The organism is Oceanotoga teriensis (assembly GCF_003148465.1).
Classification (GTDB): domain Bacteria; phylum Thermotogota; class Thermotogae; order Petrotogales; family Petrotogaceae; genus Oceanotoga; species Oceanotoga teriensis.
On sequence record NZ_QGGI01000003.1, the window covers coordinates 57672 to 115342 of the forward strand.

A 57671-nucleotide genomic window follows, 5' to 3' on the forward strand; every position below is an offset into this window, starting at 1 on the left:
TGTGAAATAACCCCAACTTTTAAACCACAAATATCTTTTAATACCCTTGCTATTATGGCTACGCCAAAAGATGGGTGATCAACAAAAGAATCACCAGATATAAGTATTACATCTAATTGTTTTATTCCTAAACTATTCATTTCTTCTTTCGTTGTTGGAATATCAAACATTTAATCAACTCCAAAATTATATATGTATTATATCAAAGAAAAGACCTTCTCAAAATGAGAAGGTCTTATGGCGGGGACGACGAGATTCGAACTCGCGGCCACCGGTGTGACAGACCGGCATGATAACCAACTTCACCACGTCCCCAACACGTAATTGGTTCAATTCCGTAGATTATTTTATCAGAAAAAAGTGTTTTTGTAAAGGGGTTAATGTATCTAAAAGGTAACAAAAATATTTTCTATAGTTAATTTTAAAACATATTAAAAAAGATATTTAATAATAAAATAAAATGAAGTAAATTTTTAAGTCAAAAAAAGTATTATAAATATTTGTATGAAATAAGTATGCTATAATAAAAAATGGACATATTTTTAAATTTGGGGGAAGAATATGAAAGTATATATAAGTGATCTTCATATTGGTGATGGTGAATCTAAAGATGATTTCATATATGATTCGAAATTGATAAAATTATTAAATGAAATAAATCATCAAAACAATGAACTTTATATAGTTGGTGATTTTATTGAATTGATGGATGCAAAAAATAAAAAATATTTATTGGATACAGTAGATCAATATATTAAAGAATATGATTATTCACTATTAGATGAAATATATTTAAGTCATAAAAAACTTTTTGATAAGTTTAAAGAAATCAGCAAAAATGTAAAAGTAAGATATATAGTTGGAAATCATGATTATTATTTATTATTTGATCCTAAATTAAGAGAAAAGGTTTGTCAAATATGTGGGAATATGGAAATAATTCCTTATTATTATGATGAACTACTTGAAATATTTATTATACATGGAAATCAATTTGATGTTATAAATAGATTAAAATATGATGAAAAAAACAGAATAATACCTTCTTTTGGGGAGTATATGGTCAAATATATGAGTAATAATTTTGATAATTCTCTTGAAGGAATTTTACCAGATGATTTAATATCGGATTATGATAATATATCTCCTCAGCTAGATGTTTTCCAATGGCTTGAATATGTGAATGAAAAATATAAAATAGGTTATGATTTAAAATCAAAATGGGTTGAATCATTTATAGACTTAATAAGAACAAAACAAGTAAAAAAATGGCTTAAAATAAATTTTCCAGCTTGGCATGTATTCACAAACCTTTTTGTGAATAAAATAGGTGGAATGGAATTTGGAGAAGCAATTGTTAGAAGTATAATGTTTTTTCGTGGAACTAAAAAATCAGATCATTACTTGAAAGTGGCAAAAAAACTAATAAAAGAAAATTTTATAATTCAAAAAGAAAATCTTATAGGGTATAGTTCAAAAGATATAATAATACCAAAAAATAATATAAAAGGACTTATAATGGGACATAATCATAAACCAAGTTTTAATGTCTTTACTGGGAATCCTATGAAATTCTATGCTAATACTGGAGCTTGGAAACATACTGTAACTAAAAATTATGGTATTGATTCTTCAGAATTTATAAGGAAAAATTTAATATCTTATCTTACAATTATAGAAAAAAAGAAAAAATTAGATATAAAATTAAATACGGAACAAATATTTTAAATGGGGAGGAAATATAATGAAAAAGATATTTTTAATGTTTTTTATGATTATAAGTTTATTGGGAATGGCTTTTAATTTTTATAATCCACTTGGGCCAACACTTCTTCCGGCTGCGGGAATATATAATACAGACATAGAAAATCTTGAAAAAGGCTATTGGAAAAATATAGATGAAGCACAAACATTACTTTTAAAAGGTCAAGCAGATTTTATAGTTTTACCTGTTGCACTCGGTGCTCAAATAATAGATAAAGGGGCAAATTATAAACTCGCTGGGGTATCTTTATGGAAAACATTTTCTCTTGTTGGAAAAACAGATATAAAAAGTATAAAAGAACTTGAAAATAAAGAAATACTCACAATACACGGACCTGGTCAGACTGGAGATCTTGTTTTAAAAATATTGAAAGAAGAAAAAGATATGAATTTTAATATTGTTTATGTGAAAAATGGTGCTGATATAATTCAAATGCTTGCTTCTGGAAAATATTCATATGCTGTTTTACCAGAACCATTTGTATCACTTGCTGAAGTTAAAACATCTGGAAAGATAAAACCTATATTGGATATAGAAAATTTATATGCAAATTTAACTGGTCAATTTGCAAGAATCCCTGTTGCAGGATTGTTTGTAAAAAATGGAATAGATCAAGAATATGCTGATAAAATCATAAAAGAATACGAAAAATCTTCAAACGAATATTTCAAAAATAATCAAGATAAAGCAATAGAATTTGTTTTTGAAGTTATGAATGGAAAGATGCCAAAGGCTGTTTTAAAAAAAGCAGCTAATAGATCTTATATAAAATATATAGAAGATGAAGATTCTGTTATGAAATATTTTGAAGTGTTAAAAAAATATGGAATACTTGAAAACTACTCAGAAAGAATCTTTTTTTAATTAATAATTTTAAAACAACGTTTTATTATTTATGTTTTCAATTTAACACAATTCAGATATAATTGAATTGCTCAGTATGGGTGTTTTAATTAACTTTAATATTACTTTTAATATATATTTCTCATGCATGTATATATTTGCAAACCTAAGAATTGGGAGGGAAAAAGATGGCTAAGAAGTACGTTTATTCCTGGGGCGACGGTAAAGCCGAAGGAAGCGGAAAGTTAAAAGATTTACTCGGAGGTAAGGGTGCTAACCTCGCAGAAATGTCAAGATTAGGAGTACCAGTTCCTCCAGGTTTCACGATAACAACAGAGATGTGTAGATTTTACTGGGAAAATGGTCAAAAACTTCCTGAAATATTAAAAGAAGAAGCTGGAATAGCTTTAAAAAATTTAGAAAAATTGTCAGGTAAAAAATTTGGAGATGCAAATAATCCATTATTAGTATCAGTTAGATCAGGTGCCGCAATATCTATGCCTGGTATGATGGACACAATTTTAAACCTTGGTTTAAATGATGAAGTTGCAGATGGATTGGCTAAATTGACAAATAATCCAAGATTTGCATGGGATTCATATAGAAGATTTATGCAAATGTTGGGAGATGTTGCACTTGGAATTGAACATGAAAAATTTGAAGAAAAATTAAACGAAATAAAAGCTAAAAAGGGTGTAAAGAATGATCTCGATTTAGATTCTGATGATCTTCATGAAGTAGTTAAGTTATATAAAGAAGTTTACAGATCAGAAGGTAAAGAATTTCCACAAGAACCTGTAGAACAATTATGGGTTGCAGTAGAAGCTGTATTTGCTTCATGGAATAATAAAAGAGCAATTAAATATAGAGAGATAAATGGAATGGATAAAATGGGCCTTTTGGGAACAGCAGTAAATGTTCAAATGATGGCTTTTGGTAATATGGGTGAATCATCTGGTACAGGAGTTGCTTTCACAAGAAATCCTAATACTGGTGAAGATAAAACTTATGGAGAATTCTTATTGAATGCACAAGGAGAAGACGTTGTTGCTGGTATAAGAACACCTCAACCTTTAGATCAGTTAAAAGAAATAAATCCAGAAGTACATAAAGAATTAATAGATACAATGAATAGACTTGAAACAGTTTTCAAAGATATGCAAGATATAGAATTTACAATTGAAAATGGAAAACTTTATTTCTTACAAACAAGAAATGGTAAGAGAACAGCAGCTGCAGCAGTTAAAATAGCTGTTGATATGGTAAATGAAGGATTAATAACAAAAGGAACAGCAGTTACAAGAGTAAAACCTGCTGATATCGAAAAGTTATTACATCCAACATTTGATATTGAAGAATTAAATAAAGCAGAATATTTTGGAAAAGGTCTTCCAGCATCTCCAGGAGCAGCAACAGGTATGGCTGTTTTCAATGCTGATGATGCAGAAGCTAAAGCTAAAGAAGGTCTTCCTGTTATATTAATAAGACCAGAAACATCTCCAGAAGATATTGGGGGTATGGATGCAGCTGAAGCTATATTAACATCAACTGGTGGAATGACATCACATGCTGCTGTTGTTGCCAGAGGAATGGGTAAAACAGCTGTTGTTGGTGCAGAAAACATAGTTATAAATGATAAAGCAAAAACAGCTATTTCAAATGGTATAACTATAAAAGAAGGCGATTGGTTATCAATCGAAGGTACTGAAGGTAAAGTATTTGCTGGAAAAATTAAAACAATAAAACCAACAGGACTTGAAGGCGACATAAAAACATTATTAGATTTTGCAGATGAAGTTTCTGATCTTGGAGTAAGAGCTAATGCCGATATACCAAGAGATGCAAAAATAGCAAGAGAATTTGGTGCAAGAGGAATAGGTCTATGTAGAACAGAACATATGTTCTTCGAAGGCGATAGAATAAAGAAAATGAGAAGAATGATCGTATCTAAAACAAAAGAACAGAGAGAAGCAGCATTAGCAGAATTATTACCTGTTCAAAAAGAAGATTTCAAGGGATTGTTCGAATCAATGGAAGGTTATGCAGTAACAATCAGACTTCTTGACCCACCATTACATGAATTTGTTCCTCATGAAGATGCAGCAATTAAAGATGTTGCGGAAAGTGTTGGAATAACTGAAGAAGAATTGAGAAAAGTTATAGATGATTTAGAAGAATTCAACCCAATGATGGGACATAGAGGAGTTAGACTTGCTGTAACTTATCCAGAAATTGCAGAAATGCAGATAAAAGCTATAATGCTTGCGGCAATTGAAATGGTTAAAGAAGGCAAAAAAGTAAAACCAGAAATAATGATTCCTCTTGTTGGAAATGTAAAAGAATTTACATTATTGAGAAATTCAGCAGAAGAAATAATAAAAAATCTATTAAAAGAACATCAAGTAGATGTTGAATATAAAATAGGTACAATGATTGAAGTTCCAAGAGCTACAGTTACTGCAGATCAAATTGGAGAAAATGCAGATTTCTTTAGCTTTGGTACAAATGATTTAACACAGCTAAGTTTAGGATTCTCAAGAGATGACTATGGAAAATACATAGGAGATTATCTTGAAAAGGGAATATATGATTCCGATCCATTCCAACATATAGATAGAAATGGAGTTGGAAGATTGATAAAAACAGCTGTAGATTTAGGTAGAGGTGCAAATCCACATATTAAATTAGGTGTTTGTGGTGAACATGGTGGAGATCCAGAATCAGTAGAATTTTGTCATCTTGTTGGCCTCGATTATGTAAGTTGTTCTCCATATAGAGTTCCAGTAGCAAGACTTGCTGCTGCACAAGCTGCTGTTGAATTCAGAAGAGGAAAAAAGGTTAATTACTAATATAGAATAATGCGGGGAAATTATCCCCGCTTTTTCTTTAATAACTGCTAATAAGTAAGAAATAAATAACTCAACAAAGGTTGAAAAATTTTTCATATAGTTTTATAATAGTCTTGAAAATACTTTTTATTTATATATTTTGGGAGGTAAAACGATGGAGCTACAGGAAGGACTAAATTTACTGAGTTTTTTTTCTAACAGTGGATTTGCATTTTTAACTTGGCAACATATTTTGATGATATGTCTTGGTTCACTTATAATATATGTTGCTATAGTAAAACATGCAGAACCACTTTTGTTGATCCCTCTTGGATTTGGGATGATAATGGCAAATATCCCTCCAGAAGTTACAGGAATACTTTCTGCTCCAGAAAATGGACAGGTAGGCGGATTATTATGGTATATAAAACAAGGAATGGATTTGGGTATATATCCACCTTTAATTTTCTTGGGAATAGGAGCAATAACTGACTTTTCATATCTCATAGCAAATCCAAAATTGGTTCTTTTAGGTGCTGCGGCACAAGTTGGAATCTTTATATCTTTTATACTCGCAAAGACTATGGGATTTAGTCTTGCAGGGGCTGCATCAATTTCTATAATTGGTGGAGCAGATGGACCGACATCTATATATTTATCAACTAAGTTTGCACCAGAACTCTTATCCGTAATAGCTGTTGCGGCTTATTCTTATATAGCTTTAATTCCTATACTTCAACCAGTAGTTTCAAAACTCTTGACAACTAAAGAAGAAAGATTGATAAGGATGAAAAGATTAAGAACTGTAAGTAAAAAAGAGAAGATAATATTCCCTATAATTACTACATTAGTTGTAACTCTAATAGTTCCACAAGCTTTACCTCTTCTTGGAATGTTAATGCTTGGAAATTTACTTAAAGAATCTGGAGTTACCTCAAGATTAGCAGAAGCTGCTTCAAGATTTATCTTAGATACAGTTACCATATTGCTCATGGTTTCTGTTGGTGCATCGGCTACTGCTGAAATATTTTTAACAACTCAAACATTAAAAATAATGCTTTTAGGAGCTACGGCATTTATAATAGCTCTATCTTCAGGGATACTCTTTGCGAAATTAATGAATGTTTTTTCAAAAGAAAAAGTAAATCCATTGATAGGAGCAGCGGGTGTATCAGCTGTACCAGATTCAGCAAGAGTTGCTCAACAAGTCGCACAATCAGAAGATCCTTCTAATTTCATATTAATGCATGCAATGGGTCCAAATGTTGCAGGAGTAATAGGTTCAGCAGTTGCAGCAGGTGTCTTTATAAGTATAATAGGCTAAAAATAAAATGGAGGTGCAGAAATGCCAGCCAAAAAAAGTTTTGAAGTAAACATAAACAGGAACTATTGTAAAAAATGTGGTTTATGTTACTGGATATGCCCTACAAAGACAATAGTTGCTGGGGATTTTGGAAGACCAGAAATACCAGATCACAGCAAATGCATAGGTTGTTTACAATGTGAAAGAATTTGTCCTGATTTTGCTATAAACATTGTAGAAAAAGAATAAACTATTAGGGTGGTGTAAACTTATGGGTAAAATGTATTTCATGCAAGGAAATGAAGCAGCAGCAAAAGCAGCTATAAAAGCAGGTTGCAAATTCTTTGCAGGATATCCGATAACTCCATCTACAGAAGTAGCTGAAACTATGGCGAGAGAACTTCCAAAGGTTGGAGGAACATTTATACAGATGGAAGATGAAATAGCAAGTGCAGCAGCAATAATAGGAGCTTCTTTAGCAGGAACAAAATCTATGACTGCTACAAGTGGTCCTGGTTTTTCTCTTATGCAAGAAGCTTTAGGATATGGAATAATGACAGAAACACCATGTGTTTTTGTTGATGTAATGAGGGGTGGTCCGAGTACAGGTATGCCAACTAAACCTGCACAAGGTGATATCATGCAGGTTAGATGGGGAACTCATGGAGATCATCAGATAATAGTTTTATATCCATCTACAGTTGAAGAAGTTTTTAAATATACTACGGTTGCATTTAACTATGCTGAAAAATACAGAACTCCTGTAATTCTTTTGATGGATGAAGTTTTAGGTCATATGAGAGAAAGTGTTTATCTTGAATATGAAGATGAATATCCTGAAAACATAGAAAGAAAAAAAGAAGAAGAATTAAGTGATGATGATTTATTTCATCCATTTGATGTTACTGAAGGAGTTGGAGTACAACCATTAGTTGAAATGGGAAAAACAAGATTTCATGTTTCTGGACTTGTACATGATGAAACAGGTTTCCCTGTAAGAAATCCAGATCTATCTGAAAAAATGATACAACATTTGGACACAAAAATAAGATTATATACAGAAGATATTTCTATATATGATGAATATATGTTACATGATGCAGAAATAGTTGTTGTAGCTTATGGCTCAACTGCAAGAAGTGCTTTGAGAGCTGTAAAAATGGCCAGAGCAGATAAAATACCTGTAGGTCTTTTTAAACCAATAACGATATGGCCAATTCCAACTTCAAGGTTTAAAAGAATATTTAAAAATGCTCAAGCTATAATAGTTCCAGAATTAAATTTAGGACAGTATGTGCATGAACTTTCAAAATTAAATAAAATAAATAGACATATAGAATCTTTAACAAAGACTAATGGAGAACTCTTTACACCAGAAGAAATATTAAAATCAATTGTAAAGACTTGGATTCAAATAACTGAAATGTAAATAAATTGAAATTGACAAACTCTTCGGGTATAATAATAAGGCTCGAAGAGTTTTTTAGTCTAAGGTGATTTTATGTTTTATGATATAAAATATGAAAAGTATATAAAAAATATTAATGTTGATCCTGGTATGATATATTTTTTTTATAATCTGGATAAAAGTTTTTATTATAATTTTAAAATTGACATAAAAATCTACAAAGATCCTATAGATGTTCCTGATAATATATATAGGTTTATAAAACTTACAAATTCATTTAAATCTATTTATTTAAATGAGATAATAGAGGTAAATAATATTGAACAACAAAATCTTAAAATAATAGGTAGTGCACACAGTTTAGATTTTGAATATGAAGAACTAATGTCAGATTTACCAAATTTATTGGTCAATTTGATATCAAAAACTAAAAAATTGCCAGCTTCATTTATAATGGATATAATGTTAAAAGGTAATAAACTTGCTAACATACTTTTGAATATAAACAAGTTGATAGAAAAAGCATATAAACCTGAAACAGAGTTTGAAGATCTTATAAATTCAATATTAAAAATTCTTACGAGTGATCAAGGTGCTGGTTTTGATAGAGCTATTTTATTCAAAAAATATAATGAAAATTATGAAGTGATCTCGGCAAAAAAATCGATGCTTTATTTTTTTGAATATGATAAATGTAAAAAAGCTAATAAAATAGAAATGAATATACTTGAAAATAAAAACGATCTAGAATTAATAGAAGAAGATGAAAAATTTCTAAACAAATTAAAAAGTATAAAAATATCAGAAAAAATAATCAAAAAAAATGACTATATAAAAAATATACTCATAAAAAACAAATCAGAAAAACTTCCATTGAGTTCTATGCCTTTGATAACAATAAATAAACTTGGAATAGTCGGAGAACTTGCAATAATGCCCATAAAATTGAATGAAAAAATATATGGATTCATAATATGTGATAATAAATATTCATTAAATCCAATATCTGATGAACAAATAGAAATAATGGAATATTTAAAAAAACAAAGCTCTATGATTTTAGAAAATAAAATAGCTATAAATATTTTAAAAACAGAAGCGGAGATAGATCCTTTATGTAAATTTCGAAATAGAAATAGCTATGAAAAATATATTGAAAAATTAAATATAACTGATGAAAAATCTCTTGGTATAGTTATGATTGACATAGATAATTTCAAAAAAATAAATGATACATATGGACATTCATATGGCGATGAAATATTGATAAAATTTTCAGATACAGTTAGAAAATATATAAGAAAAACAGATAATATATTTAGAATTGGTGGGGATGAATTCATAATATTTTTACATAATACAGAAAAAGAAAAGATAAAAGAAATAATAGAAAACATATTAAAAGATTTTAAATCTGAAAATACTTTTACTTTTTCAGCTGGCGGAGTTATAAAAAAAGATGAAAATATTTATAAATATCTTGAAATTTCAGATAAGAATCTTTACATATCTAAAAAAAATGGAAAAGGAATATTAACTTTTTCATAATCCAATTTTGAAAAAACGTAAAATTATGATAAAATATATAGTGAATTCTTAACACATAAGGAGGAGAGCTCAAAGATGGAAATATTAAAAGTCAGTCATTCATCAGCCCCTAACAAAGTAGCTGGAGCTATTGCAGGAGTACTATCAAAGACTGATGAAGTCGAAATCCAGGCAATAGGTGCAGGTGCAGTTAATCAGGCTGTAAAAGCAATAGCAATATCGAGAAGATTTGTAGAATCTAAGGGGAAAATATTATTCGTAATTCCTGGATTCGTAGAAGTTGAGGTGGGCTCTGAAACAAGAACCGGTATAAAATTTAAAGTTTCATCAAAACAGGTTGAAGAAATTCAAGAATGATATCTGAAAAGATAATTAATGAAATTATTACCGCGTGTAGAAATGACACGCGGTTAATTTCAATAGTAAAAGATGTTGCAAATATGGATAAAAATACGAGGTATGAATTTCGTAAAAAGGCTTCCATAGTTTTAAAAGGTAAACATAGTATTGAAAAAGAGGCTTTAAAATTTTATTATCTAGTTACTGAAGATGGGATTTCTGAAGAGGTAATTAGGAGGTTAGAAGATGAATAAACCAAAAAGTGTTGGAGGCCAGGCTGTAATAGAAGGAGTAATGATGAAAGCTATAAACACAGTAGTAGCCGTAAAAAAAACTAATGGTAAAGTGGCTGTAAAAAGAATAAAAGATAAATCATGGGGAATTATAGAAAAGATACCATTCATAAGAGGTTTTTTTGTGCTTTTACACGCGATGATAACTGGTATGGGGGCACTTTCTTATTCGGCAAAAATGTCAGGTGAAGAAGAAGAAGAATTTACAAAAAAAGATATGATATTTTCAATTATTCTTGCTTTTATAGTTGCAACATTTGGATTTGGAGTACTTCCTGTCATAATAGCAAAACCTTTTAATATACAATCTGAATTTTGGTTTGCTTTTTTTGAAGGTATAGTTAGAGGATTTCTAGTTATAGGTTATATTGCTGCAATAGCAAGAATGAAAGATATAAAAAGAGTTTTTGAATATCATGGTGCTGAACATAAAAGTGTTTATAATTATGAAAGTAACAAAGATTTGAAAGTAGAGAATGCAAGAGTTTTTACAACACTTCATCCAAGATGTGGAACAAGTTTTATATTGATAACAGTATTTGCTTCAATAATAGTATTTTCTATTTCAGGAGGTCTTGGATTCAACACTATATGGGAAAAAATTATTTCAAGAATAGTTTTGTTACCTCTTGTTGCTGGAGTAGCTTATGAGTTTCAAAGATTGACAGCTAAAATAATAGATAATCCTATAGGTAAAATTTTGGCATATCCTGGATTAATGCTTCAAAAAATAACTACTAATGAACCAGATGATGAACAATTAAAAATAGCTTTAATATCGTTAAAATTTGCTTTAGATGAAAGTTTTGATGGTGAAACTGAAGTTGAATTAAACCATTTTGAGGAAGCCGCTTAATAGCGACTTCCTTTTTTTGTAACTTTTTCTATACTTAAAAGTAATTTTTTTGTATTAAAATTATAACAACTACCGTGAACGTTACCGGTGAGGAGGATAATTATGACAAAAAAATATATAACTATAAAAGATGTCGCAAAAGAAATGGGTGTTTCTATAAATACTGTATCCAGAGCTTTAAATAATAAGCCAGATATAAATGAAGATACAAAAAATAAAATATTAAAAAAAGCAAAAGAAATGGGATATGTAAGAAATTCATATGCTTCACTTTTAAAGTCTAAATACAGTAAAATAATAGGAGTTATAATTCCAGATAGTTCAAATCCTTTTTTTTCAGAAGTTTTTAATTCTATTGAAAAAAGTGCAAGAAAAAAGGATTATCAATTAATAGTTATGAATTCTGAAGGATTATATGAAAATGAATCAAAAGCAGTTGAAGTATTTATAGAAAGAAGAGTAGATGGCATTTTATTATTTCCAATGCAAAAAAAATATGAAGATATAAAAGGGTTAATTTCAAATAAGTTTCCAATTGTATGTGTTGGTAGAAATATAATAGGTTGGGATATGGATGAAATATATAATAATGATTTAGAGGGAGGATATCTTGCAACTAAACATCTAATAGATCAAGGGTTTAAAAATATAATAATGATTTCAGATGAACTTTTTAATTCTGCTTCAAAACATAGAATTGAAGGATTTAAAAAAGCTCTAAATGAAAATGATCTAAATTATAAAAATAACATAATTATATGTGAAAAAATACATGAAGGAAAACATGTTGAAGCAGGTTATAAAACAATATTAAAATTATTAAAAGAAAATAAAAAATTTGATGGTGTCTTTTGCTACAATGATTTGATAGCTTTTGGAGTTTTGAAAGCATTGAAAGAAAACAATATAAAAGTACCATATGAAATTGGTGTTATTGGTTTTGATGATATAAAATTTTCTTCTTTAATAACTCCTTCTCTTAGTACAATTAGAGTTAATAAAGAAAAATTAGGAGAAGAAGCTTTTAACATGTTATATAAAAAAATTAAAAATCCAAAACAAAAATTATTAAAACAAAAACTTGAAATAGAATTATTAATAAGAGATTCATCATTAAAAATAAGAGGTGATATTAATGGCTGAATTGAGATGGAATCCATTATTAAGGACATATACAATGGTTGCAGGTAATAGACAAAAAAGACCTCATATGCCTCAAGATTGGTGTCCTTTTTGTCCAGGAGAAGGAAAAAATGTTCCTGATAATTATACGGTTTTTAAATATGATAATGATTTTCCAACTTTAAAACAAAATCCAGATATTCCAGAATTAGAAGATGATGATCTTTATAGAATAAAAGAAAATTATGGTAAATGTGAAGTAATATTATATTCACCAGATCATAATGTTACATTACCTCAACTAAGTTTAGAACATATTAAAGAATTAATCGATCTATGGCAAGAGCGAAATAATGATTTATCTAAAGATGAAAAAATAAAATATGTATTTCCATTTGAAAATAGGGGTAAAGAAGTTGGAGTTACAATGCCTCATCCACATGGACAATTATATGCATATTCATGGATACCTTTAAAAATAAAAGCAGAACTTGATAGTTGTAAAGAATATTATAATAAAAATAAAAAATGTTTATTGTGTGAGATGAATAAAAAAGAAAAAAATTTTGAGAAACGAATTTTAATAGAAAATAATAATTTTATATCTTATTTACCATTCTTCACAGATTATCCTTATGGAGCATTCATAGTCTCAAAAAATCATAAATCAAATCTTTCACAATTCAATGATAATGAAAAAAGAGATTTAGCTGAAATTTTAAAATATCTTACCGGAGGATTTGATAATATATTTGATAAAATTTTTCCTTATATGATGGTTGTACATCAGAGCCCAGTTAATAGCAATGAATATAAAGATTCTCATAAATATTTCCATTTTCACATAGAATTTTATCCACCATTGAGAGATAAAGATAGAATAAAATGGTACGCTTCAAGTGAAATGGGAGCATGGGCCGCTACAAATACCCTTTTAGTTGAAGATACAGCAGAAATTTTAAGGAATAATATAAAAAAATTTAAAGATCTTTTATGAGGTGATTTTATGAAAAAATTTTATAATGAATTTTTGAAAATATATGGAAAGAGTGACAAAAATATAAGTTTATATTTTTGTCCAGGGAGAGTGAATCTCATAGGTGAACATATTGATTATAATGGTGGAAAAGTACTTCCAGCAGCACTTTCGATTGGTATATATGGATTTATAAGAGAAAGAGAAGATAATTTAATAAAAGTCATATCTATGAATATTCCAAATTCAATAAAAATAGATATAAAATCAGATTTATTTTTTAATAAAGAGGATGGTTGGGGTAATTATATTAAAGGTATAATAAAATATTTGAAAGAAGATAATTTTAATATAAAAGGATTCGATATTCTTTTGTATTCTACATTACCAGATAGTTCAGGATTATCTTCATCTGCTGCTTTAGAAGTTTTAATGGGATTTATGTTTTTAGATATGAGTGATTATAAAAATATAGATAAAAAATATTTATCAATGTTGGGGAAAAAAGTAGAAAATAAATTTCTTGGTATAAATTCTGGGATTATGGATCAATTTTCAGTAGCTTTTGGTAAAAAGGACAATGCAATACTTTTGAACACTGATAAACTTGATTATACATATATACCAACTAATTTTGGAGATTATAGATTAATGATTTTAAACACTAATAAAAAAAGAGGTCTTGGAGAATCAAAGTACAATGAAAGAAGAAAAGAATGTGAAGAAGCTTTAAATATTATACAAGAACATAAAAAAATAGAGCATCTATGCCAAGCAGATATTGAAGATTTAGAATATTTAAAAGATGAAAAAGTTCTTTTTAAAAGGGCAAAACATGTAATAAAAGAAAATAAGCGAGTATATAAAAGTATAGAGGCTTTAAATAATAATAATAATATAAAATTTTTTGGTGAAATACTCAATAAATCTCATGAATCATTAAAAAATGATTATGAAGTTACAGGAAAATACTTAGACTGTATAGTTTCTATAGCTCAATCTCATGAATCTTGTATAGGATCACGTATGACTGGTGCTGGATTTGGAGGTTGTGCAATAGCTCTTATAGATAAAAAAAATATAAATGAATTCAAAAATTTTGTTAATAGAAATTATTTTGATGAAATGGGTTTAAAATGTGAAATATATGAAATAAAAATAGAAGATGGTGTAAAAAAATTATGCTAAAAAAATAATAACGGTTAAAAACCGTTATTATTTTAAAATTTATCTTCTTTTTTTAATTGTTCTACAATATTTCTAACATTTTGAACAGAGTCTTCTTTAGATATCAAAATTCCATCATCAGTTTCTATTAAAACTATATTTTCGAGTCCTACTATACCCACTTTTTTATTGCTATGAATAAAAACATTTTTTGAATTAAAAAGATATATATTTTCTTTTTTATCGGAATATCCTTCAAGTTCTCTTACAGAAACCCAATTTCCAACATCAGACCATGTGAAATTTGATTGTATACATTTTACATTTTTAGATTTTTCCATTAAAGCATAATCTATACTTATTCTTTCCACTTCAGGCATTATTTTTCTCAATTTTTCAATATTTTTTGGATTTAATTCATTCATTTTATCATACATATCTCTATTATAAAGTTTCATTTCATTCATAAAAACAGATTTTTTCCATACAAACATGCCACTATTCCAAAGAAAATTATTACTTTTTAAAAAATCAATAGCAGTATCTAAATTTGGCTTTTCTCTAAATGATTTTACATTAAAAATATCTTTAGATATTTCTTCACTTTTTTCTATATAACCATAACCTGTTTCAGGTCTATTTGGTGATATACCAAAAGTTATCAAAGAATCATTTTCAGCTGCTTTTATAGCTAAGTCCACAGTTTTCCAAAAATTTATCCAATCAGGTATATAATGATCTGCTGGTAGAATTAGTACTATATCATCATTTTTCGCACACAGAGTTGCCAACATACAAGCGGGAGCAGTATTCCTCGCAATAGGTTCAAGAATTATATTATTTTCAGATAATTCGGGTATATCATTTTTTGTGTTAATAAAATGTTTTTCAGAAGTAACCACAAAAATATCATCTTTTGAAAGTTTATGATTAAGTCTTTCAAAAGTTTCCCTTAAAAGACTTTTATTTGAGAATATTTTTAAAAATTGTTTTGGAGTTTTTGAATTGGATAATGGCCAAAATCTTTCACCAGATCCTCCTGCAAGTATTATAGCTTTCATGAAATCACCTCTATTTTATTTTAATTCAAAAAATATACCACTTAAAGGAGGTAATGTAATATTTATAGAAAAATCTTTTCCATGCCAAGGTATATTTTCAGAATTTATTTCTTCTATTATACCCCAATTTGATCCAGAATAAATATCTTTATCAGAATTAAATATTTGTTTATATATACCTGATTTTGGAACACCGATTCTATAGTTTTCTCTGATAACTGGAGTAAAATTAAAAATACAAACTATAAAGTTATTATTATTATCTTTTCTTAAAAAGCTAATAATAGAATTTTCTGAATCGTTTATATCGATCCACTCAAATCCAGTCGGATCAAAGTCTATTTCATATAAAGGTTTTTTGTTTAAATAAATGTTTGTAATATCTTTGAAAAATTTACTCAAACTATAATTATATTCTTCATTCAAAAGATGCCAATCTAAAGAATGATTAAAATCCCATTCCTTATATTGAGCAAACTCACTTCCCATAAATAAAAGTTTTTTTCCAGGATGTGAATACATAAAAGTATAATAAAGCCTTAAATTTGCAAATTTTTGCCATAAATCTCCAGGCATTTTTTCGATCATAGATTTTTTCCCGTATACAACCTCATCATGAGAAATGGAAAGTATAAAATTTTCAGAGAATGAATAAACCATAGAAAAAGTTATTTCATTTTGATGATATTTTCTGTATATAGGTTCTTTTTCAAAGTATTCAAGAGAATCATGCATCCATCCCATATTCCATTTCAAATCAAATCCCAATCCATTATTTTCAACTTTTTGAGTTACTCCAGGAAAAGAAGTAGACTCTTCTGCTATTGTTAAAAAACCTGGAAAATCATTTTTTAATATAGAGTTCAGATGCTTAAAAAATTCAATGGCTTCAAGATTTTCTCTGCCACCATATTTATTTGGTATCCATTCGCCATCTTTACGGCTATAATCAAGGTATAACATAGATGCAACAGCATCTACTCTCAAACCATCTATATGATAAATTTTTGCCCAAAAAAGAGCATTTGAGATTAGAAAATTACTGACTTCATTTCTACCATAATTAAATATATAAGTACCCCAATCTATATGTTCTCCGAGTCTTGGATCTTTATGTTCATAAAGTGCAGTTCCATCAAATCGACCCAAAGAATGTTCATCTTTTGGAAAATGTCCTGGAACCCAGTCTAATATAACTCCTATATTATTTCTATGCATTTTATCTACAAAATACATAAAATCTTTTGGAGTTCCAAACCTCGAAGATGGAGCAAAATAGCCCGTTATTTGATAACCCCATGACATATCCAATGGATGTTCAGATATTGGCATCAATTCTATATGAGTAAAGTTATTTTCTTTTAGATATACTACTAAATCATCAGCGAGTTCTTTATAATTTAAAAAATTATTTTCTTCTTTTCTCTTCCAAGATCCTGCATGAACTTCATAAACATTCATGGGTTTTTCTTTAAAATTATTTTTAGATCTTTTTTTCATCCATTTAGAATCTTTCCATTTAAAATCATTTATATCAAAAACAACAGATGCATTTGCTGGTCTCATTTCATTAAAGAATGCATAAGGATCTGATTTTAAAAGAATATCATTGCTTTGAGTCTTTATTTCATATTTATATATATCTCCAGATTTTACATTTGGAATAAAAATTTCCCATACACCACTATCTCCAAGAACTCTCATTTGATGAATTCTTCCATCCCAACCATTAAATGAACCTACTACACTTACTCTTTTAGCATTTGGTGCCCATACTGAAAATAAAGTTCCTTCTACATCTTTTATTTTCATAACATGTGCTCCAAGTTTTTCATATATATTATAATGTGTTCCATTCTTAAATAAGTACTTATCTAAATCACCAAATACAGGTAAAAAAGAATAAGGATCTTTTGTTTGCCATTTCTTCTTATTTTTTCCAGTATATAGCAATTCATATTCAAAAAAGTCATTTGCATCAATAATTATTTCAAATAAACCGTTTTCATCGATTTTTTTAAAAAAATCATTGCTAATATCACTGACAAGCTGTACCACTTCTGCAAAAGGTTGCAAAGTTCTGATTACAAATTGCTTTTTATTCATTTTATGAATACCTAAAAAATAAAAAGGATCATAATAATCAGCAGATACAAGTTTTTTAATTTCTTCCTGTCTCAATATTGGCATAATATTCCCCCTTAAAGTAGAAAGTAAACACCTGATTCTTGTGAAATTATTGATTTAATTTCAAGATTCATCAATGTAGATAAAACTATTGAAACATCTTCATTGAGTTTATTGCATATTAAATCAACTGTATTTATGTTATTTTTTATTAAATCTATTAATTGATTTTCAAGAGAATTATTTGTGTTTAATTTTTCTCCAGAAATGCTTATATTAAAAATTTCTTTTAAAATTTTTTTAGATATTATAGGTGTTGCTCCAGAATATATTAAATAATTTGTTCCATATGAATTTACTCTTGTAATATCACCTGGAACTGCAAGAACATCTCTGCCAAACTCTAAAGCATAACGTGCGGTAATCAAGGATCCACTTTTTTTTGCTGCCTCTATTACTATTGTTTTATCTGAAAAACCAGCAATTATTCTATTTCTATATGGAAAAGTGTGTTTAAAAGGTGTACTACCAGGTATAAATTCTGAAATTACAAGATTTTCATTACAAAGTTTTTCATAAAGTTTCTGATTTCCTTTAGGATAAGCCGAATCTACACCATTCCCAAGAACAGCTATAGTGTTTTTAGAATTTTTATGTACAGCAGAATCTATTCCGTAAGCCATACCACTTACAGTTGTATAATCACTTAATATTTCACAAAATTCTTCAGTTGTTTTTATTCCATAAGCTGTTGGTTTTCTCGTACCCACTATAGAAACAGTTTTTGTTTTTATAAGAGAAATATCTCCTTTATAATACAAAATTACTGGAGGGTCTTTAATAATTTTTAAATTTTCAGGATAATCCGAATCCCAAAAATTAATTATTTTGATATCTTTATATTTTTTTAAATGATTATAAATATTCAATTTTTTAGAGTTGTAGTCTTCTTTAAAAACAGGAGCATTTTCTTGTCCTTGATATATTTTGATAATTTCTTCATTACTTTTTTTAAAACATTCTCTTAAAGTTATCAAATCTAAAGTATCCATACAAATCCTCCAAATCCTTTTTAATTCATTAAGAAAATATAAAAATTGCTTTAAATATATTATAACATATTTAATATACTTTGCAAAAAATATGAAATATTTTACATTATTATAGAAATAAAAATTATGATTAAAAATATAAATCATTAAATATATTTGTATTTTTTATAAATAAATGATTAAGAAAATAAAAGGTTTGAAGAGATTAAAATGTTTATTTAACAATAAATACTTATGAAACAAATCTTTCAATAGACCTGAAACTTTTCATGAAAATTGTTTCATGCTAAAATTTTGATGAACTATGAAAAAAGGGGGGAAACAAATTGAAGAAATTTTTTAAGATTTTTTTAGTTATAAGTTTGATAGTATTTGCTTTTAATCTATCTTTTGGAGAAACTTATGATAGAAATGAAACTTTTGTTGCTGGTGGGGGGTTGTGGAATACACCAACTAATTGGAATCCTTTTACTCCATGGAATGCTACAACTGGAACCGTTGGATTAGTATATGAAACACTTTTTACTTATGATCCTCTTTCAAATAATTTGAAACCATGGCTTGCTGAAAAAGGCGAATGGATATCAGATAATGAATATCTTTTAACTCTAAAAAAAGGTATAAATTGGGCCGATGGAAATACTTTTGATTCTAATGATGTTTATTTTACATTTGATATTTCAAGAAAGTATGAATTGAGTTATTCAAATGTTTGGAATTATGTATCTGATGTTGAAATAATTGGAAAATATCAAGTTAAAATAACTTTTAAAGAATCAAGATATCATGAATGGTCATATTTTTTATATCAGCAACCTATAATGCCACATCATATATGGGAAAATATGACACAGAAAGAATTACTTGAAACAGCTAATAAATATCCAATGGGAACAGGCATGTATAAATATGATGCTGTTGGTGCCGATAGAATGATTTGGATAAGAAATGAAAATTGGTGGGGGAATAATTTATTTGGAAAACCTGCACCTAAAAGAATTGTTTATATGCAAATTTCAGGAAACAATGTTTCATTAGGAATGCTTATGAAAGGTGAATTGGATATTTCAAATTTCTTTATACCTGGTGTACCAAGGATAAAATCTTTGTATAATTTAACTACATATTATAAAGAAGCTCCATACATGTTACCTGAAAACGTAGCAATATTATTTATGGATGTAAACAAAAAACCTATGGATGATTCTAATTTTAGAAGAGCTGTATCTTTTGCAATAAATAGTGAAATGATAGCAGAGAAAGTTTATGAAGAACAAGTTCAACCAGCAGGAGCTACAGGGCTTATACCTATTGATTCTTGGAAATCTTATATAGATAAAGATATAGAAAAAAATTATGGATTTAATTATAATCCTTCAAAAGCAAAAACAATTTTGGCTGAAAATGGCTATAAAGATATAAATAAAGATGGTTATGTAGAAACACCAGATGGAAAAACAATAAGTCTTGAACTTGTTGTTCCTAATGGCTGGACAGATTGGATGGAAGCGGCAAAAATAATAGCATCTGGATTGAGAGAAGTTGGGATAAATGTTAATGCAAAATTCCCAGATTATTCTGTTTTTCTATCTATGAGACAAAAGGGTGGATTTGATATGCTTATAGATAATGCAAGTTCAAGTGTATCTAAAACACCTTGGACATATTGGAATTGGGTAGCTTCAAATAGAATATATACAAATGAAATAACTCAAGGTAATTGGGGAAGATATGAAAATAAAGATTTATTTGATTTGATTATAAAATTTAATTTTGCAAAAGAAGGATCTTCAAATAGTAAAGAAATAGCATCAAATATAGAAAAAATATTATTAGAAGAAATGCCTTCAATACCATTATGGTATAACGGTATGTGGTTCCAAGGTTCTACTTCTTATTGGACAAACTATCCAACAGAGGATAATCCTATAGGTTATCCAAGTACTTGGGGGGGAAAATGGCAAATAGGTGGTTTAAATATGCTTTTAAATATGAAACCTGCCAATTAAAATAACAGGCTCCTCGGAGCCTGTTTTTATTCAATATTGAAGGAGGATAAAATGGGTAAATATCTCAGAAAAAAAATAATTATATATATGATAACTTTTTTCTTTGCTGTTACATTAGATTGGGCAATTCCAAGATTTATGCCAGGAGATCCTATATCTATGCTTCTTTCGAGGTTTAATGGCCTTGAAAATAGTAGTGAGATAGTTAGAAGCACTTTTACTAAATCTTTTGGACTTGATCAACCATTGTTGACTCAATATTTTAGTTTTTGGAAATCCTTGTTTACAGGTGATCTCGGTATAAGTATTTACTTATATCCAAAGAAAGTTTCAGAAATAATTTCTCAAGCACTTGTATATGATATTTTGCTTTTAATACCTGCAATACTTTTAAGTTGGGTTGTTGGTAATAAACTTGGAGCAAGGTCAGGTGTAAACAAAAAAGTTGATAATATAATGATGCCATTTTTTTATGTTTTAACATCTTCGCCTTATTTCTGGTTTGCCGTTTTATTAGTGTTCTTTTTTGGAGTTAAGTTAGAATGGTTTCCAATCAATGGAGCATATAGTAATATAATGGTCCCAGGATTAAGAATGGATTTCATATTGGATTTTTTACATCATTGGATTTTACCATTTTTATCACTTTTTATAGTTATGTTAGGTGGATGGGCAATAGGAATGAGAAATATGATCATTTATGAAATGGGTTCAAATTACTCAAAATATATGGAATCATTGGGAAGTTCTGAAAAACTTATAAGAAAATATGCATTTAGAAATGCTATACTTCCCCAAGTAACAGGTCTTGCACTTCAATTGGGAACTATAGTTGCTGGAGCATTTACAACAGAAATAGTTTTTTCATATCCTGGAATAGGCTATACGCTTTTGAAAGCCATTCTAAATCAAGATTATTTTCTTGTTCAAGGTTGTTTTTTATTCATTGTAATAGGAGTATTGGTTGCAAATTTCCTCGTAGACATAGTATACATGTTAATAGATCCACGAGTTAGATTTTCTTTCTCTGGGGAGGTTTGATAAAATGAGTTTTATAGAAAAAATTAAAAAGAATGACAATTTATATTTTGCATTGAGAAATAAAAAAGTTATAATAGGAATTTCAATATTTTTATTCCTTTTAATAGTGGCAATTTTTGGCCCTTTAATAGCTCCTTATGATTATGAAGAGTTTGCAGGGCAACCATATTTAAGCCCTTCATTAGAACATTTTATGGGAACAAGTATATTTGGAAGAGATATATTTTCTCAAGTTATTTATGGACTTAGATCTACTTTTGTAGTTGGCTTTATAGGAGGAACTATAGGAACTATAATAGGTTTGATAATAGGTTTTTTTGCAGGATATAAAAGTGGTTCTTTTCTTGATGAATTATTGATGATGATGACTAATATGTTGCTTGTAATACCAACAATAGCTTTATTAATAATATTATCTGCATATTTGCCTTATAGAGGTGTAATTACTCAAAGTATGATAATTGGATTTACATCATGGCCTTGGGTTGCAAGAGCCGTACGTTCACAAACTTTATCATTAAGAAATAAAGAGTTTGTCAATCTTTCAAGAATTTCTGGAGCATCATCTTTTAAAATAATAAAAGATGATATAGCTTATAACATGTTTTCATATGTATTTATGGTTTATATTTTGCAATTTGCAGGTGCAATTTTGACTTCTGTTAGTCTCGATTTTATAGGATTAGGTCCTACAAGAGGAATTTCATTGGGCCTTATAATGCAAAATGCTGTGAATTGGAATGCAATACAATTGGGTCTTTGGTGGTGGGCTATATTACCAGGAGTTATATTGACTGTTTTAGTGACTTCACTTTATTTTATAAATACGGGTCTTGATGAAGTCTTTAATCCTACATTGAGAGAGATGTGATTTATATGAATGATAAAATACTTGAAGTTAAAGATTTGAAACTTTATTATAAGACATTAAGGGGATATGTCAAAGCTATAGATGGAATTGATTTTGAAATAAAAAAAGGAGAAATATTAGGTGTTGCTGGAGAATCTGGATGTGGTAAATCTACTCTTGGAAATGGATTAATTCTCTTGAAAAAGCCATTAAATTATATATCTGGAGAAGCTATTTTAAATGGAACAAATATTATGAATTTAAAAAATAAAGAAATGAATAAATTAAGATTTAAAAATTTATCTATAATACCTCAATTTGCTATGGATGCTTTTAGTCCAACTAAAAAAATAAAAATATTTATTTCTGATATAGTTTCTCAGCATGGAATAAATCCAGATAAAAATTTTTTTGACAAAGTAAAAGAAAGATTGAGTTTAGTGAACTTATCACCATCTATTTTGGATAATTACTCAATAGAACTTTCTGGGGGTATGAAACAAAGACTTGTAATGGTAATATCAACTCTTTTAGATCCGGATTTGCTAATATGTGATGAAGTTACTTCAGCTTTAGATGTTAGTTCTCAGAGATTTGTTGCAAATATGATATCTGATTTCAGAGATAGAAAAATAATCGGATCTGCCATGTTTATAACTCATGATTTATCAATATTATACCAAGTTGCTGATAGAATAATGATTATGTATGCTGGTCATGTAGCAGAAATAGCAGACTCTGATATCATAATAAAGTCTCCAAAACATCCTTATACAAAGGCTTTAATATCTTCATTACCTAAAAACAATGTTCAGTATATTAATGAAAAACTCAAAGGAATAGAAGGTACACCTCCAAATCTTTTGAATATAGGAGACGGTTGTAGATTTAGGTTTAGATGTAAATATGCAACAGAAATATGTTCTAAAGAAACCCCAATTCAAAAGAAAATAGATGAAAATCATGTAATTTCTTGTTGGAATTACAAACAGATCGAAGGTGATAAAAATGCCTAATACTTTGATGAAAGTAGAAAATTTACAAAAAGATTTTTCAATAGGAATTTTATCTAAGAAAAAAATTCATGCAGTTAATAATATTACATTTGAAATAAAAAAGGGAGAGATAATATCCCTTATAGGAGAAAGTGGAAGTGGAAAAACAACAATTGGAAAACTCATATTAAGATTATTAAAACCTTCATCAGGGAATATTTATTATAAAGATAAGGATATAAATTTAGAATATAAAGATAAAAGAAAATATTATAAAAAGGTTCAAGGTATTTTTCAAGATCCATTTGCATCATTTAATCCGCTTTTTAAAATAGATAGAATATTTGATATGATATTTAAAAATTTTATTGGAGAAAGTAAAAATAAAAATGAGAAAATAAGGGATTCTTTAGAATGTGTTGGAATGAATCCGGAATTCATATTGAAAAAATATCCTCATCAATTAAGTGGTGGTCAACTTCAAAGACTTTTAATAGCAAGAGCTTTGATAATGGATGTTGATGTTCTAATTGCTGATGAATTAATAAGTATGTTAGATGCATCCACAAGAATAGATGTTTTGAATCTTCTTGCAAAAATATGTAAAGAAAAAGGTATGGCTGTATTGTTTATAACACATGATCTTTCACTTGGATACTATATAAGTGATACAACTCTTATAATGCATAAGGGTAATCTTGTTGAAAAAGGAGAAACATCTCTTGTTTATAATAATCCAATTCATCCATATACAAAAATGCTTTTAAAGTCTATACCGGATATAGGAAACAAATGGAATAAAAATGAAAAATTTTTACCAGAAGATATAAATAAAAAAGTAGAAGAATTTTATAAAAGTTCAAAAGATAAAAAGGGATTTATAGAAGTTGAAAAAAATCATAATGTTTTATTCAGTTTATAGATATGGAGGTATTTAAATGTACAAGTTTGAAAAAGATTTTTTATGGGGATTTTCTATTTCAGGATTTCAATTCGAAATGGGAGATAAATCTGGTAAATATATAGACAAAAATACAGATTGGTATAAATGGGTTAATAATAGTTTGAATATAGAGAATGGTATTGTTAGTGGAGATAAACCTGAAGATGGTCCAGATTATTTTAACTATTATGAAGAAGATCATTCATATATGAAAAAGATGGGTTGCAATATATTAAGACTGGGTGTCGAATGGTCTAGGATTTTTAAAGAAAGCACAAAAGATATAAAAGTTGATATTTTAAGAGAAAAAAAGGATATAATAGATATAAAAATTACTGAAGAAACTATAAAAGAGTTAAAGAAAATAGCAGATAAGAAAGCTATAGAAGATTATAAAAATATTATGAATGATGCCAAAAATAAAGGAATGAAAATATTTTTAAACTTATGGCATTTCACATTACCGTTATGGATACATGATCCAATAAAAGTAAATAATTTAAGACAGGGCCCTTTTGGATGGGTTGATGAAGATACAATAATAGAGTTTGTAAAATATGCAGCATTTATGGCTTATGAATTTGATGAAGTAGTTGATTATTGGAGTACTGAAAATGAACCTCAAGTAGTTTCTTCTTTGGGATATTTGAATTGTATGGCTGGATTTCCTCCTGCTATAATGAATGAACTTTATTATATCAAAGCATTAAAAAATCAAGCACAAGCACATGCAAGAGCTTATGACTCGATGAAAAACTATACAAAAAAACCTATAGGATTAATATATGCTTTTACTTGGGCGACAACCTTAGATGAGAATAAAAATATATGTGATGAAGCAATGTATAAATCTGCATATTATTTTATGGATATGATAACAAAAGGAGTATATAAAGAAAATTTTGAAGATGAAAAAAGATATAGAAAAGATCTTGAAAAAAGATGTGATTTTATAGGAATTAATTACTATTCGAGAACAATGTTTGAAAAAACACCTCATGATATAAAATCAATTTCCGGATATGGGCAAAGTTGTGTTGGAATGAGTAAATCTAAAGATAATAGACCGGTTTCTGATATTGGTTGGGAAATATATCCAGAGGGATTAAAGGAATTACTTTTAGCCTTAAAAGAAAGATATAATAAACCTATGATAATAACAGAAAATGGATTATCAGATGAAGAAGATATCTCTCGAAAAAATTATTTAATAAGTCATTTAATAATGATGAATGAAGCTATAAAAGAAGGAGCAGATGTTTTTGGTTATCTTCATTGGAGCTATTCAGATAATTATGAATGGGCAAAAGGATTAAATAAAAGATTTGGCATTATAAGTATTGATTTTAAAACTAAAAAAAGGACACCAAGACCTTCTTATTACATATTTAAAGAAATAATTAAAAATAATGAAATACCTGATGATATGATTGATTTTGCAAAATTTCCATATAATTATTTAAAATAAACTCCGAATTTTTTCGGAGTTTTAGGTTATATTTAAATAGAGGTGAAAAAATGACAACGCTTAGAGATATTTCAAAATATTCTGGAATTTCTATAACAACAATATCAAGAGTATTAAATGGAAAGAAAAATGTTTCAGAAGAAACTAGAAAAAAAGTTTTAAAAATTTTAAAAGAATTTGGTTATACGAGAACAGATATGTTAAAAAAATCATCAAAAAAAACTATAGGAGTATTAATTCCAAATATTAGAGGACAACATTATAATATAATAGTTGATGGCATAGAAAAACAATTATTGGAACAAAATTATGAAATGTTTTTAACTACAACCAACAGTCTTTTAAAAAAAGAAGTAGCTGTTTTAGATGAACTTCTTTTAAGAAAAGTAGATGGAATAATTATTTGCACATCTAAAGAAGATGAAAATTATATAGAAAAATTAATAAATTCTGCTATTCCAGTTGTAGTTGTTGATAGAAAAGATAGTGAAATTCAAATAGATTCAGTTAGTATAGATAATTATAATTCTGGATTAAAAGCAATTGAATATCTTTATAAAAAAGGTCATAAAAAAATACTCTTTATTACTGGAGATAAAACAATTTATTCTTTTTCTGAAAGAAAAAAAGCTTTTATTGATTATGCATATAAGAAAAAAGATCTTGATATTTATTTTGAAAAAGGTGGATATAAAGCTGAACATGGATATAATGCCACAAAAAAGTACTTAGAAGATGAAAGAGATAGAGTTACAGCCATATTTTATACTAATGATTGGCAAGCAATGGGAGGAATAAAATGTTTGCATGAAAAAGGAATCAAAATACCTGAAGAAATATCTGTAATGGGTTTTGATGATGATTTTTATTCAGCTTATACATATCCCGCTCTTACTACTATAGCTCAGCCAAGAACAGAAATAGGTGTTAATGCTGCAAATTTATTAATTGAAAGAATAGAGAATAGATGTAAAAGTGCAGTTAAAAGAAAAATATTATTACCCACAATTTTAAAAGAAAGAGAATCTGTAATTAAAATAAAAAGCCTTTAAAGGCTTTTTATTTTATTAATTTATAGAATTCGTCTTCAGATAAATATATTGGTGAATATTGTGAATTTAATTTTTCTATATTCTTCATAAAAGAGTTTAAATGGTTTACAGAACCTTTTTCAAGATTATTGAACACAAATATTATATCTTCATTATCTATATAATTTAAAGAATCTCTGATATCTTTAATATCTAATTCTTCAATCATGGCTCCAATTTTTAAAGCATCAATATATGAATTGCTTCCTTTTTCGATTAAATCATTATAAATGTTTTGTAATTCTTCATTTTCAAATACTCCAGTAGAGTTTATAAAAGGATCTTCTAAATTATATTTTTCTATAATATTTTTTACAGAATCTGTATGTTTTTGCTCGCTATTTGAAATATTATAAAAAATTTTTGAATTATATAGATTGGCAAAATAGTCATAAACATCTCTTGCTAATTTTTCTTCTTCTCTCATTAATAAAATAGCATTTATTTCATCAGAACTGAGAGATTCTTTTGAAGTAAAAATATTATTAGTCTCCGCAAAGAAAATACTTAAAGTAAATAAAACAATTAATAAAGTAAAAATTTTTTTCATAAAAATCGCCTCCTTTGAATTTTGTTTCTTATATATATTATTATATATATTATTTAAAGGAAATATAAAATAAAAAGTAAAAAAATGTGATTATATATAAAAATTATGTGATAATAGTTAAAAATATAATAATAATAAAATGCGATTTATTATGAATCACTTTATACAATAATTAAAATTTTCACAATATTATTGAATAGATAAAGCTTCTTTCATATATTAATACTATAATTAATATGATATATAACACTATAATTTTTTGAAAGAAGGGTTAAAAATGGTTAGTTCTGGAGAAATACTTAGAAAGATAAAAAGTATAAGACCAGATTTAATTATAAATAATTATATTTTTGATGCTCGTCACGAAGATTTTTATAAAGCTATAATAAATGATAGAGAAGTATTTAAATTTGCTAAGCAAGAGCTTAATGGAATGGAATGTGTTATAAAAAATAAGATGAAATTATCTGAAAAGATAGAATTTAAAATACCAAAAATTCTTGAATATAGAATCTCTAAAATGGATATACTTGATAATTATTACTATTATAGAATAGAGGGGAATCCTATAAAAGAAAATAAAGATATTTATAAAAAAATACTTAAATCTTTATCTCAGCTTCATTCTGTTTCTCCAGAAATATTAGATTATAGAATACCTCTTAGAAATTCTAAAGATAAGATAATAGAAATTTATAAAGAAGCTAAAAAAGAAGTTTTTCCCTATTTAAAAAAAGATGAAATAGAATATTTAAAATATAATTTTGATAAATTCATAGATTTAAAAAATGACATTCAAATAGGTTGTAAATTAATTCATGGAAGTTTAAATAAATTTAAAATATATGAAAATGAGAATCAAGAAATTTTTTTAGATGATTTTGATGGTATAAAACTCGGAGATCCAGCATTAGACGTTTATCCGATGATAGATGCATTTGGAAAAGAATTTCTTGAACTTGCTTACAAAAATTATGATAAAAAACTTATAGATAAAGCTATATTTTATAGTAAAATAAATAAATTAAAACAAAAAATAATTATAAAAAAAGAAAAAGATGAAGAAGAATTTTTAAAAATAATAAAAAAATTCGCATAAAGCATTACTTTTATAAGTAATGCTTTTTTATTTATTAAGAATAGAGTTAGAATTATTATTAATATAAATATTTTATAATATATAATAATTTAACAAAAAATAACTTGACCTTCCTATCGGGGGAACATTTATAATTTTTATAAATACTTTAGGAGGTGTAATAGGATGAGAAAATTAAAAGATTTTAATCGTAAAGAAATCAAAAGATTCAACATGAGAAATAATATTATTATTTTGAGGCTAACTTTTTATTTTTTAAGTAAAAAAATGATTGAAGGTGATATTTAATGTATAGTATAGGTGAATTTTCATTAATCTCAAAATTATCTAAGAAAACTTTGAGATATTATGATGAAATAGATTTATTGAAACCTTGTGAAATAAATAGAGATAATGGATATAGATATTATGGTGAAAAACAGTTTATATTATCAAAAGAAATTCTTAATTATAAAAATTTGGGTTTATCATTAGATGAAATAAAAAAAATAATATATAATTCAAATATAGAAATTTCAAAAATATTGGATAATAGATTATTAGAAATAGAAGATCAGATAAAAATATTAAATTTACAAAAAGAAAAAATAAGAATACTGGTTTCTGGAGAGTATAGTAATACGGAATGTAATTATAATATAAGTTTTGAAAAAGTTGAGTTTAAAAGTGGCTATATTTTTAAAATTAAAACAAATATAAAAAATAATGAATATGGAAAAGAAATAGGTTATTTTTATGAAAAAATAAACAAAAATAATATTGAAATAATTTCAAAACATATGATGAAAATAGATTTAAATAGAGAAAAAAACGATTTGGAAATTTTTGCATTTTCAAAAAATAAAAATCCATACACTGAAAAATTTGAAAGATGTGATGCTATAAAAGTTTTATGTGAAAATTTAGAAGATAAATCAATATATTATAAATCTTTATTTGACTATTCCAAAGATAATGATATAAATATAAAATTTATAATAGAAGAATATTTTGTTATTAGAGGAAAAATTAGATTAAATATATATATGTGTTATTAGAAAAAATTATGATAAACAAGAAATTCTATATAAATAAAACCTTGACTATAAAATATCCTTAGTCAAGGTTTTGATTTTTTTAATTTAAATAGAATTATTTAAGCATTTTTTATTCAAAAATTTCTTTATAAAGAATGCAAACCATATAGCAATTACTATACCTTTTAACATACTTGTTAAACTTATTGTCCACCAAACACCATTCAAGCCAATCTGATTTGATAAGAAAATAGCTATAGGAATTCTCAAAGATGTGAATATTATACTCACTAAAGAAGGTGGAATTGTATTACCAAGACCATTGAAAGCTCCCATCGTTGTTATTTCAATTGTCATGAGTATTTGAGAATAAGCTTGTATTCTTAAATAATCAGCACCTTCAAATATAGCTTCAAAATCTCCAGGAATGAATAATGCAAAAATATTATCTCCAAGAAAAAGAAAAAGCATTGTGGCAAAAGCACCAATACTCATAGATATAGTTAAAGCTGAAAAATATCCTTTTAATATTCTATTAGGTTTATTAGCTCCATAGTTTTGACCTGTAAAAGAACTTAATGCTGTAGCTATACCACCTGCTGTCATCCAAGAAATAGATTCTATTTGAGCACCTACTTTTTGTACAGCAATTGCAACGGCACCCCATTGTGATATTATTCTTGCTATATTCATGGAAATAAATGCAAAAAGTCCATTCTGTAAAGCTACTGGAAATCCAAGTTTTATGATTTTTAAAGCATGAATTTTATCAGGCATTCTAAAAAAACGCATAGTATTTAAAGGATATCCTTTAATATTTACTTTATATAAAAATAAAATAAAAACAAACATTTGAGATAAAACAGTTGCATAAGCTGCACCAGCTTCATATAATTTAAATCCATATATGAAAAGTGGATCAAGAATTATATTCATAAATAATCCGTAAGTATTGTATTTGAAAGGGGTTGTACTATCGCCATAACCATTTAAAATTCCAGTAAAAACTGGATTAATAAATGCAAAGATCATTCCATAACTTACAATATTTAAATATCTTATAGAACTTTCTACTACATTTTTGTCGGGAATATTAAAAAAATTTATTAAAGGAGCTTTAAAAATAATTAAAAATACAGAATAAATCAAAGCTAATATGAAACCTATAGTTAAAGCATTTTGAGCATATAATCTTGCATTTTTCATATCATTTTTTCCAACAGACTGAGAAACAGTTATTTCACTACCTGTTTTTGGCATAAGAGAAAGAGAATTAGAAAACCACATAAAAAAACCAGCAGTTCCAACTGCTGCTACTGCATTACTTCCCATTTTACCAATCCAATATATATCTGTTAAATTATATGCCATCTGTAAAAAAGATGTACCTACAATTGGTAAGGAAAGTTTAACCAATGACTTAAAAATGTTTGAATTTGTTAAATCAACTTTTTTGTCTTTCATATCTTCACGCACCTTGCTAAATTTATTATTATGTTTAATATAAAATACTATTTTTATATTAAATATAGTACGGACAAAATATAAATAATTCGTTAAACGAATTAAATTTAATAAAATCTTATTTATTTTGATATAATTGAATAAATTTATTATAAAAAATATTGGAGGAAAATATGTCAAGACAATCTAAAGCTTTTATAAATCTCATATTTGTTACTTTAATATGGGGCTCAACATTTCCAATACAAAAAATAGCGATACAAGGCATGTCTTCTTTTGCTTTTTTAGCAATAAGATATTGGTTAGCGGCTATATTAAGTATATTAATTTGGAAAAAGCAATCTTTTAAATACGGATTTATAATAGGTATATTTACTTGTATAGGTCAAACAACACAAACATATGGTCTACAATTTACAGATGCTTCTAAAAGTGGTTTTATAACATCTCTTTATATAATATTTGTACCGTTATTTTCGTACTTAATAGAGAAAGAGAAATTAAAGAAGAAACAAATAATAGGATTACCTATAGCTATAATTGGTTCTTATATGCTTTCTGGAGGAATAAAAGGATTCAATTTCGGAGACTTTTTAACGATTATCTCTGGAATATCTTTTGCAATACAGATGGTTTTAATGACTAAATATTCTAAAAAAGTATCAGAAACATCTTTATTAACCTGGCAATTTGTAGCAGTGGCAATATTAAATACAATTTTTTCTATAGGAAAGAATTGGAATGTAAGTATATTTGCTATGTCTGCAAGTATTTATATGGTATTAATTGCAACAATATGGACTACACTCGCTCAATTGAAATATCAAAAAGTGGTTAGTACAAATACAACAGCTTTAATATTTATAGGAGAGCCTGTCTTTTCAGCAGTATTTTCATTCATAATATTAAAAGAAAGATTTTCATTTATGCAATGGATTGGTGCTTTAATAATGATATCAGTTTTAATAATGATATCTGTAAATTGGGTTAAATATAAAAAAACTAGATCATTCAGTAACTAAAAATAAAGAGGTAGCTTTTAAAGCTACCTCAATTTGAAATCACCTTATCTGTAGTAATCAAACTACCACCTCCCTTACTTTTAGGGATTAGCGCGCAATATTTCTCATCCGGATATATATATTATATCATTAAATTTAATAAAAAGCAAATATTAATGAAATTAAAAGTATTTTTTGTTATTATAATCTTTGGAGGTGTTTATTATGAAAAAAAATTATTTTGTATCTATTTTTATTTTGTTATATCCTATTTTTATTTTTTCATTAAAAGCAGATAATCTTATGATCTTTGGGAAAGATATCTTTGATTTTGATGAAGTAAAAAATATAAGTGTGATTTTTAAAATGGAAAAAAAAGATTTTAGAGATTATGATTATTTTGTAGAATTTAAAGCTGATTTTGAAAAGAGAGATTCAAAAATATTCAAGATGAAATATGATGAAACTAAGGTTTCAAATAATTTTTCTGAATTAGTAAATGAAGAAAATTATATTCAAAGAGGTACTGAATATATCTTAATAAAAGAAGAAGAAATATATAAATTTAATTTGAATTTTTTTCAATTTATTAAACAAAACATAAAATCGAGTCAAGTTTTAGATTTTTATACTATAGCTCTTGATACAATATATTCATATTAATATAACTTGATTTTTTATTAAAATATGTGTTATAATAAAAATAAGGTGTTATATAAAACTAATACACTATAATGGATAGAGGTGATAATATGAATAAAAGACTTTATAAATCAATATCAGACAGGAAAATTTCTGGAATTTGTGGTGGAATAGCTGAATATTTTAATATTGATCCAACCATAATTAGATTATTATTTTTTGCATTAATTTTTGCTGGAGGTTTTGGAATAATAGCTTATATTGTTGGAATGATAATAATACCAGAAAAAACTATTATATATGGAGAAAAAAATTTTAAAGAAGATTTTAAAGAAGATTTTGATTATAAAAAAAAATATGAAGAACAAAACAAAGAAAATTTTTAATTATATTTTTTATATTTATTAATATGGAGGTGTGATGTATGAACAGACTTTATCGTTCTAAAACAAATAGAATTTTTGCTGGTGTATGTGGTGGATTGGGCGATTATTTTAATGTTGATCCAGTTTTAATAAGGTTAATATGGTTTGCATCTATTTTTGCTTGGGGAACTGGATTATTAGTATACATAATTGCTGCTATAATAATTCCAAATGAACCAATAGGTTATACAAGAGAAAGAGAAGAAGAATATAGACAATACGGTTCTTTTAATCAAGAATCAACAAAAAATTCTACATCTCAAAAAATTAATAATAAAGATGAAGGAAATCCAGAAATTTTTAAGGCTATAGTTGCTATAATAATAATTTTTGTTGGAGCATCATTACTCTTTAATATATTCGTGCCTTTTGATTTTTTTGCAAAGGCTTGGAAAATATTGATAAGTATAATATTAATATCACTTGGAGGATATATGATGTATTCTTCTGTTAAGGGGAGAAAATGATGAGGGCGATAATTGGTCTTTTAATATTATTGATAGGAGTACTTTTATTAACTGGATTTTTTAATACTGGAATATTGTTTAGAATGATATTTAATTTTTTTAGACTGTGGCCAATCTTTTTCGTTTTCATAGGAATCTCAATTTTGTCAAGTATAAAAGGTTTAAGATGGATGAAATATGTGAATTATTTGCTTGGTATATTTTTTGCAATATATATAGTTTTTATGCCTCTTGAGAGCAGATTCTTTGATTTTAATTCGGAAAATAGAAACTTTGAAATATTGAATACAGAAAGTAAAAATGTAGATATAGATATAGATTATCCATCAGTAGTGCTTGCGATTGAAGTAAAAGATATAGACCAAATATCGATTGAATACGATTCAGATGATTTAAAACCAGATATAAAAATTCTTAATGATAAAATAAAAATAGATTATGATGATAATTTTCTTAAAGGAACAAATAGATATATAACCTTGGTTTTACCAAAAGATAAAAATTACAAAATAGATATTGATAGTGCTTATGCAGACTTAAGAGTTAAAGATAATTATTCCAGTATAAATGAAATACATTTTGATACTGCGATAACAAGATTATATTATGAAAATCAAGGAGATATGAAATATCTTAAATTAATATCAAATTCAGCAATTTTTAAGGCTGATATAGATGTTTTAGAAAATACAAGATATGATTATAATAAATCAACAGCAATATTTACAAGAAATATAAATGGAATGAACAGAGATAGAGATATGCCACAACTCTATTTAGATATAAACACTGCAATTTCGAATATTGATATATATTAATTAAAGAATGATTTTCATTGTACTTTAATGAAAATCATTTTTTTTATTTATTTTTTGAATTCTATCACATTGCCTAATAATTTTATAGTATTATTATTTATTATAAGTCCGCCTTCATTAGTTAAAGCATATACTTTTTCAACTTTTTCTTTTAAAGCTCTTTTTATAGAATCATTTTGAGATTTAGTATCATTATAATGAACTTCTATCATGAAATTACTATTTATTAATTTTAATCCATCATAATAATTGAATTTATCATATCCGAAATTTTCATCTGGAGAAGCAAAATATTCATTAAATTGCATCAATGCTCCAGCACTTGCACCTATTACAACTTTTGATTTTTTAATAGAATTCACAAGATTTTTTTTAATAATTCTTTTTACAGCTTTTTTTGTATAACCTCCAGTTAAAAATACAATATCAGATTTTTCAATTATACTAATCATTTCATCATTATCCTGAGCATAGTAATTTAACCATTTTATATTATTTTCTTTGATATTGAAATCTAAAAATTGTTTTATTATTATATTATAATAGCTTCCAGTTTCTTTTGAATAAGCTTTTTGCCATTCTGTATCATTAGAAATTTCATTTTCTGAGAATGAAAAAGGAATTATAACAACATTATAATCACTATTTAAATATTTAAAAACTTCATTCTTTATCCAATTTTCATTTAATCTATATTCACTCAACAGTATATTTACCATTAAATCACCTTCTTATTTTTAAAATTAATATATATATGATAACATAACTTTATAATTTTAAAAAAATTATAAATGGAGAAGATAATTATGAATGTTATAAGGGGAGCTACATCGATAAAATTTAATGACTATGATTCTATAAAAAAAAGTATTTTAGAACTTTATAATGAAATATTAAATAAAAATAAAATAGAAAAAGTGTATAGTATAATAGCAACAGTTACACCGGATATAACAGCCTTTAATCCTGTAACTTTTTTGAGAAAAGAATTTAATTTAAACGATGTAGCATTTATGTGTGTACAAGAAGCAATGTTTGAAAATTCACCAAAAAAAATTATAAGGCTTTTAATAAATTGTGAAAGTGAAACTTCTAATTTCATTTATTTAAATGAAGCAAAAAAATTAAGACCAGATTTAATGGGAGAGTAAAATGTCTAAATTAATAGTTGAAAAAAAAGATAAATTTGAAAAAGGTATAGATATAAAAATAGATACTACTATTATAAGTCAGAATAATATGACTTTTATAGCAGGTCCTTGTTCTGTTGAAGATAAAATAATCATGGATGAAATTGCTCATTTTTTAAAAGAACAAAATGTTTTTTTTATAAGAGGAGGAGCTTATAAGCCAAGAACTTCACCATATTCATTTCAAGGTTATGGTGTAAAAGGTCTTGAGATAATAAGAGAAGTTGCAAATAAATATAAATTAAAAGTTGTAACAGAAGCAAATAGCGAAAAAAATTTAGAAATGGTGAAAAAATATTCAGATATAATACAAATTGGTTCAAGAAATTCACAAAATTTTGAATTATTGAAACAAGTTGCAAAAACTGACAAACCGATACTTTTAAAAAGAGGTTTTATGAATAATCTAGAAGAATTTATTTATTCAGCAGAATATATAGCAAAAGAAAATAATAAAAATATAATATTATGTGAAAGAGGAATAAGAACATTTGAAAATTCAACACGTAATACATTAGATATATCATCAATTCCTATTTTAAAACGAAGAACAATTCTTCCAATCATCTCTGATCCAAGTCATGCAGCTGGAAGAAGAGATATAATAGAAGAATTAACTTATGCTTCTATTGCTGCTGGAGCAAATGGAATAATGCTTGAAATACATCCAAAACCTGAAATTGCAATATCAGATTCAAATCAAACGATTGATTTTAGAACATTTGAAAGAATATATAAAAACTCTCAAGCCTTATTTAAAATTATTCAAGAGGTTAATCATGAAAAGTGAGAAAATACTTCCTTTAAAAAAAATAAAAAAAATTATATATATTCCTTATGATAAATCTATAACACACAGAGGTCTTATATTTTCAGTTATATCTAAAAATAAAAGTGTTATAATAAATCCTTTAAAAGCTTTAGATACATTGAGTACATTAAAAATTTTAACAAAACTTGATTGTAAAATAACAGAAAAAAATGACTACTTAGAAATAATTCCACCAAAAAAAATATTTTCTTTAGTACCACTTGATTGTGGGAATTCTGGAACGACTGCAAGACTTATGATTGGAATGTTATCTTCTTTAAAAGGTTCTTTTCAATTGATAGGTGATGATTCTCTATCTAAAAGACCTATGAAAAGAATAATAGAACCAATATTAAAAAATGGTGGAGAAATAATATCTGATGATAATTTTTTGCCAATAATTATAAAAGGTAAAAAAATAAAAAAAATAGAATATGATTTAAAAATTGCAAGTGCACAAGTTAAAAGTGGTCTGATACTATGTGGTTTGAATTGCAAAGAACAGTCTATTATACGTGGAAGAATAGATAGTAGAGATCATACAGAAAGAATATTGAGTGCTTTTAATTGTGATTTACAAATAAACTCAAAAAATATAATAATAAATCCTTCGAGGCCAAAAGATATAGTACTAAAAATCCCTGGAGACTTCTCATCTGCTTCTTTTTTTATAACTCTTGGTGTTCTTCATAAAAATGCTGAAATAATATTAAAAAATATAGGATTAAATCCTTCAAGAACAGGATATTTAAATATTTTAAAAAAAATGGGTGCGGATATAGAAATAAATTTAAAAGATGATATAGAACCTTATGGAGATATAAAAGTGAGAAGTTCAAAATTAAAAAATGTGAATATACCTAATGAAATTATTCCTAATATCATAGATGAAATACCTCTATTATCACTTTGTGGAGCATTATCTCAGGGTGAATTTAAAATAAATGATATATCAGAATTAAGATTAAAAGAAAGTGATAGAATAAGATCTATAACAGAAAATTTTAAAAATATAGGTTTAAAAGTAATTGAGAAAAATGAAACTTTAATTATAAAAGGTGATCAAAAAATAAAGGGAGGAATTTTTAACTCTTTTAAAGATCATAGAATAGCAATGCTCGGAGGAATTTGTGGTTTGCTGAGTGAAGAAGGAGTTGAAATAAAAGATTCTGAATGTGTAAATATATCTTTTCCAAATTTTTTTGATATAATAAAACAATTATGATCAGAGGGTGATTAAAATTAAAAATAAATATAAATATGCTCTTATTCAATACCCAAAAAAACAGTCAATATCTTATAAAATTTTAAATGAATATTTTAAAATTATGAATTTCGATTGTGAATATTTTGATCTAAGCCTATCAAAAGATATATTTGAAAGGTATATAGCTAAGATATTAAATAAATCAGAAGGTTTAAATATAACAGTTCCTTATAAAGAAAAAATAATAGATTATATAGATCCTGATCAAGATGTGAAAAATATAAAAGCTTGTAATTTAGTATATAAAAATAAAGGTTATAACACAGATTGGATAGGTTTTTATGAAACAATAAAAGATTTTGACTTTAAAGATAAAAATATTTTGATTTTAGGTGCTGGAGGAGCTGCAAAAGCTATAATTTATGCTTTATATAAAAAAGGAATAAAAAATATAGATTTAATAAATAGGACTTATTCAAACTCTTGCATATTAAAAGAAGATATGAAACAATTTATAGATATAAACACATATAAAAAAGAAAAAATAAATGAAATAATTTTAAAAAATAATTTTTTAATAAACTGTACATCTGTTGGAATGTATGATCAAAGATTTGAATTTAATTATAATCTTTTAAGTAAATATAGTTTTATATATGACATAGTATATAAAGATACAGAACTTATAAAGTATGCAAATAATAAAAAAATAAATAATAAAAATGGTTTTGACATGTGGAAAAATCAAGCAATAGAAAACTTAAAAATATGGAAAATATATGATAATAAATTTGAAGGAGTGATCAAATGTTTGAAAACATAAAAATGGTACTGTTTGATTTAGATCATACTTTGTGGGATTTTGATAAAAATCATGAAATCGCCTTAAAAAATACATATGATAAATATATAAAGAAAGATATAAACTTCGATGAATTACATTTATATTATAATAAAATTAATCATAAACTTTGGGAAAAATATAGAAAAGAGCAAATAACTCAAGTTGAACTTAGAACTCAAAGATTTAAAATTGTTTTTGAACATTTTGATATAAAACTTGAAGATAAAATTAAAGAAATAGATGCTTTTTATCTCAATTCATTATCACAACAAAAAGAAACGATAAATGGAAGCTTTGAGATAATAGATTATTTAAATAATAATTATGAAATAGGAATTTTGACGAATGGGTTCGAATCGACTCAACATAAAAAAATGAAAAGTTCAGGACTTGATAAACACTTTAATTTTATTATAACTTCTGATAAAGCAAATGCTTTAAAACCAAACAAAAAAATATTTGAATATACTGCTTCAAAAGCAGGACATGATATAAAAGATATAGTATATATTGGAGACGATTTTGAAAATGATATACTCGGGGCTTTAAATGCTAATATGAAAGCTATATGGTTTGATCTTTATAAAGAAGGTAAAAAAGATAATATAATAAGTGTTCAAAATTTAATAGAAATAAAAAATATACTTTAATACAGCTTTTGATTAAGCTGTATTTTTTTAAATAAATTTATTGTATAATAAATTTATGGTAGGTGATAATATGTTTAATATTGAAATAGCTGGAGATTCTCATGGAAAGTATATGATGGGTATTATAAAAGGAATACCAGCTGGTATCAAATTAGATTTAAATTATATAAAAAAAGATTTAAAACTCAGAAAAAATACTTATGGTAGAGGAAAAAGAATGAACCTTGAGGATGATAATATTTTAATCAATTCAGGAATTTATAATGATTTAACAACGGGAGCACCAATAAGTTTAATTATAGAAAACAAAGGAAAAAACACTGAAAATAAAGAACGTTTTATACCAAGGCCTGGTCATGGTGATTATACGGGATATAAAAAATATGGAATTAAAGATTTAAATATTTATACTGAAAGAAACTCTGCAAGATGGACAGTTGTATTAACAGCAATAGGAAGTATATGTAGACAGATACTTGAACTTTTTGATATAAAAATATCTGGATATACAAAGTCGATAGGTTATTTAGAAGATAAAAAAGAATATAGTTTTGAAGAAATAGAAGATTATTCAAAGAATAATCTTTATATATTAGATGAAGAATTTTATGAAAAAGCTATAAAATATATAGATGAGATAAAAGAAAAAAAAGATTCAATTGGTGGAAAAGTAAAAATAATATCAAAAAATGTAATTCCTGGACTTGGAAGTTATTCAGACTACTTCAATAAAATAGATTCTAAAATAGGAAAATATTTCATGTCGATTCCTTCAGTAAAAGGTGTTTTGATTGGAAAAGACAAATTTAAAGAACTTGGAAGCGATTATAATGATGAATTTATTTTTAAAAATCAAAAAATATCAAGAAAAAGTAATAATGTTGGTGGTATAGAAGCTGGATTAACAAATGGAGAAGAAATAGAAGTTGAACTATCTTTAAAACCTATTCCTACAATACTTAAAAATATGAATTCTGTAGATTTAAAAAGTTTAAAAAATGAAAAAACTTCTTATATAAGATCTGATAATGTTGTTGTATCATCTATGGTTCCTATAGGAATATCAACTATGAGTATTATAATATTAGAAGAAATATTCAATAATTTTGGAGATGATAATATAGAATTTATTAAAAATAGATATTTTGAAAAGAAGGGATTTTAATGGCTTTTTTTATAGTAGGCATGATGGGTTCAGGAAAAACTACTATTGGTAAAAAAATATCTAAAATATTGAATATGAAGTTTATAGATATGGACTCTTATATAGAAGCACTTGAATCTAAGAGCATAAGAGATATTTTTAATGAAAAAGGAGAAATATATTTTAGAACACTTGAAACAAAAACCTTAAATCTTTTGAAAGATAAAGAAATAATAGTTTCATGTGGTGGTGGAGTCATTTTAAAAAAAGAAAATAGAGAAATATTGAAAAAATATAAAACAGTTTTTTTAGATACAGATCTCCAACTGATAAAAAATAGAATGAATTCTAAAGAAGAAATAGAAAAAAGACCTCTTTTAAAAAAAGAAAGTATAGAAAATATTTTTGAAAAAAGAAAAAACTATTATAATAAATTTAAAACTTTCAAATATGATATTAAAACTGAAGATAATTATATAATTTCAAGAATTATAAGGTATTTTTTAGATGAAAATCAAATTATTTCAGAAGATAACTCTATACAAAATTATAAAATAATTCTCAATTATAAAGTCGAAGAACTTGAAGATACTTTTATAATGAGCGAAAAAGTTAATCAAATTTATGGCAAAAAAATATCAAAAAAAATAATATTAGAAAATGGTGAAAAATCTAAAAGTATAGAAAATTTTCAAAAGATAATGAATTATTTAGTGGAAAAATCTAAAAATAGATCACATACCCTTGTGGGATTTGGTGGAGGTACTATAACAGACATAACAGGTTATTCTGCATCTGTTTATAAAAGAGGCATGAAATTGAAATTAATTCCAACTACTTTATTGTCTCAAGTTGATGCAGCAATAGGAGGTAAGAATGGTATAGATTATAAGGGTTATAAAAATATAATAGGTACATTCAAATATCCAGAAATTACAATCATTGATCCTCTTTTTATTTTAACTCTCGATGAATCAGATTATATACAAGGTTTAGTAGAAGCTTTTAAAATAAATCTTTTATCTGGAGAAGGATTTGAAATATTTGAAAAAGAATATGAAAATATTTTAAATAGAAATATAAATTCTGTTTTAAAGATTATAAATAATAGTATAAAACAAAAAATAAATATTGTAAAAAAGGATTTTGAAGATAAAGGAATAAGGAATATTTTAAACTATGGACATACTCTTGGTCATGCTTTTGAGTCCATAACCGGGAAACCTCATGGTTTATCTGTTGCATGGGGTATTAGAAAAGAAAATGAAATTCTTAAAAAAAAGGGTATAATGGATGATCATACCTTTTATTATATAGATAGAATTCTAATAAAAATTGTTGGAGAAGAACTATTAAATATAAATATAGAAAGCAAAAATCTAAAAGATTTTATAATAAATGATAAAAAAATAAATAGAAATAAAATAAATTTAATTTCTATAATTAAACCTGGAAGTTATGAGCTATTAAATATAGATTTAAAAGATTTTTTGGAGATGATATGATGATTTTAATTATAAATGGACCAAATTTAAACATGCTTGGAAAGAGAAATAAAAATATATATGGTATAAATACGTATGAAGAATTATTTGAAAGTTTAAAAATATGGGGATTAAAAAATGAAATCAAATTAGAAATATTTCAAACAAATCATGAAGGAAAAATAATAGATAGAATTCAGAAAGATGATTTTCAAGCTCTTATAATAAATGCAGGAGCTTATTCTCATTATTCTTATGCCATATCTGATGCATTAGAAATAATAAAGAAAATCAAAATAGAAGTACATATTTCGAATATATATGCCAGAGAAGAATTTAGACATAATTCTGTTATATCAAAAAATTGTAATGGAGTTATATCTGGAATGGGTTTTGATGGCTATTTTATGGCTCTTGACCATATAAAAAAAGTTTTGAAAGGAGATTTTTAATGAAAAAAATAGAACTTTTATCACCAGCTGGAAATTATGAAAAACTTGAAATGGTTTATAATTACGGAGCAGATGCTGCATACATAGGAGGTAAGTTATTTAATTTGAGAGCTTTTGCTGATAATTTCAATGATGATGAACTTGAAAAAGCTGTAGATCTTGCACATAAATTAAATAAAAAAATATATATAACCTTAAATGTAATACCTCATAATGAAGATCTCAAAATTATGCCAGATTACATAAAATATTTAGATTCTTTGAATATAGATGGAGTAATAGTTGCAGATATGGGAGTTTTTCAAATAGTAAAAGAGAATTCTGATATTCCAATAAATATTAGTACACAGGCAAGTAATACAAATTGGGCAAGTGTCAAAATGTGGAAAGAACTTGGAGCAAAAAGAGTTATATTAGCCCGTGAAGTTTCAATAGATGAAATAAAACAAATAAAAGATAAAGTACCAGATATAGAATTAGAAGCTTTTGTCCATGGTGCAATGTGTATGTCAATATCAGGAAGATGCTTATTAAGCAATTATTTAACAGGAAGAGATGCTAATAGAGGTGCTTGTGCACAGCCATGTAGATGGAAATATTATTTAATGGAAGAAACAAGACCTGGAGAATACATGCCTATAACTGAAGATGAAAATGGAACATATATAATGAATTCGAAAGATCTATGCACAATTGAGTTCTTAGATAAAATGATAGAATCAGGACTTGACAGTTTAAAAATAGAAGGAAGAATGAAAGGTATATATTATGCAGCCACAACAACAAAAATTTATAGGCAAGCTATAGATAAATATTACTCAGGAAATTGGAATTTTGAACAAAAATGGTTAGATGATTTAATGACTATAAGTCATAGAAATTATACATCAGGTTTTTATTTTAAAAAACCTGGAACAAAAGATCATAACTATGATTCATCCAGTTATAAACATACACATAAATTAGTTGGTAAAGTGATAAAAGATCTTGGAAATGATCATTACTTAATAGAAATAAGAAATAAATTATCAGTGGGAGATCAAGTGGATATAATAAAACCATTAGGAGATCCTATACCTATTAAATTTCCTAAAATGCAAGATAATAAAAATGGTGAAAATATAGATACAGCTAATCCAAATACCATTGCAAAAATAAAATCAGATATTAAATTATATGAAAAAGATATAATCAGAAAAAAAATAAAAAAGGTTCAATGAGAAATCATTGAACCTTTTTTGTCAATAATTTAAAGAAAATTTTAAAGCTCTATCTTGAAGAACTTTTGTTAACCAAGCATATAATGGAACATGTATAGCCTGTCCTACTATTCTTGGAATTACAGTTACTGTCATAGGTACATTGAATAAAATTTCTATGAATAAAGGAACTAAAATTATAGAAGTAGCGATTTGTCCTATTGCTATCGAAAACATTAATGTGAAAAAATTTTTTTTGTTTTTAAAAATATGAACATAAAAAATTCCTGGAATTACTCCGGTTAGTATAGAAGTCATAACAAATTGAGGCATAAATGGTCCCATAGGATTTATCAAATAACCCATTATATCTGCAACACCACCAACAATTCCTCCCATTACAGGACCGAATATTAACCCTGCAAATATTATAGGAAATCCTCCAAATCCAATTCTAACTCCTTCTATAGAACCAATAGCTATTCTTATACTCAAAATTCTTGTCAACACGATAGAAAGTGCTATTAGTATGGCAGCATAAACAACTTTTCTAGAAGATTTTAATTTTACCATGTTTCACCTCCTTTTCTCAGCTATTAGGCAGATTACTCTCACCAAAGCTAAAGAAAAGGATATCTCTACTTTGGTGACAGCGGACGCGATGTCGAACCGCAGCCATTTAAGGGCATTTCGTCACAGGGCAACGTCCCATCCCTGAGCACTAAAACGCATGACATCTACTCTGCCACAAATAAAATAATTCTATCATAAAATGAAAAAAATTTCATAAATTAAATTGTAAAGCTTATATTAATTTTATAATGAAAAAACTTGTTTTCCTTCTATAAATACTTTTTCGGCTTTTGCTTTTAAATCGAATGGATGATTTGACCATAAAACTATATCTGCTTTTTTACCTTCCTTTAGTGAGCCCACTTCATCATCAATTTTGAGAATTTTTGCAGGATTTATGGTTAACATTTTTAAAACATCATCTTCTTTTGCACCATATCTCATAGCTAATCCAGCATTTATATTAGCATGTTCAAGATGAATAACTGGATGATCACACATCATGGCACAAAGTACATTATGATCATTAAGAATTCTTACAGAATCATAAGTAGCATCTTTTAATTCTAATTTTGTTCTAAAGCCAAATATAGGGCCTAATATCAAAGGAACGTTTTTTTTGCTAATAAATTCTGGTATTTTATAAGCTTCAGTAGCATGTTCAATTATAAGGTCAAAATCAAATTCTTCTGATAATCTTATAGCTGTTACAATATCATCTTTTCTATGTGCATGAATTCTTGCTGGAATTTCTTTATTTAATACTTTTTCACCTATTTCAAATTTTATGTCTATATCAAAATCTTTATCTTCTTTTAAAGCTTTATTTTTATTTTTCATATAATTTTTTACTTTTATAAAATATTCTCTTATCAAAGCAGCATTTCCAAGTCTTGTAGAAGGCATTTTTCCTTTTGAATCATAAACTCTTTTTGGATTTTCTCCTAAAGCCATTTTTAAACCGGAAGGTTGCTTTATTATCATTTCATCTAATATATTTGATTTGAACTTTAAAATAGCCCCTTGGCCACCTATTAAATTGGCACTTCCTGGTACTACGTTTACAGTAGTTACTCCCCCAGCTAAGGCTCTTTTTATCGCGGCATCATCCGTTATAAAAGCATCGATAGTTCTAACTTGAGGTGTTATAGGATCTGTCATTTCATTTCCATCTTGATGTGCTCCTTCTCCAACTCCTTCTTCAAAAACGCCAATATGAGAATGTGCGTCTATAAAACCTGGAAGTAAAAACTTATTTTCTGCATCTATTATTTCATCGGCAGAATCTTTTATTTCTTTTGAAATCTTTTTTATTATATCATTTTCAATGAGAAGATCTCCTTTAAAAGGCTCTTTTTCAATAGTTACAATTGTAGCATTTTTAAATAATATTTTCATAATAATTCCCCCTTGAATAAAGTTAAAATAAATATAATGAAATTATATCAAATTAAAGTTAGTTTGACAAACTAATATTTTTAAAATTATCATAAGAAGGTAATTGATATATTTTCAATTCAAAAGCTTCAATTACAGAGTATATATATTCAAAAAGTTCAGATTGCACACCTTCATATTCTACCCAAGATTTTTCTTTAGAAAAAACATAGATTTCTAAAGGTAACCCATGTTCAGTGTAATCAAGATGTCTTACAATATATGTCATTTTAGTGTTGAATTTATTGTTATTTTCAATATAATAAACTAAGTATTTTCTAAATAGTGTCAAATTACTAATATGTTTTATTTCCATACTTTTAAGAAAATTATTTAAGAAATCACTCAAATAATTTTTAGACTTCAAATTATCTATCTTATCTTTATCAAATAATTTTATACTCTCAAAATCTATATAAATACAACGTTTAATTCTTCTTCCACCGGATTGTTCCATACCTTTCCAATTTTTAAAAGAACTGTTAATCAATGCCCAAGTAGGAATATAAACAAGAGTTTTATCCCAATTTTGAACTTTAATAGTATTTAATGTCATTTCAATTACATTACCATCAGCACCATATTCGTTCATAGAGATCCAATCACCTTTTCTAATCATTTTATTAGCTGTTAATTGAACATGGGCAGATAGTGAAAGAAGTGTATCTTTAAAAATAACAAGTAAGACCGCTGTCAAAGCACCTATACCACTTAATAAATAAGTAAAATTTTTATTTATAAGTATTCCAAGAACAAGTATTCCACCTAGAGAAAATAATACTATTTGAATTAATTGAATAAATCCTTTTATAGGACGATACTTTTTAGAATCTGATTCATATATATCAGATATAGTTCTCAGTATTCCATTTATTGTAAATATTATACTTAAAACTATATAAGAAATTGCAAACCTTTTAAAACCTTCATTGAATACCGAAAAAGTAGATGAAAATGAAAGAATAACAATTGCAGGGGCAATATGTCCTAAAGAATGAAATACTTTTTTCCTAAATAAAATATCATCCCATTTGAACTTGGATTTTTGAATTATTTTTTCTAATATTTTCATAATATATTTATTAGTTATTAAATAAGCAATATATGAAAATATTAGCATAATACCAAATACTATAATATTACTTAAAAATCCAGAAAGATTTTCAGATAATTTATAGCTCAATAAAAAATCATTTATCAAAGAAAACATCTTATCAACCTCCAAATTAATTTTATCAAATATATAATATATAAATATTAAAGTTTTTTTAATGTATTTGATTTTAATTTTATATAAACTATTTTCAAATAAAAATTTACGATTATAATTATTTTGCTTTATTATGGTAAAATAATATATGCTTTAAGTAAATATGAGAGTTGATTCATCACAAAAAGTAATTAAAATTTAATTTTTGTTTATTTTTAAAATGTATACATCTTAAAGTCAGAATTTAAGAGTAATATCAAAAAAATGTCATATTTTTTTACAAAATTTGACTTGAATTTATTTTTATTTATGATAAAATTAGAAGTCCCTATAAAAGCTATGAGTTAGAATATATATTTGTTCTTTTTTTCTCTTTTTCAAAAAATATATACAATATATATTTGTAAAAAAAACATTAATTTAATATAAAGAATAATATTAAAAAATAAAAAATAGGAGGTATTCTTATGGGTGCTATTTTTCAACTGGCCGGAATAATTGCCGGAGCCTTAGGAATAATTTTTACAGTATTTTTAACTTTTAGAGTTTTGGAAAGAGATCCTGGAAATGAAAAAATGAAAAAAATATCTGAAGCTATACAAATAGGTGCAAAAGCCTTTTTAATTTCTGAATATAAAATATTATACATAATTGTTATAGCATTTTCTTTATTTTTAGGTTTTTCAAATTCTTGGGAGATGGCTGTAGCATTTATTTTTGGTGCAACATTATCGGTATTATCGGGTTTTTTTGGTATGAATATTGCTACAAAAGCTAATACAAGAACAGCTCAATCTGCAACAAAATCTTTATCTAAAGCATTAAAAGTTGCATTTAATGGTGGAGCTGTTATGGGAATGACTGTAGCATCATTGGGACTTTTTGGTTTAGGCGTTGTTTTCTTTTTAACCAATGGAAATACTGTAGTTATGAGTGGATATGCTATGGGAGCATCTTTTGTTGCACTTTTTGCCAGAGTTGGCGGAGGTATTTTTACAAAAGCAGCAGATGTTGGTGCAGATTTGGTTGGTAAAACAGAGGCTAATATACCAGAAGATGATCCAAGAAATCCAGCTACAATTGCAGATAATGTTGGCGATAATGTTGGAGACGTTGCTGGAATGGGTGCTGATCTATATGAATCTTATGTAGGTTCAATTTATTCAGCTTCTGCTTTGGGAGCTTTAACTTTCTCAGCTAAAGGTGCTGTTTTTCCATTTTTAATAGCATCTTTTGGAATTATTTCAGCAATAATCGGTATTCTTTTTGTTAATCTTAAAGTTAAAGAAAATGATTCTATAGATCCTTCTAAAATGCTTCATGGAGGAACTTATATTGCTAATATAATGGAACTCATAGCTGTATTTATTTTATCCAAAGTTATTTTAGGATCTTATAAAGCGGCCATTGTAATAACATTAGGTATGGTGGTAGGAATCTTAATAGGTGGTATAACTGAATATTATACAGCTAAAAAACCTGTTATAAAACTTGCAAAAACAGCGACATCAGGTTCTGCACCTTTGCTCATAAATGGGATGGCATTAGGTATGGAATCTACAGCTATTCCTGTGATATTAATATCTATTGCTACAATTGTATCTTTTAATATATTAGGCCTTTTTGGAATAGCTCTTGCAGCTGTTGGTATGCTTGCTACTCTTGGAATAACTCTTGCAATAGATGCTTATGGACCTATTGCAGATAATGCTGGTGGTATAGCAGAAATGGCAGGATTGGATCCAGAAGTTAGAAAAAGAACAGATAAGCTTGATTCAGTTGGTAATACAACAGCTGCTATAGGAAAAGGTTTTGCAATAGGTTCTGCAACATTAACCGCTTTAGCTTTATTTTCCACATATATCCAAGTGGCTAATGTATCAATAGTAGATTTAAATGATTCGAATGTTTTTGTTGGTGCTTTAATAGGGGCAATGCTTCCATTTTTATTTTCATCTCTTGCTATGAAGGCAGTTGGAGACTCTGCTAATATAATGGTTATAGAGGTTAGAAGACAATTCAAAGAAATTCCAGGTTTAATGGATGGAAAAGCTGAACCTGATTATGCAAAATGTGTTGAAATTGCAACTAAAGGGGCATTAAAAAAGATGACATTGCCTTCATTACTTGCGGTGCTTTCTCCTGTAATAATTTATTTTCTTTTAGGAAAAGTAGCTGTTGCTGGAACATTAGCTGGTACAACAGTAGCTGGAGTTATGCTCGCAATATTTATGTCAAATGCAGGTGGTGCTTGGGATAATGCAAAGAAATATATTGAAACTGGAGAATTTGGTGGAAAAGGCTCGATGTCTCATAAAGCTTCTGTCATAGGAGATACAGTGGGTGATCCATTTAAAGATACAGCCGGACCAGCTATAAATATACTTATAAAATTAATGTCAATCGTTTCTATAGTAATAATCCCAATTCTTATTAAGTTTTTTGAGTAAAGCCATTTAAATGAGAAGTAAATAATTATATTTACTTCTCATTCTATTTAATGCTATATATTTTATTTTTGCTAATATTGATTTTTCGTGATAAAATGATAATATGAGATGCTTTTTAAAAAAGTTATAGGAGGGATTTAATATGAAAAGAGTAGCTGTCCTAAATGTTGGAGGCGATTGTCCCGGTCTTAATGCGGTAATAAGAGCGTTAATAGTAAAAGGTGCACATGAAAATATAGAAGTTATTGGAGTTTATGATGGTTTTAATGGTCTTGTTAATGATAAAATGTTTATTATGACCAAAGAACATGTTTCAGGTAGACTTCCAGAAGGTGGTATAATTTTAGGTTCTTCTAAGTTTGATCCTACAAATAATCCAGAAGATTTAAAAAAACTAAAAGAAAATGTAGAAAGATATCAAATAACATCTCTCATATTATTAACAGGTCATACAGGATCAAGAATATCTTTAAAATTGAAAGATGAAGGTATACCTTGTTTAATAATTCCAGCAACTATAGATAATGACCTTGTTTGGAGTGATTTAAGTATAGGTTTTTTAACGGCACTTCAAACTGTTACAGATTCTTTGGATTCACTTCACTCTACTGCAAGTGCTGGTCATAGAGTAATTGTTGTTGAAGTTGGTGGAGATGAATCTGGTTGGTTGGCAACTATAGGTGGAATGGCTGGAGGTGCTGACTATATAGTTACTCCAGAAATAACTCCAGAACCTGAGGATATTCTTTTAAATATTAAAAGAAGATATGAAGTCGGTAAAAAATTTTCTATAATAGTTGTTGAAGAAAGAAGTAAACTTACAGACGAAATTTTAAAAGTTGCAAGTAATATATCACCAAATATAATATCAAAAGCTGAAATAGTTGCTGAATATATAAAAGAAAAGATGGGTGATCAAATAGATGTAAGAACTGTAAATCTTGGTTATTTACAGAGAGGTGGATCTCCTGTATCATTTGATAGATTCTTAGCTTTTAAATTCGGATTTTCAGCTATAGAATGTATAAAAAAAGGAAAGTCTAACATAGCTTTAGGCTTAAAGGGATTTGAAATTTTAGAAGAACCTTTAAGTGAAAAAGTAACTCATAATAAAGCTGTTAAAGAAAATATATATGAAATGGCAAAACTATTCTTTTAAATAAAAATGAGACTGTAAATAAAAATTACAGTCTCATTTTTTTATCATGAAAAATCTCCAAAAATTTCTTATATATATTATGGTTGGAATTGCTATAAAAATACCGGCAAGTTGAAACAGTTGTCCGAATAACAATATTGCAACTAATATTATATACCAATGTATTTTTAAAGAACTACTTTGAATTTTAGGCGCTATAAACCATATTTCAGCTTGGTTTACAACTACAAGAATAGCTATTACAATGATAATTCCTTTCACACCATGTGTTGCAAAACCCAACATTAACATAGGAATTGCAGCTATGACAACACCAAGATAAGGTATAAAATTTGTAATCCAAGCTAAAACTCCAATAAAAAAAGCTCCAGGAATTTTAAATATATAAGCTCCTAAACCAACTAATAATCCAATAATTAAAGCATCTAAAGCTTGTCCTTTTATGAAAGTCTCAAAATCAGTTATAGTTTTTTTCATAAAATTTATACCATTTAAAGTATCTACTGGATATAATTTCCAAAGATTATTATTTACTCTTCTTTTCAAAGTTCCCATAATAACGGTAGTGATTATTATTATTACAGATCCAGCTACTAATGAAGGTATAGAAGTTACTATATTATTTAATATATTCAAACTGAAAGATGTTATTGTAGATTTAAATTCATTTAAAAATTGAAAAAACTCATCTGGAATTTCTAATGTAGTTTCTTGTGAAGAAAAATCTACGCCAGAAAGATTTTCAAATATTATTTTTCCTTGATTTATTATCACTGGAAAAAAATTAGATATAGCATATACTACGGCAGATATTACCAATGTATAGGATATTATTTTAGCTAAAACAGGGTTTATTTTTTTAGATAAAATTTTTTCTGGTTCTTCAATTATGGTTGCAAAATATACTCCAAGTATCATTGCAAGCATTATCGTAGGTGCTAATTTGAATAAAATTAAAATTATACCAAAATAGATCAAACTTAATTTTCCAGCTCCAGATATCATAAATTTCACCCACTCATAGTTTTTTTCTTTTTTTCATATATAAATCTCTTATAAGACTTAACTCAGCTTTATAAACAGGATCTTTAAAGTTAGCATAAGAAAATTCTAAATCTTTCCATTCTCCGTAATTGTACATTAAAGTTATTTCAGCATAAATACCTTTTCCAATATATAATCTATTTCCCCAATGTTTTGTACTTGCAAGTACAAACTGAGTGTGATGAACATAACCAATATCAATATTTACCTTTCTTCTGCCATCTATTGAATGTTTTGATTCAATTTTATTAGATAATATTTTTGCATCTGCAAGAAATGAAGGTGAACCAAGATTTTTAAAACTTATCATTCTTCCTTCTATTTTTATATTTTCACCCATTTCCTTATTATAGTATGTTGTGAATCTTTGAAAATCTATAGGTTTAGATATATAATCTATTTCGCCAAAAATGTCTTCAAGTTCTTTAATTATTCCATATTCGTATAACCAAAAATCTGAATTTCCTGCAGTGAAAACATGCACTGTATAATTTACAAGATCAGCTTTTTTAATTTTTCCCATCTGTTAACACCACCTCAAAATCATCTAATTTAATATTGTATTCATCAAAAGGAGATTTTATTTTTACAGTTCCAGTGTTATTTAATATTTTTATTTTTTTATTTTTTTCAAGAATAATATTTTTATATTCATTAGGTTTAAGTTCTATGTCTTCTACTACTATTGTATTTGAAGATAAATTTTGTATGTTTATACTTATATTATTTTTAGATATTATATTTTGATAAAACATCATTTCACCATATATTTTGTATATATATATGCAAGTTATTAAAGAAAAAGTAATGAGAATTAGAATAAAAAAATTCTTTTTATTTTTAGAAAGAAATTTAATATCTTTTTTTTCTTTTTTTAGTTTTTCAGATTCTTCTGGAAAAAAAAGGATATTTTCATCCAGTATTATATTTAATCTACTGCATATATCATCTATTTGAACCTTGCTATATCCATCTAATTTATTATTTATAAAATCTTGAAGCATATAAGCAGGCATTTTTAATTCTTTTGATAAACTTTCAAAAGAAAAATCTGAATTATCTATTAATTTTTTTAAGTCTTTATTGAATGTTCCTTTCATTATATCACCACCAATTAATTTTATCATATTTAATAATATTTTCCATTATTAATTGGTAAAACAAAAATTAAAAAAACATATTTAAATAAAATTAAAATGCATGGTTTCTTTTTAAATGAGAAACCATGCATCTTTGTTGATTAAATTTTAATTTTTAAATTTATAACTTTTTACTTTTTTTAAGCATATTTATAACTATTGGACTTGCTATGTATAGAGAAGAGTATGTACCTATGACTATACCTATTGTTAAACCAAAAGCAAAAGGGGCCATTGCTCTTCCACCAAGCATGAGCATCAAAAATACAACTATAAATGTTGTTATTGAAGTATGTAAAGATCTTATTATAACATCATTTATACTCTTATTAACTATTACTTCTACAGGTCTACCTCTTAGATTTTTAAAGTTTTCTCTTATTCTGTCGTATACAACTATTGTATCATTCAATGAATAACCAGCCAAAGTTAAAAATGCAGCTATTGCTGATACATTTATCTCTACACCAAATAAAGAATAAAAACCTAAAACTATGATAACATCATGAGCTAGGGCTAATAAAGCACCAATACCAAATGCAAATTTAAATCTTAAAGTTATATATGCGAGTAACATTACAAGAGAAATTATTATAGCATACCAAGCAAATGATTTAATTTCTTTTGATGCAAATCCTGAAACATCGTTGAATTGAAGAATTTCAATTTCTTGATTCAATTCTTTTGATAAAGAGTCTATAAAAGCATCTTTTTGAACTGTATCTTCAAATGAATCTTTTATAGTAACAGAGAAGAAAAACTTATCTTCTTGTCCTTTTATTGGATCTAGTTTTACTATTTTTGCAGTTGCATAATCAGGGTCTATGTTTATCATATCATTTCTTATATCTTCTATAGATATTGAATCATCCATAGAGACTGTTATTTCTGTACCACCTGCAAAATCTATACCATATTCAAAATTTTTAGTGAATGACAATATTAAAGCTACTGCAATTAAAACTGTAGAAAATAAGATAAATCCTTTTCTTTTTCCTACAAAATCCCAACCTTCTCTTTCACCTTTTTTTGTGAATTTTTCAGGTTTTATAAAATGTGAAGTTCCTTCGAGTATAGTTCTTGAAACAACAAGATTTGTAAACATAGAACCAAGAACACCAATTATGAGAGTTATTGCAAAACCTCTAACTGCTCCTGTTGAAAAATAATATAAAATTATTCCAGCAATTACAGTTGTTAAGTTGGCATCAAATAAAGTTGAAAAGGCTTTTTGAAATCCAAATTTAACAGAAGTTAAAGGAGGTCTCCCCATTCTGAGTTCTTCTTTAATTCTTTCATATATTATTACATTTCCATCTACAGTTGTACCAAAAGTCAGAATTATACCGGCAATACCTGGTAGAGTTAAAATTGCATTTGTCCAACTCAATATACCTGTAAGAAGAATTGTGTTATAAATCAATGCAATATCAGCTATTACTCCCATCCAACCATAGAATATGATCATATAAATCATAACGATTGCCAATCCAATTATTCCGGCTTTTATAATTGTATCAACTATATCTCTTCCTAAAGTAGGTCCCAAAGTTCTTTCTTGGAATTTTACAAGATCTACAGGAAGGTTTCCAGATTTTATAAGAGCTGCAATATTTTTAGCTTCTTGTATTTCTTGAATTCCTTCTATTTCAGCTCCTCCTTGAGTTATTTTGGTGTTGACTACAGGAGCTATTATAACTTTATCATCAAGAATTATTGCGAGTTGTTTATTTATTAAGTTACCAGTGGCAAGTTCAAATTTTGTTGAACCTGCAGAACTAAAGTTCAAATGAACAACGGCACCAGAACCTCTTGTATTAAGACCTGGTTTTGCATCTATTACATCTGAACCAGTTATTTCGAATGGTTCTCTTCCAAATTCAAAAACATTTTTTACTTTATACCATGTTGTATCATTTCTTTTTGATTGAATCCATGAGTACAATTCGATTGTTGAACCATTTATTTCAATTTCTCTGTTTCTCCTTAATTCAGGTTTTACATCAGTAGTTGAAGTTTCTAAAACTTCAGCAAAGTACAATTTTCCTTTACTTCCCAATAATTTTTCTGCTTCTTGAGTATCTCTTATACCAGGAATTTCTACTCTGACTCTTAAGTTTCCACCACTATCAATCCTTGCAACTGTTGCTTCTGTATAACCTGCTGCATCAAGTCTGTTTCTCAATACTAGAATTACATTATCAATAACATCTTGTGCTTTTACATCACCCTTTAGGTCAAGATTGTATTCAAAAAGACTTCCGCCCTGAATATCAAGTCCAAGCTTTAAGTTTGAAAATAGTTTTCCAAATCCTGAATATTCAGCTGCGTTTTTACCTGGTATAAGCATACCAAGCAATGCAACAACTATGACCGCTATTGTAAAAATTAAACGGACTTTGTTTGATCTCACCGAAGGTACCCCCTTATAATAAAAAAATTATTTTTTATCTTCGTCTTTCTTTTCTTCTTCTTTTGGTGCAGATTTTTCAGGAGAAGAATCTTTGGATAAAACGGCAGAAATTGCATTTTTTGTTATATCGATATCTGTTCTGTCGCCTGTGGTTATTCTTATTCTATCATTTTGAATAGAAAGTATTTTTCCTATTATTCCAGAGGAAGTTAAAATTTTGTCTCCTTTTTTTAACTCAGAAATCATTTTTTTATGTTTCTTTTCTTGTCTTCTTTGAGGTAATATCAATAAAACATACATTAAAACAAAGAAAATTAAAATAATCCATAGACTACCAAATGGTGAACCCGAAGGAACAGCAGCACCAGTTGTTGCGGCACCTCCTGTTGCAGGAGCAGCACCTGTACTACCAGCCGGTCCAAAGTTTATAAAATTAAGAACTCTTTCTAACAATTGTTCCACCTCCAAAAGCTTTAAAATATTAAAATATCTCATTTTATTATAACACATAATATATTATAATTGCCAGAAAATAATTAGTTTTTTTATATATTTTTAAAGTTTTTTAAGGTCTATAAGGTATTATGTTCTGAATGTTTTATATAAAATATGATAGAATATAATAAAAAAATGGGAGGTAGAAATATGAAAAAATTTAGTATGTTTCTTTTGATTATTAGTTTTTTTGTGATATCTTTTTCTAGTGTGACTGATTTTATACCTAATGATTCCAAAGCTACTTTTTATATAAAGAATCTATCTAATACTTATGAAAGTTTGAAAACAGTTCCTACTGTGGGGAGTTTTTTATCTGATCCAATAAATGCAGAAATGTATGTATCAAATTTTGTTGAAAGTTTTTTAGCATCTATGGGTATAGAACCAAAGGATTTTTTTGAATCGTTAAAGACTGATATGGCTATTTTTATACAGGAACCAGAAGAAAATACTTATATTTTTGGGATTATTTTTGGTGAACTTAAAAATCCTAATAAATTTTATGATTCTGTATCCAAAATAATAGAGCCTTTATCAGAATCCGGTATAAGTTTTAATCCAATATATAAAGAAATTTCAGGCAAAAAATATTTGATTATGGTTCAAGATAAATCAATTTATGAAGACAGCAAGAAGGGAGATATTAAATTTTATGAACAATATGAAAATGGAATCTATTTTAATATAAATTCTTCAGATTTGAAAAATACAGGTTTTGCTTATATAAAAGATAACTATTTAATTGGAACTTCTACAGGAAATTTAAATGAAGATTCTGTAAATCAAAAATATTTAAAAGATGTTTCGGATTATAATTTTCTTGGTACTGCTTTTCTCGCATCTGGTTTTTTACCTAAAGATATAAATTCGATAAAAGAAATTATAAGTATAGTAGCCGAACCATCTATTGTTGAAAATATATTGAAGTCTTCAAATGGATTTGAAGTTAATTCTAATATAGATATAAATATAGAAGAGAACATAAAAATTTCAAATACCAGTTATGTAAAAATTGATACGAGCACACAATTAAAAAATATAGAACCTATAATGAAGGAAAATAAATTAAAATATAATTATTTGGATGAAAACCATATGGAATTTGAAATAAAAATAGATGAAAATATATCAAATACTGAAATGAAAGCTTTAAAATATAATATGTGGAAAAAATCCGATAATATTTTTATTTCAGAAGATAATGAAGAAAATTTAAATAAAAAACTTCAAAATTCTATTAAACTTTCAGAAAACAAAACATATGAAGAATTATCAAAAAAAATAGGTACAGCAAACTTAGTATTAGCTTTTGTAGATTTTTCTAAATTCTTTGAAAAATTTGGAGCTTCAGAAAATTTTGGTTTTTTATTAAATGTGAATTATTTGGGAAATGGAGCTATGAAGGCTGATTTTGTGTTAAAATAATTGATTAAACCAAAAAATCTTAACTTGACAAAATTAAAATAAAATTATAAAATCTATAATGCACAATGAAGTGTTAAAAGCGATGAAGCTATGCGAATAATAATTCGCATAGCTTTTTTTTATTTATGAGGAGGGACATGATGAATTATTTCGGTTTAAGAACAGAAATTTATTCTGGAGAAAATAGTTTAAATAAATTAAATGAAATCAATTTAAAAAAAATATTTATAGTTACAGATCCTTTTATGGTAAAGTCTGGAATGATTGATAAAATAACTGAAAGTTTAAAAAAAGATATTGAATATAAAATATTTTCACAAATAGTTCCTGACCCACCATTAGAAGTTATAATGAAAGGTGTAAATGAGCTTAATGAATTTGAATCTGAAGGAATAATTGCACTCGGTGGAGGCTCTGCTATAGATGCTGCAAAAGCAATAAGTTGTTTTTTTAATAGAATAAATGAAAAAAAGAGTAATATAAAAAATAAAACACTTTATTTTATAGCAATACCTACTACTTCTGGAACTGGTTCTGAAGTTACAAGTTTTTCAGTTATAACTGATAAAGAAAAAAATATAAAATATCCACTCATATCAGATGAATTATTGCCTAATATGGCTATTTTAGATCCGGAATTAGTTAAATCTGTACCCGATTTTATAACAGCTGATACTGGAATGGATGTTTTAACACATGCTATAGAAGCTTATGTTTCTACTGAAGCTAATGATTTTACAGATGCTCTTTCGGAAAAAGCAATAAAAATAGTATT

At 26.6% G+C, this 57671-nt stretch carries 55 protein-coding genes, 1 tRNA gene and 1 riboswitch (2 of these 57 cut by a window edge); of the genes, 40 read left to right on the plus strand and 16 right to left on the minus strand.

The genetic code is table 11. From position 1 onward, the window contains the following. Positions 1–170, minus strand: the 5' end (the start) of a protein-coding gene (locus C7380_RS02960) for a YgiQ family radical SAM protein (RefSeq protein WP_109603998.1). The gene continues 1573 nt to the left of window position 1, outside the view; only the first 170 of its 1743 coding nucleotides appear in the window; the start codon lies at positions 168–170; its stop codon lies beyond the left edge, outside the window. Between the two features lie 68 nt (positions 171–238). Next, a tRNA-Asp gene (locus tag C7380_RS02965) sits at positions 239–315 on the minus strand. Between the two features lie 246 nt (positions 316–561). Between C7380_RS02965 and C7380_RS02970 the strand changes: the two genes are divergently transcribed. From C7380_RS02970 to C7380_RS03030, 13 genes are all read left to right on the plus strand, one after another. Continuing rightward, complete coding sequence (locus C7380_RS02970; protein WP_109603999.1) at positions 562–1728, plus strand: metallophosphoesterase; 1167 nt, start codon at positions 562–564, stop codon at positions 1726–1728. A 16-nt stretch (positions 1729–1744) separates the two neighbouring features. Continuing rightward, positions 1745–2629 (plus strand): ABC transporter substrate-binding protein, encoded by an 885-nt coding sequence (locus C7380_RS02975; protein ID WP_109604000.1) that lies wholly within the window; start codon positions 1745–1747, stop codon positions 2627–2629. Positions 2630–2796: 167 nt separating this feature from the next. After that, positions 2797–5457 carry a pyruvate, phosphate dikinase gene (ppdK, locus tag C7380_RS02980; RefSeq protein WP_109604001.1) on the plus strand — a complete coding sequence of 887 codons (2661 nt, stop codon included), beginning with the start codon at positions 2797–2799 and terminating at the stop codon, positions 5455–5457. 154 nt (positions 5458–5611) lie between these two features. After that, positions 5612–6760, plus strand: a complete 1149-nt coding sequence (locus C7380_RS02985) for a sodium ion-translocating decarboxylase subunit beta (RefSeq protein WP_109604002.1) — start codon at positions 5612–5614, stop codon at positions 6758–6760. 21 nt (positions 6761–6781) lie between these two features. Continuing rightward, on the plus strand, positions 6782–6988 hold the full coding sequence (locus tag C7380_RS02990) for an ATP-binding protein (RefSeq protein WP_109604003.1): 207 nt from the start codon (positions 6782–6784) through the stop codon (positions 6986–6988). Between the two features lie 22 nt (positions 6989–7010). Further along, the gene (locus C7380_RS02995) at positions 7011–8168 is read left to right on the plus strand and encodes a 2-oxoacid:acceptor oxidoreductase subunit alpha (protein WP_109604004.1); all 1158 of its coding nucleotides are present in this window, start codon (positions 7011–7013) and stop codon (positions 8166–8168) included. Positions 8169–8240: 72 nt separating this feature from the next. Further along, entirely contained in the window at positions 8241–9695 is a 1455-nt protein-coding gene (locus C7380_RS03000; protein WP_109604005.1) for a GGDEF domain-containing protein, read from the plus strand. 75 nt (positions 9696–9770) lie between these two features. Next, entirely contained in the window at positions 9771–10052 is a 282-nt protein-coding gene (locus C7380_RS03005) for a stage V sporulation protein S (RefSeq protein WP_109604006.1), read from the plus strand. After that, complete coding sequence (locus tag C7380_RS03010; protein WP_109604007.1) at positions 10049–10288, plus strand: hypothetical protein; 240 nt, start codon at positions 10049–10051, stop codon at positions 10286–10288. The genes C7380_RS03005 and C7380_RS03010 overlap by 4 nt, the downstream gene beginning before the upstream one ends. After that, on the plus strand, positions 10281–11183 hold the full coding sequence (locus C7380_RS03015; protein WP_109604008.1) for a DUF1385 domain-containing protein: 903 nt from the start codon (positions 10281–10283) through the stop codon (positions 11181–11183). The genes C7380_RS03010 and C7380_RS03015 overlap by 8 nt, the downstream gene beginning before the upstream one ends. Positions 11184–11285: 102 nt before the next feature. Beyond that, on the plus strand, positions 11286–12326 hold the full coding sequence (locus C7380_RS03020; RefSeq protein ID WP_109604009.1) for a LacI family DNA-binding transcriptional regulator: 1041 nt from the start codon (positions 11286–11288) through the stop codon (positions 12324–12326). Then, positions 12319–13302 carry a galactose-1-phosphate uridylyltransferase gene (gene galT, locus C7380_RS03025; RefSeq protein WP_109604010.1) on the plus strand — a complete coding sequence of 328 codons (984 nt, stop codon included), beginning with the start codon at positions 12319–12321 and terminating at the stop codon, positions 13300–13302. Before C7380_RS03020 ends, galT begins: the two co-directional genes overlap by 8 nt. 9 nt (positions 13303–13311) lie before the next feature. Then, on the plus strand, positions 13312–14469 hold the full coding sequence (locus C7380_RS03030; protein WP_109604011.1) for a galactokinase: 1158 nt from the start codon (positions 13312–13314) through the stop codon (positions 14467–14469). A 32-nt stretch (positions 14470–14501) separates the two neighbouring features. On the opposite strand, the gene C7380_RS03035 is transcribed toward C7380_RS03030, so the two are convergent. From C7380_RS03035 to dprA, 3 genes are read right to left on the minus strand one after another with little or no spacing between them, the layout of a single operon-like run. Beyond that, the gene (locus C7380_RS03035; protein ID WP_109604012.1) at positions 14502–15509 is read right to left on the minus strand and encodes a mannose-1-phosphate guanylyltransferase; all 1008 of its coding nucleotides are present in this window, start codon (positions 15507–15509) and stop codon (positions 14502–14504) included. A 15-nt stretch (positions 15510–15524) separates the two neighbouring features. Further along, entirely contained in the window at positions 15525–17699 is a 2175-nt protein-coding gene (gene glgB, locus C7380_RS03040) for a 1,4-alpha-glucan branching protein GlgB (protein WP_109604013.1), read from the minus strand. A gap of 11 nt (positions 17700–17710) precedes the next feature. Next, complete coding sequence (dprA, locus tag C7380_RS03045) at positions 17711–18688, minus strand: DNA-processing protein DprA (RefSeq protein WP_158274761.1); 978 nt, start codon at positions 18686–18688, stop codon at positions 17711–17713. Between the two features lie 326 nt (positions 18689–19014). Between dprA and C7380_RS03050 the strand changes: the two genes are divergently transcribed. The 7 genes from C7380_RS03050 to C7380_RS03080 are packed head-to-tail and all read left to right on the plus strand — an operon-like array spanning position 19015 to position 27046. Then, positions 19015–20697, plus strand: coding sequence for an ABC transporter substrate-binding protein (locus C7380_RS03050; RefSeq protein WP_109604015.1), 1683 nt, complete (start codon positions 19015–19017; stop codon positions 20695–20697). 51 nt (positions 20698–20748) lie between these two features. Then, entirely contained in the window at positions 20749–21738 is a 990-nt protein-coding gene (locus C7380_RS03055) for an ABC transporter permease (protein ID WP_109604016.1), read from the plus strand. A gap of 4 nt (positions 21739–21742) precedes the next feature. Beyond that, a complete protein-coding gene (locus C7380_RS03060; RefSeq protein ID WP_109604017.1) occupies positions 21743–22609 on the plus strand; it encodes an ABC transporter permease in 867 nt (288 codons plus the stop codon). 5 nt (positions 22610–22614) lie between these two features. Beyond that, positions 22615–23604, plus strand: a complete 990-nt coding sequence (locus C7380_RS03065; protein WP_109604018.1) for an ABC transporter ATP-binding protein — start codon at positions 22615–22617, stop codon at positions 23602–23604. Next, the gene (locus C7380_RS03070) at positions 23597–24505 is read left to right on the plus strand and encodes an ABC transporter ATP-binding protein (RefSeq protein WP_109604019.1); all 909 of its coding nucleotides are present in this window, start codon (positions 23597–23599) and stop codon (positions 24503–24505) included. Before C7380_RS03065 ends, C7380_RS03070 begins: the two co-directional genes overlap by 8 nt. A 16-nt stretch (positions 24506–24521) precedes the next feature. Then, positions 24522–25994, plus strand: a complete 1473-nt coding sequence (bgaS, locus tag C7380_RS03075) for a beta-galactosidase BgaS (protein WP_109604020.1) — start codon at positions 24522–24524, stop codon at positions 25992–25994. Between the two features lie 50 nt (positions 25995–26044). Next, positions 26045–27046 (plus strand): LacI family DNA-binding transcriptional regulator, encoded by a 1002-nt coding sequence (locus tag C7380_RS03080; protein ID WP_109604021.1) that lies wholly within the window; start codon positions 26045–26047, stop codon positions 27044–27046. A 7-nt stretch (positions 27047–27053) separates the two neighbouring features. On the opposite strand, the gene C7380_RS03085 is transcribed toward C7380_RS03080, so the two are convergent. Further along, complete coding sequence (locus tag C7380_RS03085) at positions 27054–27635, minus strand: DUF2202 domain-containing protein (RefSeq protein ID WP_109604022.1); 582 nt, start codon at positions 27633–27635, stop codon at positions 27054–27056. 277 nt (positions 27636–27912) lie between these two features. Here C7380_RS03085 and C7380_RS03090 point away from each other — a divergent pair, with 277 nt between their 5' ends. After that, positions 27913–28734: a hypothetical protein gene (locus C7380_RS03090; protein ID WP_109604023.1), complete on the plus strand. Its 822-nt coding sequence runs from the start codon at positions 27913–27915 to the stop codon at positions 28732–28734. Positions 28735–29021: 287 nt separating this feature from the next. Beyond that, on the plus strand, positions 29022–29771 hold the full coding sequence (locus C7380_RS03095) for a MerR family transcriptional regulator (protein WP_109604024.1): 750 nt from the start codon (positions 29022–29024) through the stop codon (positions 29769–29771). Between the two features lie 84 nt (positions 29772–29855). Here the strand turns inward: C7380_RS03095 and C7380_RS03100 are convergent, their stop codons facing one another. Further along, positions 29856–31214, minus strand: coding sequence for an MATE family efflux transporter (locus C7380_RS03100; RefSeq protein ID WP_109604025.1), 1359 nt, complete (start codon positions 31212–31214; stop codon positions 29856–29858). Positions 31215–31387: 173 nt separating this feature from the next. Here C7380_RS03100 and C7380_RS03105 point away from each other — a divergent pair, with 173 nt between their 5' ends. The 5 genes from C7380_RS03105 to C7380_RS03125 all read left to right on the plus strand — a co-directional run bounded on the left by C7380_RS03105 (position 31388) and on the right by C7380_RS03125 (position 34567). After that, positions 31388–32236: a DMT family transporter gene (locus C7380_RS03105; protein WP_109604026.1), complete on the plus strand. Its 849-nt coding sequence runs from the start codon at positions 31388–31390 to the stop codon at positions 32234–32236. Between the two features lie 204 nt (positions 32237–32440). Beyond that, positions 32441–32878, plus strand: coding sequence for a hypothetical protein (locus tag C7380_RS03110; protein ID WP_109604027.1), 438 nt, complete (start codon positions 32441–32443; stop codon positions 32876–32878). Between the two features lie 89 nt (positions 32879–32967). Beyond that, complete coding sequence (locus tag C7380_RS03115; RefSeq protein ID WP_109604028.1) at positions 32968–33243, plus strand: PspC domain-containing protein; 276 nt, start codon at positions 32968–32970, stop codon at positions 33241–33243. A gap of 38 nt (positions 33244–33281) precedes the next feature. Then, complete coding sequence (locus C7380_RS03120) at positions 33282–33749, plus strand: PspC domain-containing protein (RefSeq protein WP_109604029.1); 468 nt, start codon at positions 33282–33284, stop codon at positions 33747–33749. Further along, positions 33749–34567, plus strand: coding sequence for a DUF4097 family beta strand repeat-containing protein (locus C7380_RS03125; protein ID WP_109604030.1), 819 nt, complete (start codon positions 33749–33751; stop codon positions 34565–34567). Before C7380_RS03120 ends, C7380_RS03125 begins: the two co-directional genes overlap by 1 nt. 47 nt (positions 34568–34614) lie before the next feature. Here C7380_RS03125 and C7380_RS03130 read toward each other — a convergent pair whose 3' ends face one another. Further along, entirely contained in the window at positions 34615–35286 is a 672-nt protein-coding gene (locus tag C7380_RS03130) for a Type 1 glutamine amidotransferase-like domain-containing protein (RefSeq protein WP_109604031.1), read from the minus strand. 87 nt (positions 35287–35373) lie between these two features. On the opposite strand from C7380_RS03130, the gene aroH reads away from it, so the two are divergent. The 9 genes from aroH to C7380_RS03175 all read left to right on the plus strand — a co-directional run bounded on the left by aroH (position 35374) and on the right by C7380_RS03175 (position 43569). Further along, positions 35374–35718 (plus strand): chorismate mutase, encoded by a 345-nt coding sequence (gene aroH / locus C7380_RS03135; RefSeq protein WP_109604032.1) that lies wholly within the window; start codon positions 35374–35376, stop codon positions 35716–35718. A 1-nt stretch (position 35719) separates the two neighbouring features. Continuing rightward, entirely contained in the window at positions 35720–36547 is an 828-nt protein-coding gene (locus C7380_RS03140; RefSeq protein ID WP_109604033.1) for a bifunctional 3-deoxy-7-phosphoheptulonate synthase/chorismate mutase, read from the plus strand. After that, on the plus strand, positions 36537–37793 hold the full coding sequence (gene aroA / locus C7380_RS03145) for a 3-phosphoshikimate 1-carboxyvinyltransferase (protein ID WP_109604034.1): 1257 nt from the start codon (positions 36537–36539) through the stop codon (positions 37791–37793). Before C7380_RS03140 ends, aroA begins: the two co-directional genes overlap by 11 nt. 7 nt (positions 37794–37800) lie before the next feature. Further along, positions 37801–38598: a shikimate dehydrogenase family protein gene (locus C7380_RS03150; RefSeq protein ID WP_109604035.1), complete on the plus strand. Its 798-nt coding sequence runs from the start codon at positions 37801–37803 to the stop codon at positions 38596–38598. After that, on the plus strand, positions 38583–39269 hold the full coding sequence (locus tag C7380_RS03155) for a YjjG family noncanonical pyrimidine nucleotidase (RefSeq protein ID WP_109604036.1): 687 nt from the start codon (positions 38583–38585) through the stop codon (positions 39267–39269). Before C7380_RS03150 ends, C7380_RS03155 begins: the two co-directional genes overlap by 16 nt. A gap of 70 nt (positions 39270–39339) precedes the next feature. After that, entirely contained in the window at positions 39340–40434 is a 1095-nt protein-coding gene (gene aroC / locus C7380_RS03160) for a chorismate synthase (RefSeq protein WP_109604037.1), read from the plus strand. After that, positions 40434–41918 (plus strand): shikimate kinase, encoded by a 1485-nt coding sequence (locus C7380_RS03165; protein WP_109604038.1) that lies wholly within the window; start codon positions 40434–40436, stop codon positions 41916–41918. The genes aroC and C7380_RS03165 overlap by 1 nt, the downstream gene beginning before the upstream one ends. Continuing rightward, positions 41915–42349 carry a type II 3-dehydroquinate dehydratase gene (gene aroQ, locus C7380_RS03170; protein WP_109604039.1) on the plus strand — a complete coding sequence of 145 codons (435 nt, stop codon included), beginning with the start codon at positions 41915–41917 and terminating at the stop codon, positions 42347–42349. Before C7380_RS03165 ends, aroQ begins: the two co-directional genes overlap by 4 nt. Further along, the gene (locus C7380_RS03175; RefSeq protein ID WP_109604040.1) at positions 42349–43569 is read left to right on the plus strand and encodes a peptidase U32 family protein; all 1221 of its coding nucleotides are present in this window, start codon (positions 42349–42351) and stop codon (positions 43567–43569) included. The genes aroQ and C7380_RS03175 overlap by 1 nt, the downstream gene beginning before the upstream one ends. 21 nt (positions 43570–43590) lie before the next feature. Here the strand turns inward: C7380_RS03175 and C7380_RS03180 are convergent, their stop codons facing one another. The 3 genes from C7380_RS03180 to C7380_RS03190 form a co-directional block, all read right to left on the minus strand. Next, positions 43591–44121 (minus strand): folate family ECF transporter S component, encoded by a 531-nt coding sequence (locus C7380_RS03180; protein WP_109604041.1) that lies wholly within the window; start codon positions 44119–44121, stop codon positions 43591–43593. Positions 44122–44196: 75 nt separating this feature from the next. Further along, a riboswitch (THF riboswitch) is annotated at positions 44197–44295 on the minus strand. A 69-nt stretch (positions 44296–44364) separates the two neighbouring features. Beyond that, positions 44365–45519 carry an amidohydrolase gene (locus C7380_RS03185; RefSeq protein WP_109604042.1) on the minus strand — a complete coding sequence of 385 codons (1155 nt, stop codon included), beginning with the start codon at positions 45517–45519 and terminating at the stop codon, positions 44365–44367. Between the two features lie 58 nt (positions 45520–45577). Beyond that, positions 45578–46768: a mechanosensitive ion channel family protein gene (locus C7380_RS03190; RefSeq protein WP_109604043.1), complete on the minus strand. Its 1191-nt coding sequence runs from the start codon at positions 46766–46768 to the stop codon at positions 45578–45580. 467 nt (positions 46769–47235) lie between these two features. On the opposite strand from C7380_RS03190, the gene C7380_RS03195 reads away from it, so the two are divergent. Both C7380_RS03195 and C7380_RS03200 read left to right on the plus strand, forming a co-directional pair. Next, positions 47236–49218: a sodium-translocating pyrophosphatase gene (locus tag C7380_RS03195; protein WP_109604044.1), complete on the plus strand. Its 1983-nt coding sequence runs from the start codon at positions 47236–47238 to the stop codon at positions 49216–49218. Between the two features lie 142 nt (positions 49219–49360). Beyond that, positions 49361–50377 carry a 6-phosphofructokinase gene (locus tag C7380_RS03200; protein ID WP_109604045.1) on the plus strand — a complete coding sequence of 339 codons (1017 nt, stop codon included), beginning with the start codon at positions 49361–49363 and terminating at the stop codon, positions 50375–50377. 33 nt (positions 50378–50410) lie between these two features. Here the strand turns inward: C7380_RS03200 and C7380_RS03205 are convergent, their stop codons facing one another. The 5 genes from C7380_RS03205 to yajC form a co-directional block, all read right to left on the minus strand. Then, positions 50411–51382: an AI-2E family transporter gene (locus C7380_RS03205; RefSeq protein ID WP_109604046.1), complete on the minus strand. Its 972-nt coding sequence runs from the start codon at positions 51380–51382 to the stop codon at positions 50411–50413. 13 nt (positions 51383–51395) lie between these two features. Continuing rightward, the gene (locus C7380_RS03210; protein WP_109604047.1) at positions 51396–51944 is read right to left on the minus strand and encodes a DUF4416 family protein; all 549 of its coding nucleotides are present in this window, start codon (positions 51942–51944) and stop codon (positions 51396–51398) included. Beyond that, positions 51931–52521 (minus strand): hypothetical protein, encoded by a 591-nt coding sequence (locus C7380_RS03215; protein ID WP_109604048.1) that lies wholly within the window; start codon positions 52519–52521, stop codon positions 51931–51933. Before C7380_RS03215 ends, C7380_RS03210 begins: the two co-directional genes overlap by 14 nt. Positions 52522–52681: 160 nt before the next feature. Next, a complete protein-coding gene (secD, locus tag C7380_RS13715) occupies positions 52682–54973 on the minus strand; it encodes a protein translocase subunit SecD (RefSeq protein ID WP_109604049.1) in 2292 nt (763 codons plus the stop codon). 27 nt (positions 54974–55000) lie between these two features. Further along, complete coding sequence (gene yajC, locus C7380_RS03225; RefSeq protein ID WP_109604050.1) at positions 55001–55426, minus strand: preprotein translocase subunit YajC; 426 nt, start codon at positions 55424–55426, stop codon at positions 55001–55003. A 192-nt stretch (positions 55427–55618) separates the two neighbouring features. Here yajC and C7380_RS03230 point away from each other — a divergent pair, with 192 nt between their 5' ends. Together C7380_RS03230 and C7380_RS03235 are read left to right on the plus strand one after the other, a co-directional pair. Then, entirely contained in the window at positions 55619–56896 is a 1278-nt protein-coding gene (locus C7380_RS03230; protein WP_109604051.1) for a hypothetical protein, read from the plus strand. A 140-nt stretch (positions 56897–57036) separates the two neighbouring features. Then, positions 57037–57671, plus strand: the 5' portion of a protein-coding gene (locus C7380_RS03235) for a 1-propanol dehydrogenase PduQ (protein ID WP_109604052.1). It continues 523 nt past the right edge of the window; 635 of the gene's 1158 nt are visible here — the first part of the coding sequence; its start codon is at positions 57037–57039; its stop codon lies off the right edge, out of view.

What these genes read in the sequence shown, in the direction of transcription:
- C7380_RS02970 (WP_109603999.1), top strand. Translation starts at nt 562, where the DNA reads ATGAAAGTATATATAAGTGATCTTCATATTGGTGATGGTGAATCTAAA.
- C7380_RS02975 (WP_109604000.1), top strand. Translation starts at nt 1,745, where the DNA reads ATGAAAAAGATATTTTTAATGTTTTTTATGATTATAAGTTTATTGGGA.
- ppdK (WP_109604001.1), top strand. Translation starts at nt 2,797, where the DNA reads ATGGCTAAGAAGTACGTTTATTCCTGGGGCGACGGTAAAGCCGAAGGA.
- C7380_RS02985 (WP_109604002.1), top strand. Translation starts at nt 5,612, where the DNA reads ATGGAGCTACAGGAAGGACTAAATTTACTGAGTTTTTTTTCTAACAGT.
- C7380_RS02990 (WP_109604003.1), top strand. Translation starts at nt 6,782, where the DNA reads ATGCCAGCCAAAAAAAGTTTTGAAGTAAACATAAACAGGAACTATTGT.
- C7380_RS02995 (WP_109604004.1), top strand. Translation starts at nt 7,011, where the DNA reads ATGGGTAAAATGTATTTCATGCAAGGAAATGAAGCAGCAGCAAAAGCA.
- C7380_RS03000 (WP_109604005.1), top strand. Translation starts at nt 8,241, where the DNA reads ATGTTTTATGATATAAAATATGAAAAGTATATAAAAAATATTAATGTT.
- C7380_RS03005 (WP_109604006.1), top strand. Translation starts at nt 9,771, where the DNA reads ATGGAAATATTAAAAGTCAGTCATTCATCAGCCCCTAACAAAGTAGCT.
- C7380_RS03010 (WP_109604007.1), top strand. Translation starts at nt 10,049, where the DNA reads ATGATATCTGAAAAGATAATTAATGAAATTATTACCGCGTGTAGAAAT.
- C7380_RS03015 (WP_109604008.1), top strand. Translation starts at nt 10,281, where the DNA reads ATGAATAAACCAAAAAGTGTTGGAGGCCAGGCTGTAATAGAAGGAGTA.
- C7380_RS03020 (WP_109604009.1), top strand. Translation starts at nt 11,286, where the DNA reads ATGACAAAAAAATATATAACTATAAAAGATGTCGCAAAAGAAATGGGT.
- galT (WP_109604010.1), top strand. Translation starts at nt 12,319, where the DNA reads ATGGCTGAATTGAGATGGAATCCATTATTAAGGACATATACAATGGTT.
- C7380_RS03030 (WP_109604011.1), top strand. Translation starts at nt 13,312, where the DNA reads ATGAAAAAATTTTATAATGAATTTTTGAAAATATATGGAAAGAGTGAC.
- C7380_RS03035 (WP_109604012.1), bottom strand. Translation starts at nt 15,509, where the DNA reads ATGAAAGCTATAATACTTGCAGGAGGATCTGGTGAAAGATTTTGGCCA.
- glgB (WP_109604013.1), bottom strand. Translation starts at nt 17,699, where the DNA reads ATGCCAATATTGAGACAGGAAGAAATTAAAAAACTTGTATCTGCTGAT.
- dprA (WP_158274761.1), bottom strand. Translation starts at nt 18,688, where the DNA reads ATGGATACTTTAGATTTGATAACTTTAAGAGAATGTTTTAAAAAAAGT.
- C7380_RS03055 (WP_109604016.1), top strand. Translation starts at nt 20,749, where the DNA reads ATGGGTAAATATCTCAGAAAAAAAATAATTATATATATGATAACTTTT.
- C7380_RS03060 (WP_109604017.1), top strand. Translation starts at nt 21,743, where the DNA reads ATGAGTTTTATAGAAAAAATTAAAAAGAATGACAATTTATATTTTGCA.
- C7380_RS03065 (WP_109604018.1), top strand. Translation starts at nt 22,615, where the DNA reads ATGAATGATAAAATACTTGAAGTTAAAGATTTGAAACTTTATTATAAG.
- C7380_RS03070 (WP_109604019.1), top strand. Translation starts at nt 23,597, where the DNA reads ATGCCTAATACTTTGATGAAAGTAGAAAATTTACAAAAAGATTTTTCA.
- bgaS (WP_109604020.1), top strand. Translation starts at nt 24,522, where the DNA reads ATGTACAAGTTTGAAAAAGATTTTTTATGGGGATTTTCTATTTCAGGA.
- C7380_RS03080 (WP_109604021.1), top strand. Translation starts at nt 26,045, where the DNA reads ATGACAACGCTTAGAGATATTTCAAAATATTCTGGAATTTCTATAACA.
- C7380_RS03085 (WP_109604022.1), bottom strand. Translation starts at nt 27,635, where the DNA reads ATGAAAAAAATTTTTACTTTATTAATTGTTTTATTTACTTTAAGTATT.
- C7380_RS03090 (WP_109604023.1), top strand. Translation starts at nt 27,913, where the DNA reads ATGGTTAGTTCTGGAGAAATACTTAGAAAGATAAAAAGTATAAGACCA.
- C7380_RS03095 (WP_109604024.1), top strand. Translation starts at nt 29,022, where the DNA reads ATGTATAGTATAGGTGAATTTTCATTAATCTCAAAATTATCTAAGAAA.
- C7380_RS03100 (WP_109604025.1), bottom strand. Translation starts at nt 31,214, where the DNA reads ATGAAAGACAAAAAAGTTGATTTAACAAATTCAAACATTTTTAAGTCA.
- C7380_RS03105 (WP_109604026.1), top strand. Translation starts at nt 31,388, where the DNA reads ATGTCAAGACAATCTAAAGCTTTTATAAATCTCATATTTGTTACTTTA.
- C7380_RS03110 (WP_109604027.1), top strand. Translation starts at nt 32,441, where the DNA reads ATGAAAAAAAATTATTTTGTATCTATTTTTATTTTGTTATATCCTATT.
- C7380_RS03115 (WP_109604028.1), top strand. Translation starts at nt 32,968, where the DNA reads ATGAATAAAAGACTTTATAAATCAATATCAGACAGGAAAATTTCTGGA.
- C7380_RS03120 (WP_109604029.1), top strand. Translation starts at nt 33,282, where the DNA reads ATGAACAGACTTTATCGTTCTAAAACAAATAGAATTTTTGCTGGTGTA.
- C7380_RS03125 (WP_109604030.1), top strand. Translation starts at nt 33,749, where the DNA reads ATGAGGGCGATAATTGGTCTTTTAATATTATTGATAGGAGTACTTTTA.
- C7380_RS03130 (WP_109604031.1), bottom strand. Translation starts at nt 35,286, where the DNA reads ATGGTAAATATACTGTTGAGTGAATATAGATTAAATGAAAATTGGATA.
- aroH (WP_109604032.1), top strand. Translation starts at nt 35,374, where the DNA reads ATGAATGTTATAAGGGGAGCTACATCGATAAAATTTAATGACTATGAT.
- C7380_RS03140 (WP_109604033.1), top strand. Translation starts at nt 35,720, where the DNA reads ATGTCTAAATTAATAGTTGAAAAAAAAGATAAATTTGAAAAAGGTATA.
- aroA (WP_109604034.1), top strand. Translation starts at nt 36,537, where the DNA reads ATGAAAAGTGAGAAAATACTTCCTTTAAAAAAAATAAAAAAAATTATA.
- C7380_RS03155 (WP_109604036.1), top strand. Translation starts at nt 38,583, where the DNA reads ATGTTTGAAAACATAAAAATGGTACTGTTTGATTTAGATCATACTTTG.
- aroC (WP_109604037.1), top strand. Translation starts at nt 39,340, where the DNA reads ATGTTTAATATTGAAATAGCTGGAGATTCTCATGGAAAGTATATGATG.
- C7380_RS03165 (WP_109604038.1), top strand. Translation starts at nt 40,434, where the DNA reads ATGGCTTTTTTTATAGTAGGCATGATGGGTTCAGGAAAAACTACTATT.
- aroQ (WP_109604039.1), top strand. Translation starts at nt 41,915, where the DNA reads ATGATGATTTTAATTATAAATGGACCAAATTTAAACATGCTTGGAAAG.
- C7380_RS03175 (WP_109604040.1), top strand. Translation starts at nt 42,349, where the DNA reads ATGAAAAAAATAGAACTTTTATCACCAGCTGGAAATTATGAAAAACTT.
- C7380_RS03180 (WP_109604041.1), bottom strand. Translation starts at nt 44,121, where the DNA reads ATGGTAAAATTAAAATCTTCTAGAAAAGTTGTTTATGCTGCCATACTA.
- C7380_RS03185 (WP_109604042.1), bottom strand. Translation starts at nt 45,519, where the DNA reads ATGAAAATATTATTTAAAAATGCTACAATTGTAACTATTGAAAAAGAG.
- C7380_RS03190 (WP_109604043.1), bottom strand. Translation starts at nt 46,768, where the DNA reads ATGTTTTCTTTGATAAATGATTTTTTATTGAGCTATAAATTATCTGAA.
- C7380_RS03195 (WP_109604044.1), top strand. Translation starts at nt 47,236, where the DNA reads ATGGGTGCTATTTTTCAACTGGCCGGAATAATTGCCGGAGCCTTAGGA.
- C7380_RS03200 (WP_109604045.1), top strand. Translation starts at nt 49,361, where the DNA reads ATGAAAAGAGTAGCTGTCCTAAATGTTGGAGGCGATTGTCCCGGTCTT.
- C7380_RS03205 (WP_109604046.1), bottom strand. Translation starts at nt 51,382, where the DNA reads ATGATATCTGGAGCTGGAAAATTAAGTTTGATCTATTTTGGTATAATT.
- C7380_RS03210 (WP_109604047.1), bottom strand. Translation starts at nt 51,944, where the DNA reads ATGGGAAAAATTAAAAAAGCTGATCTTGTAAATTATACAGTGCATGTT.
- C7380_RS03215 (WP_109604048.1), bottom strand. Translation starts at nt 52,521, where the DNA reads ATGAAAGGAACATTCAATAAAGACTTAAAAAAATTAATAGATAATTCA.
- C7380_RS03230 (WP_109604051.1), top strand. Translation starts at nt 55,619, where the DNA reads ATGAAAAAATTTAGTATGTTTCTTTTGATTATTAGTTTTTTTGTGATA.